The sequence below is a fragment of the Paenibacillus sp. FSL H8-0168 genome, from assembly GCF_038592955.1.
Taxonomy (GTDB): Bacteria; Bacillota; Bacilli; order Paenibacillales; family Paenibacillaceae; genus Paenibacillus; species Paenibacillus polymyxa_B.
Genome location: NZ_CP151948.1, coordinates 230,344 through 288,014 on the forward strand (window position 1 = coordinate 230,344; position 57,671 = coordinate 288,014).

57 protein-coding genes and 3 pseudogenes (2 of these 60 only partly in view) are annotated in these 57,671 nt (G+C 45.6%); 51 read left to right on the top strand and 9 right to left on the bottom strand.

Annotation, left to right across the window (positions count from 1 at the left end; all coding sequences use genetic code 11):
* From MHI21_RS01035 to MHI21_RS01045, 3 genes and pseudogenes are all read right to left on the bottom strand, one after another.
* A protein-coding gene (locus MHI21_RS01035) for a recombinase family protein (protein ID WP_342419219.1) crosses the window boundary here: on the bottom strand, nt 1–902 show its 5' portion. 643 nt of this gene lie to the left of the window's left edge; 902 of the gene's 1,545 nt are visible here — the first part of the coding sequence; its start codon is at nt 900–902; its stop codon lies beyond the left edge, outside the window.
* Nucleotides 903–982: 80 nt separating this feature from the next.
* A complete protein-coding gene (locus MHI21_RS01040; protein ID WP_342419220.1) occupies nt 983–1,456 on the bottom strand; it encodes an ImmA/IrrE family metallo-endopeptidase in 474 nt (157 codons plus the stop codon).
* 1 nt (nt 1,457) lies between these two features.
* A pseudogene (locus tag MHI21_RS01045) lies at nt 1,458–1,559 on the bottom strand (XRE family transcriptional regulator); the annotation flags it as partial.
* A gap of 731 nt (nt 1,560–2,290) precedes the next feature.
* Between MHI21_RS01045 and MHI21_RS01050 the strand changes: the two are divergent.
* The 10 genes from MHI21_RS01050 to MHI21_RS01095 all read left to right on the top strand — a co-directional run bounded on the left by MHI21_RS01050 (nt 2,291) and on the right by MHI21_RS01095 (nt 10,320).
* Nucleotides 2,291–2,488: a helix-turn-helix transcriptional regulator gene (locus MHI21_RS01050; protein ID WP_342419221.1), complete on the top strand. Its 198-nt coding sequence runs from the start codon at nt 2,291–2,293 to the stop codon at nt 2,486–2,488.
* Nucleotides 2,489–2,788: 300 nt separating this feature from the next.
* Nucleotides 2,789–2,980 (top strand): hypothetical protein, encoded by a 192-nt coding sequence (locus MHI21_RS01055; RefSeq protein WP_342419222.1) that lies wholly within the window; start codon nt 2,789–2,791, stop codon nt 2,978–2,980.
* Between the two features lie 280 nt (nt 2,981–3,260).
* A complete protein-coding gene (locus MHI21_RS01060) occupies nt 3,261–3,557 on the top strand; it encodes an AbrB/MazE/SpoVT family DNA-binding domain-containing protein (RefSeq protein ID WP_342419223.1) in 297 nt (98 codons plus the stop codon).
* 14 nt (nt 3,558–3,571) lie between these two features.
* Nucleotides 3,572–4,648, top strand: coding sequence for a sigma-70 family RNA polymerase sigma factor (locus tag MHI21_RS01065; RefSeq protein WP_342419224.1), 1,077 nt, complete (start codon nt 3,572–3,574; stop codon nt 4,646–4,648).
* Between the two features lie 142 nt (nt 4,649–4,790).
* Nucleotides 4,791–5,066: a hypothetical protein gene (locus tag MHI21_RS01070; protein ID WP_342419225.1), complete on the top strand. Its 276-nt coding sequence runs from the start codon at nt 4,791–4,793 to the stop codon at nt 5,064–5,066.
* Nucleotides 5,067–5,072: 6 nt separating this feature from the next.
* Entirely contained in the window at nt 5,073–5,711 is a 639-nt protein-coding gene (locus MHI21_RS01075; protein WP_342419226.1) for a hypothetical protein, read from the top strand.
* Nucleotides 5,708–7,018: an AAA family ATPase gene (locus tag MHI21_RS01080; protein WP_342419227.1), complete on the top strand. Its 1,311-nt coding sequence runs from the start codon at nt 5,708–5,710 to the stop codon at nt 7,016–7,018. Before MHI21_RS01075 ends, MHI21_RS01080 begins: the two co-directional genes overlap by 4 nt.
* Complete coding sequence (locus tag MHI21_RS01085; protein ID WP_342419228.1) at nt 7,018–8,136, top strand: ATP-binding protein; 1,119 nt, start codon at nt 7,018–7,020, stop codon at nt 8,134–8,136. Before MHI21_RS01080 ends, MHI21_RS01085 begins: the two co-directional genes overlap by 1 nt.
* A 27-nt stretch (nt 8,137–8,163) precedes the next feature.
* Entirely contained in the window at nt 8,164–8,730 is a 567-nt protein-coding gene (locus tag MHI21_RS01090; protein WP_342419229.1) for a hypothetical protein, read from the top strand.
* A gap of 9 nt (nt 8,731–8,739) precedes the next feature.
* A complete protein-coding gene (locus MHI21_RS01095) occupies nt 8,740–10,320 on the top strand; it encodes a DEAD/DEAH box helicase (RefSeq protein ID WP_342419230.1) in 1,581 nt (526 codons plus the stop codon).
* A 69-nt stretch (nt 10,321–10,389) separates the two neighbouring features.
* Here the strand turns inward: MHI21_RS01095 and MHI21_RS01100 are convergent, their stop codons facing one another.
* Nucleotides 10,390–10,791, bottom strand: a complete 402-nt coding sequence (locus MHI21_RS01100; RefSeq protein WP_342419231.1) for a hypothetical protein — start codon at nt 10,789–10,791, stop codon at nt 10,390–10,392.
* 109 nt (nt 10,792–10,900) lie between these two features.
* Here MHI21_RS01100 and MHI21_RS01105 point away from each other — a divergent pair, with 109 nt between their 5' ends.
* The 28 genes from MHI21_RS01105 (at nt 10,901) to MHI21_RS01240 (ending at nt 37,693) form a co-directional block, all read left to right on the top strand.
* Nucleotides 10,901–13,165, top strand: a complete 2,265-nt coding sequence (locus tag MHI21_RS01105; protein WP_342419232.1) for an AAA family ATPase — start codon at nt 10,901–10,903, stop codon at nt 13,163–13,165.
* 272 nt (nt 13,166–13,437) lie between these two features.
* Nucleotides 13,438–13,674: a hypothetical protein gene (locus MHI21_RS01110; RefSeq protein WP_342419233.1), complete on the top strand. Its 237-nt coding sequence runs from the start codon at nt 13,438–13,440 to the stop codon at nt 13,672–13,674.
* Entirely contained in the window at nt 13,664–14,065 is a 402-nt protein-coding gene (locus MHI21_RS01115) for a RusA family crossover junction endodeoxyribonuclease (protein WP_342419234.1), read from the top strand. The genes MHI21_RS01110 and MHI21_RS01115 overlap by 11 nt, the downstream gene beginning before the upstream one ends.
* A gap of 3 nt (nt 14,066–14,068) precedes the next feature.
* Nucleotides 14,069–14,293 carry a hypothetical protein gene (locus MHI21_RS01120; protein WP_342419235.1) on the top strand — a complete coding sequence of 75 codons (225 nt, stop codon included), beginning with the start codon at nt 14,069–14,071 and terminating at the stop codon, nt 14,291–14,293.
* A 132-nt stretch (nt 14,294–14,425) separates the two neighbouring features.
* Nucleotides 14,426–14,941 carry a hypothetical protein gene (locus MHI21_RS01125; RefSeq protein ID WP_342419236.1) on the top strand — a complete coding sequence of 172 codons (516 nt, stop codon included), beginning with the start codon at nt 14,426–14,428 and terminating at the stop codon, nt 14,939–14,941.
* Nucleotides 14,942–15,230: 289 nt separating this feature from the next.
* The gene (locus MHI21_RS01130; protein WP_342419237.1) at nt 15,231–15,590 is read left to right on the top strand and encodes a hypothetical protein; all 360 of its coding nucleotides are present in this window, start codon (nt 15,231–15,233) and stop codon (nt 15,588–15,590) included.
* 186 nt (nt 15,591–15,776) lie between these two features.
* Nucleotides 15,777–16,124, top strand: coding sequence for a type II toxin-antitoxin system RelE/ParE family toxin (locus MHI21_RS01135; RefSeq protein ID WP_342419238.1), 348 nt, complete (start codon nt 15,777–15,779; stop codon nt 16,122–16,124).
* A gap of 65 nt (nt 16,125–16,189) precedes the next feature.
* Nucleotides 16,190–16,507, top strand: a complete 318-nt coding sequence (locus MHI21_RS01140; protein WP_342416260.1) for a helix-turn-helix transcriptional regulator — start codon at nt 16,190–16,192, stop codon at nt 16,505–16,507.
* A 114-nt stretch (nt 16,508–16,621) separates the two neighbouring features.
* Nucleotides 16,622–17,080, top strand: a complete 459-nt coding sequence (locus MHI21_RS01145) for a transposase (protein WP_342419239.1) — start codon at nt 16,622–16,624, stop codon at nt 17,078–17,080.
* Nucleotides 17,077–18,885: a hypothetical protein gene (locus tag MHI21_RS01150; RefSeq protein WP_342419240.1), complete on the top strand. Its 1,809-nt coding sequence runs from the start codon at nt 17,077–17,079 to the stop codon at nt 18,883–18,885. Before MHI21_RS01145 ends, MHI21_RS01150 begins: the two co-directional genes overlap by 4 nt.
* Nucleotides 18,879–19,130 carry a hypothetical protein gene (locus MHI21_RS01155; protein ID WP_342419241.1) on the top strand — a complete coding sequence of 84 codons (252 nt, stop codon included), beginning with the start codon at nt 18,879–18,881 and terminating at the stop codon, nt 19,128–19,130. The genes MHI21_RS01150 and MHI21_RS01155 overlap by 7 nt, the downstream gene beginning before the upstream one ends.
* Nucleotides 19,111–20,892, top strand: coding sequence for a hypothetical protein (locus tag MHI21_RS01160; protein WP_342419242.1), 1,782 nt, complete (start codon nt 19,111–19,113; stop codon nt 20,890–20,892). The genes MHI21_RS01155 and MHI21_RS01160 overlap by 20 nt, the downstream gene beginning before the upstream one ends.
* 14 nt (nt 20,893–20,906) lie before the next feature.
* Nucleotides 20,907–21,551 carry a head fiber protein gene (locus MHI21_RS01165; protein ID WP_342419243.1) on the top strand — a complete coding sequence of 215 codons (645 nt, stop codon included), beginning with the start codon at nt 20,907–20,909 and terminating at the stop codon, nt 21,549–21,551.
* A gap of 101 nt (nt 21,552–21,652) precedes the next feature.
* On the top strand, nt 21,653–22,432 hold the full coding sequence (locus tag MHI21_RS01170) for a hypothetical protein (protein WP_342419244.1): 780 nt from the start codon (nt 21,653–21,655) through the stop codon (nt 22,430–22,432).
* Nucleotides 22,433–22,448: 16 nt separating this feature from the next.
* On the top strand, nt 22,449–23,411 hold the full coding sequence (locus tag MHI21_RS01175) for a N4-gp56 family major capsid protein (RefSeq protein ID WP_342419245.1): 963 nt from the start codon (nt 22,449–22,451) through the stop codon (nt 23,409–23,411).
* Nucleotides 23,412–23,467: 56 nt separating this feature from the next.
* Nucleotides 23,468–23,833: a hypothetical protein gene (locus MHI21_RS01180; RefSeq protein ID WP_342419246.1), complete on the top strand. Its 366-nt coding sequence runs from the start codon at nt 23,468–23,470 to the stop codon at nt 23,831–23,833.
* Nucleotides 23,834–23,850: 17 nt separating this feature from the next.
* On the top strand, nt 23,851–24,438 hold the full coding sequence (locus MHI21_RS01185) for a hypothetical protein (protein WP_342419247.1): 588 nt from the start codon (nt 23,851–23,853) through the stop codon (nt 24,436–24,438).
* Entirely contained in the window at nt 24,435–26,069 is a 1,635-nt protein-coding gene (locus MHI21_RS01190) for a glycosyl hydrolase family 28-related protein (RefSeq protein WP_342419248.1), read from the top strand. The genes MHI21_RS01185 and MHI21_RS01190 overlap by 4 nt, the downstream gene beginning before the upstream one ends.
* A gap of 11 nt (nt 26,070–26,080) precedes the next feature.
* Nucleotides 26,081–27,466: a hypothetical protein gene (locus tag MHI21_RS01195; RefSeq protein WP_342419249.1), complete on the top strand. Its 1,386-nt coding sequence runs from the start codon at nt 26,081–26,083 to the stop codon at nt 27,464–27,466.
* Nucleotides 27,459–28,196 (top strand): hypothetical protein, encoded by a 738-nt coding sequence (locus MHI21_RS01200; protein WP_342419250.1) that lies wholly within the window; start codon nt 27,459–27,461, stop codon nt 28,194–28,196. Before MHI21_RS01195 ends, MHI21_RS01200 begins: the two co-directional genes overlap by 8 nt.
* Before the next feature lie 63 nt (nt 28,197–28,259).
* Entirely contained in the window at nt 28,260–28,895 is a 636-nt protein-coding gene (locus tag MHI21_RS01205) for a stalk domain-containing protein (protein ID WP_342419251.1), read from the top strand.
* A 58-nt stretch (nt 28,896–28,953) separates the two neighbouring features.
* Nucleotides 28,954–30,459: a hypothetical protein gene (locus MHI21_RS01210; RefSeq protein WP_342419252.1), complete on the top strand. Its 1,506-nt coding sequence runs from the start codon at nt 28,954–28,956 to the stop codon at nt 30,457–30,459.
* Nucleotides 30,456–30,884, top strand: a complete 429-nt coding sequence (locus tag MHI21_RS01215) for a lytic transglycosylase domain-containing protein (protein ID WP_342419253.1) — start codon at nt 30,456–30,458, stop codon at nt 30,882–30,884. Before MHI21_RS01210 ends, MHI21_RS01215 begins: the two co-directional genes overlap by 4 nt.
* A 1-nt stretch (nt 30,885) precedes the next feature.
* On the top strand, nt 30,886–35,436 hold the full coding sequence (locus tag MHI21_RS01220) for an LPD38 domain-containing protein (protein WP_342419254.1): 4,551 nt from the start codon (nt 30,886–30,888) through the stop codon (nt 35,434–35,436).
* Between the two features lie 81 nt (nt 35,437–35,517).
* A complete protein-coding gene (locus tag MHI21_RS01225; RefSeq protein WP_342419255.1) occupies nt 35,518–35,895 on the top strand; it encodes an alanine-zipper protein in 378 nt (125 codons plus the stop codon).
* Nucleotides 35,896–35,910: 15 nt separating this feature from the next.
* Entirely contained in the window at nt 35,911–36,177 is a 267-nt protein-coding gene (locus MHI21_RS01230) for a phage holin family protein (protein WP_342419256.1), read from the top strand.
* Nucleotides 36,177–36,794, top strand: a complete 618-nt coding sequence (locus tag MHI21_RS01235; protein WP_342419257.1) for a glycoside hydrolase family protein — start codon at nt 36,177–36,179, stop codon at nt 36,792–36,794. Before MHI21_RS01230 ends, MHI21_RS01235 begins: the two co-directional genes overlap by 1 nt.
* Nucleotides 36,795–36,907: 113 nt before the next feature.
* Nucleotides 36,908–37,693 (top strand): hypothetical protein, encoded by a 786-nt coding sequence (locus MHI21_RS01240; RefSeq protein ID WP_342419258.1) that lies wholly within the window; start codon nt 36,908–36,910, stop codon nt 37,691–37,693.
* Between the two features lie 163 nt (nt 37,694–37,856).
* Here MHI21_RS01240 and MHI21_RS01245 read toward each other — a convergent pair.
* Nucleotides 37,857–37,985, bottom strand: a pseudogene (locus MHI21_RS01245) (excalibur calcium-binding domain-containing protein); the annotation flags it as partial.
* 586 nt (nt 37,986–38,571) lie between these two features.
* Here MHI21_RS01245 and MHI21_RS01250 point away from each other — a divergent pair.
* From MHI21_RS01250 to MHI21_RS01260, 3 genes are all read left to right on the top strand, one after another.
* Nucleotides 38,572–38,799, top strand: a complete 228-nt coding sequence (locus MHI21_RS01250) for a DUF896 domain-containing protein (RefSeq protein WP_342419259.1) — start codon at nt 38,572–38,574, stop codon at nt 38,797–38,799.
* A gap of 67 nt (nt 38,800–38,866) precedes the next feature.
* A complete protein-coding gene (locus tag MHI21_RS01255) occupies nt 38,867–39,265 on the top strand; it encodes a DoxX family protein (RefSeq protein WP_342419260.1) in 399 nt (132 codons plus the stop codon).
* A 74-nt stretch (nt 39,266–39,339) separates the two neighbouring features.
* A complete protein-coding gene (locus MHI21_RS01260) occupies nt 39,340–40,290 on the top strand; it encodes a ring-cleaving dioxygenase (protein WP_341162563.1) in 951 nt (316 codons plus the stop codon).
* 75 nt (nt 40,291–40,365) lie between these two features.
* Here the strand turns inward: MHI21_RS01260 and MHI21_RS01265 are convergent, their stop codons facing one another.
* Nucleotides 40,366–40,698 carry a helix-turn-helix domain-containing protein gene (locus MHI21_RS01265; RefSeq protein ID WP_307353712.1) on the bottom strand — a complete coding sequence of 111 codons (333 nt, stop codon included), beginning with the start codon at nt 40,696–40,698 and terminating at the stop codon, nt 40,366–40,368.
* A 175-nt stretch (nt 40,699–40,873) separates the two neighbouring features.
* On the opposite strand from MHI21_RS01265, the gene MHI21_RS01270 reads away from it, so the two are divergent.
* Nucleotides 40,874–41,521, top strand: a complete 648-nt coding sequence (locus tag MHI21_RS01270) for an NAD(P)H-dependent oxidoreductase (protein ID WP_307353713.1) — start codon at nt 40,874–40,876, stop codon at nt 41,519–41,521.
* Nucleotides 41,522–41,568: 47 nt separating this feature from the next.
* Here MHI21_RS01270 and MHI21_RS01275 read toward each other — a convergent pair whose 3' ends face one another.
* Entirely contained in the window at nt 41,569–42,075 is a 507-nt protein-coding gene (locus tag MHI21_RS01275; protein WP_165179549.1) for a tautomerase enzyme, read from the bottom strand.
* A gap of 284 nt (nt 42,076–42,359) precedes the next feature.
* Here MHI21_RS01275 and MHI21_RS01280 point away from each other — a divergent pair, with 284 nt between their 5' ends.
* Nucleotides 42,360–42,917 (top strand): PadR family transcriptional regulator, encoded by a 558-nt coding sequence (locus MHI21_RS01280; protein WP_023986500.1) that lies wholly within the window; start codon nt 42,360–42,362, stop codon nt 42,915–42,917.
* Between the two features lie 222 nt (nt 42,918–43,139).
* Here MHI21_RS01280 and MHI21_RS01285 read toward each other — a convergent pair whose 3' ends face one another.
* Nucleotides 43,140–44,291, bottom strand: coding sequence for a glycosyltransferase (locus MHI21_RS01285; RefSeq protein WP_341162561.1), 1,152 nt, complete (start codon nt 44,289–44,291; stop codon nt 43,140–43,142).
* A 356-nt stretch (nt 44,292–44,647) separates the two neighbouring features.
* Here MHI21_RS01285 and MHI21_RS01290 point away from each other — a divergent pair, with 356 nt between their 5' ends.
* The 8 genes and pseudogenes from MHI21_RS01290 (at nt 44,648) to MHI21_RS01325 (ending at nt 56,843) form a co-directional block, all read left to right on the top strand.
* The gene (locus tag MHI21_RS01290; protein ID WP_023986502.1) at nt 44,648–45,370 is read left to right on the top strand and encodes a GntR family transcriptional regulator; all 723 of its coding nucleotides are present in this window, start codon (nt 44,648–44,650) and stop codon (nt 45,368–45,370) included.
* A 294-nt stretch (nt 45,371–45,664) separates the two neighbouring features.
* Nucleotides 45,665–48,049 (top strand): phosphoketolase family protein, encoded by a 2,385-nt coding sequence (locus MHI21_RS01295; RefSeq protein WP_342419261.1) that lies wholly within the window; start codon nt 45,665–45,667, stop codon nt 48,047–48,049.
* 280 nt (nt 48,050–48,329) lie between these two features.
* Nucleotides 48,330–49,172, top strand: a pseudogene (locus tag MHI21_RS01300) (aldo/keto reductase).
* Between the two features lie 183 nt (nt 49,173–49,355).
* The gene (locus tag MHI21_RS01305; RefSeq protein WP_342419262.1) at nt 49,356–49,937 is read left to right on the top strand and encodes a PspA/IM30 family protein; all 582 of its coding nucleotides are present in this window, start codon (nt 49,356–49,358) and stop codon (nt 49,935–49,937) included.
* A gap of 36 nt (nt 49,938–49,973) precedes the next feature.
* Entirely contained in the window at nt 49,974–51,008 is a 1,035-nt protein-coding gene (locus MHI21_RS01310; RefSeq protein ID WP_342419263.1) for a TFIIB-type zinc ribbon-containing protein, read from the top strand.
* Entirely contained in the window at nt 51,005–51,799 is a 795-nt protein-coding gene (locus MHI21_RS01315) for a TPM domain-containing protein (protein ID WP_069290814.1), read from the top strand. Before MHI21_RS01310 ends, MHI21_RS01315 begins: the two co-directional genes overlap by 4 nt.
* 43 nt (nt 51,800–51,842) lie before the next feature.
* On the top strand, nt 51,843–52,835 hold the full coding sequence (locus MHI21_RS01320; protein ID WP_341162556.1) for an SPFH domain-containing protein: 993 nt from the start codon (nt 51,843–51,845) through the stop codon (nt 52,833–52,835).
* A gap of 258 nt (nt 52,836–53,093) precedes the next feature.
* Complete coding sequence (locus MHI21_RS01325; protein WP_342419264.1) at nt 53,094–56,843, top strand: alpha-L-arabinofuranosidase C-terminal domain-containing protein; 3,750 nt, start codon at nt 53,094–53,096, stop codon at nt 56,841–56,843.
* Nucleotides 56,844–56,945: 102 nt separating this feature from the next.
* On the opposite strand, the gene MHI21_RS01330 is transcribed toward MHI21_RS01325, so the two are convergent.
* Nucleotides 56,946–57,671 carry the 3' portion of a phytase gene (locus MHI21_RS01330; protein WP_342419265.1) on the bottom strand. The gene runs 672 nt beyond the window's last position, so the window shows 726 of its 1,398 coding nt (coding positions 673–1,398); its start codon lies off the right edge, out of view; it ends in the stop codon at nt 56,946–56,948.

The window sequence follows — 57,671 nt, forward strand, 5'->3', positions numbered from 1 at the left end:
GTCAGTAAGTAGTTCACCTTAGCTTTCATCCTTCCTGGTTTACGTTTCCGCGCATTCTTCTTCTGGTTTACACGGTCCCACTGATCTGGTTGAATAATTGCCTGCACTGTTCCTGGGTTAATAACTTGTTGATCCAGCGGTTTCTTATTATTCGTGTTACGTTTTCCTTCGTCATCCTTTGGTGCTGATGCGTCAAACACATAGTCACCTTTATATTTCCGGTTTGAGGCCCAAGTGGCAAAGCTACTCTTTGTAAACTTACGTCCAGCTAGTGTCCTGAACCCCTGACCGTTAAGTATCTCAGCTATTTGTTCATTGGGTACATCCTTTTCGATGCAGTCAAAATAAATCTGTACGGCTCGATAACGAGCAGGATCAATAACAAGTTTACGGGTTTCTGGATCAACCTTTAACCCGTAAGGCGGCAGCCCACCGTTATGAATTCCTTGCTCAGCATTTTCTCGCATACCTTTACGTACTTCACGTGCTAGATTCAAAGAGTAATATTCGGCCATACCCTCCAACACGGATTCAAGTACAACAGACTCAGGTGAGTTGTCCAGATGCTCAAGGACAGATTCCACTCTTACACCATTCCGCTTTAATATCCTCTTGTAATGGGCACTATCATAACGATTACGTGCAAAACGATCCAACTTATGTACAATAACCACATCAAAAAGATGTTTGGACGAATCCTGAATCATTCGTTGAAAATTTGGGCGTTTATCCGTAGTGGCTGACTTTTCTTCGTCGGGGTACGAGTTTACTAATACATATCCTTTCTGTCGGCAGTATTCTTCAATTGCTCGCATTTGGGCAATTATAGATTCTTCACGTTGGTTGTCCGAGCTGTATCGTGGGTAGGCAACGGCTCGGATTAGCTTGCTAGATGTGGACATTATTTAGCTTCACTCCAAACATATGTTCTGTATAAAGGTATATGTAAACAACCCTGCTGACGAAAATGGCAAAGTTGATTTTAAGATTCTGGGAACAACTCAATAACACCGAGCGGATCAAACACAACAATATGCCGATCATCAGCCTTTACAGACAGGCCGTACTTTTCTGTATAGCGGTCAATGGCTGCCTGTAAGAACGCTTCTGTGACTCCTAGATATTCGGCAAGATCGTAACGGCCGGAGATGCGTGCATAATGTGCTTGTACAATTCTGTTCAGAGGTATCATGCACTGGTAAGCCCACTGTCGGGCACGCAGTTCCTGCTTGCGGTTACGTATGTCTTTCTGGTCAAGAATGTTGCCTGTACTGGTGTAGTGATGGCCGATCTCTTCGGCAAGAGTGCAGGCTTTCCCAACAGTAGTCGGGGTATACTTATTTACCCATACAATCCCATCTGAGTATAAACCTTTATTTCTAGGAAGCATTGGCATTTCGTAAACTTCTATGCTGTGTTTGTGGGCTTCTTCAAGAAGATTCTCGTATGTTGCCATGTCATCGGCCCTTTCGTTTTGACCTCACGAATTCTTTGAATCGTTCTATCTCATCCAGTTCTTCTTCTGTCCAGTCCTCTCCGTCGTGGTGAGCGGCTACGGTTTTAAATTCTGAGGAAAGTATAACTTTTCCGGTATTTGGTTTAAGTATTGACTTTTCATATCCCGCAGCTTCTAGTAAATCCTCACGACGAACTAAAACTTCGTAGGGGTTATATGCGGCCAGTTTCTCTATAAACTCGACGCCTGGTTGAGCCGTGCGAATGCCCATTAGATATTCGTCAAGTACATCAGAATCTACCCCGCTTGCTTTTGCAACTTCTTCAACTGGTTTCGACCCTACTACTATTCGTATGAAGCTCTCAAATTTAGAAAGCTCGAATCCATAGAGGACTCGCTCTACTGATACATTGAAGTGGTCAGCTACTTTTTGCATCTTATCTATAGAAGGTGAATTTTTGTCCCAGTTATATATGGCTCCATTTCCAAACCCTAATTCTTTTTCAAGCTTTGGTATGGACGTATTGGCTTCCTTACATAAAACCCTAATATTTTCGACGATGCTCATATCAATTCTCCCTTATACAAAAATATAAAACTAAAATATTCGGGAAAACTGTTGACTACCCTAAAATATTCGGGTATATTAATCTCAACAGCTTAATTAACAGCAAAAAAGGCAATAAAAAACCAGAGGTCAAGTGACCCCAATTTAAAAAATCGTTCCCCAACGACTTTATTTGGTTATGCCTTCTTTCTGATATTAGAATATTTTCTGTCTAGTGTCAATAATTAAGCTGAATTTTTACAGACTATTACAAAGGAGGGGATAGAATGCCGCATTATACAGAGTTCGGTGCCGAAGCACGGAAAATTATGTTTCAACGTAACATCAAATTGAAAGACGTAGCCGAGGAGATCGGCGTGTCTGTTACGTATGTGTCTGAAATCTTAAAAGGGACGCGCGAAGGTAAAAAGCAGAAGCCGCTTATTGCTAAACTGCTTGGCATGGAAAGCGGGGTACGTAAATGAAAACAGAAATTAGGGCGACGGTCAAAACTATTCCGCATCCTGACCCGCAAAGGCTTGTTGACCTTTGGGCTCGGATTGTTTTGAAAGAGCTGCTTCGACGTGAGCAAGAAGGAAATCAACCATGAGTATGGGCGCAGGCTCAAAGGCTGTAGACGTTATTGACTTTTGCGCCGATCCAGACTGCCAGGCAGCCATATACTTCGGTCAGAAGGTAGTGAAGCGGGGCAAAGATTGGTTCTGTTGTTACTCCTGTCTGTGCAATTCTATTGGCGTGGCTGTTATTAAAGCGGGGGAGGACACATGGAACCTGAATACGCAATCTATAAAGGCGAGGAACTGATTGCCATGGGGACTGCTGAGGAATGTGCGGCAAAGCTGGGCGTTACTAAAGAATATATCTACTGGCTTACAATGCCTACGGCTAAGAGAAGGTTAGCCAAGAGGAAAAATCCTGAAAGATGCACTGTTGGATTCAGGCTGGATGATGAATGAGTACAATGCATTCCTGTGAAAGGAGGTGAATAACTTGCCATTACAAACATCTCGGCACTACGCCAGCGTGTGCGCCTTCTATTTAGACTGTGAATCACGAGCTCGCCGTAGTAGACGTTTCGGATCTATCAAGCATTACCGTAAGCAATACAAAAAGTACCGTGGCCTTCTGTACAAAGCGGTATACGAAAAGAACCCAACAGGGGTAGGAGCCTGTTAGGTTCAGCAACAAAAAAATATGATTGGCCCCATTATAACATGGGGCCGGAAGGATGGACAAATGAAAAATACAGGAATAGTTCGTAACCTTGATTCACTCGGTCGTATTGTAATCCCTATGGAGCTGCGTAAGACGCTTAAAATGGACGAGCATCAGCCTATCGAAATCTTTGTGAATGATTCTCAAATCATTCTTCAAAAGTATGCCCCTGGTTGTTCTCTCTGTGGCTTTACAGATAGAAAGCTTTTCAAACTCTATCCGGACAAACTGGTTTGCGCTGGATGTATGGATATTATTGTGAGGAATCGGGACAAGTTCCATGACTCTGCCTTACCTGCAGAAGACTTCGGACTTTAATTTCAGGAAAGTAGATGACGTCCAACTATAACCCCCACCTGGGGGAACGGGATGCGGTCATTCAGAAGAATATGGGGCTAGTTTATTCTATCGCTAATAAATTCAGATCGAGTGTAAATCAGAGTATTGGCTTTGATGATTTGGTTTCTGAGGGCACAATTGGGCTGCTTAAAGCTTTCAAATCTTTTGATCCTACTAAGGTAGAAGGTGGAGTTAAATTCTCCACATATGCTTATCCCGTGATCAAAGGAAACATTATGCGATTCATCCAAGATAAAAAGAGCTGCGTAAAGGTGCCTCGGGGGATCTTGGATACAATTAGCGCGTTAAACAAATTGAATCTTGTTGATACTCCCTCCCCGGAGTTAGTAGCTGAGCAAACTGGCTGCACGATAAGACACGCCATTAGAGTTGTCCAGCATCTAAACAGCTTCGGAATGGTCTCCTTGGATCAGCCCATTGGAGATAGTGAAGACTCAGCTTTACGAATTGATCTGTTGCCAACTAAAGCGGATTTCACGGCCATCAATGTGGAAGAGTTTATTAATTCTTTTGATGGTCGTGAACAGCTTTTAATTCGGCGGCGCATGGACGGTGCAACACTTCAATCTATTGGTATTGAAATTGGTATGTCTCAACCCCAGGCTTCTCGTCTCATGGCTCGGATCAGTGAGCGTTTAAAAAAATACATGGAAAAGGGTGAGGGTGTGGCTGTATCAAGAAATGATATTCGTCTATCGATTTTGGATGGAGTTGAGTGGTTTAGCAATATAGCTACCAGCAGTCCTTCTATTGGAATTAATAGCGCTGGTTTTTCAATAAACGGCCCCGCAGCAAAGGTAATGGGGCTTTCTGCTGGAGATTATGTGCAGGTCGGTTTCAATGATAAAAGGGCCTTTCTCATTTTTAAGAAAGCAAAGTCGGGTATTCTGCTCTCCAAGACCGTTGGGAAAAGCGGCAGCATTAGTGTAAATCGTAAGCGCTTGGGTTTTTGGCTAGAAAGTAAAGACATTGTTCACAAGCGATACGAACCGCAAGTAGTTGAAGGTGAAGGAATCTATTACATTCAACTTGAACGGGCTAAGAAATGAGGGACCCCTATTTTGATGATATTCCGTGGGACATTATTACGGATGATTCTGGGGACGTGGTCGGTATAGTGTATACCTTGCTGCCTGAGCCTGACCCTAAAAGGGTTAAGCCAATTTATTTTCAGGGAGAGTGAACGGATAAATGAAGCTAGACAAAGAGTTAAACATTACCGGATATGCGCGTAACCAAGCAAGATCATCAAGCAACAATATAGCTGATCTCTTGAGCAAAATTGACCTGTCATCTGGCATGGTCCGAGATGGTCTGCTTGATGATCAATTATATATGGATTTTGTCATGAGGGCCAAAAAGGAAATTAAAGATAGCGTGTCTATGATCTATAGCTATCTACATTTGCAGGATGTTGAAGGTCATTATGACCAGGTTTTCACTCAGCCCAAATCAAAAGGAGATTGATTATATATGGCATGGTTCAGAGTTAATGTCGAAATCGGACGTTCAAAAGGCGAGTTAGAAATGGATCAGGTAGGCAACGAAAGTATAAAGTCCATCATTGAGGGTTTCTTTAGTGTTTTCGGTGCTAAGAAGTCCCCTGCTCCTATGAAAATCGAGGACAAGCCTGTAAAGGTGACAGTTAATCCTGCTCCTGAATTGAGTGATCTAGTGCTGCGGACAAAGGCCAAAGAGCCCGAAGGAATAAGCCGCAAAGTAAACTTGCTTAATTCTGAGCGGACACTATCGACTAGCTTAGGGGACAAGCTAGCTGAAGCATACAAATCTTTTGATCCAGATACTCTGCAAGCTATTTCTAATGCAACTGAATCCAATGAGGTAGAGCAGGCAAGTGTTACGCCAGATTGGTACAAAACAGGAATTAAGTATAAGGACGGTGTGCCACTTTATCGTTGCCGCTACTATTGCCAGAATCCTGAATGCCGGAATAAAGGCAAGCATTATATCAAAGAAGATGAAACCGAAGTGAGCTGCCACAACTGCGGCGAACAACTGGAGGTCCGTCCAGCGGGTACTAACTATCCTTTGGAGCGGGATGAATGGGGAAACTTCTTTATTGCAGATGGACGGAAGGGTGAGCGCGTATGATCAAAATAAATAAGCTGGAAATCGAAAATGTCAAACGGGTCAAGGCTGTAAAAATTGAGCCAACCACATCGGGTCTGACCATTTTGGGGGGCAAGAACAAGCAGGGCAAAACGAGTGTGTTAGACTCCATTGCCTGGGCTTTGGGTGGGAATAAATATCGCCCATCTCAAGCAACCCGCGACGGCTCAGTGGTGCCGCCTTATCTCCACCTTACTCTTTCAAACGGCTTAGTCGTTGAGCGAAAGGGAAAGAACAGCGACCTGAAGGTTATTGATCCGAACGGCCAGAAAGGTGGTCAGCAGCTCCTGGACAGTTTCGTAGAAGAACTGGCCATCGATCTGCCCAAGTTCATGAATTCATCCAACAAGGAAAAGGCGAACATATTGCTTCGGATCATCGGCGTTGGGCAACAGCTTCATGAATTTGAAGTGAAGGAACAGGAGATTTACAACCGCCGCCATACTATTGGTCAGATTGCTGACCAAAAAGCAAAGTTTGCTAAGGAACAAGCATACTTTCCTGATGCTCCTAAAGAGCCCGTTTCCGCGTCCGAGCTAATCCGCCAACAGCAGGAGATTCTGACGCGGAATGGTGAGAACCAGCGGAAACGGCAGCGATTGGCATATTTTGAAGCGGAACGGGAGGCCAAAGGTAAGGAAATAGCGCGTTTAGAAGCTGAATTGCTCACGATTAAAGAAGCATACATGAAGCTTGGCGAAGATTTAGCGACTGCGCGTAAAGATGCTCTTGACCTGCGTGACGAATCAACAGCGGAGCTGGAGACGAATATCCGGCAGATTGACGAAATTAACCGCAAAGTCCGCGCAAATCTGGACAAAGACAAGGCTGAAACGGATGCCAGCGATTACCGTGTGCAATATGACCAGTTGACTACCGAGATTAACGGGATTCGTCAGCAAAAAACGGAGCTGCTGACCAATGCTAGTCTACCGCTGCCTGGCTTGTCTGTTGCAGATGGCGAGCTGATTTACGAGGGCCAAAAATGGGACAACATGAGCGGAGCTGAACAACTCAAGGTATCTACGGCCATTGTTCGCAAGCTGAAGCCGGATTGCGGTTTCATCCTGCTGGACAAGCTTGAGCAAATGGATCTTGAAAGTCTTACCGAGTTCGGCCAATGGCTTGAACAGGAAGGACTACAGGCCATTGCAACCCGTGTCAGCACTGGCGAAGAATGTTCCATCATTATTGAGGACGGATACGTTGCAGGGCAGGAAGGTATTCAATTACAGCAGCCCCCGAGCGAAATCGATCCGGGGCCAACATGGAAAGCAGGTGAATTTTAATGCAATTGATTAGCGGTAAAGTTCAAAAGGCAAAGAAGGCTGTAATTTACGGACCGGAGGGGATTGGCAAATCCTCTTTGGCTGCACAGTTACCCCGCTCCGTATTTATTGATACGGAAGGCTCAACCACTGAAATGGAGGTAGACCGTCTGCCTAAGCCTTCAAGCTGGGAAATGCTCAAACAGCAAGTCCAATGGGTTATGCAACAAGGCAGCCGGTTCGGCTCCTTAATCATCGACACCATTGATTGGGCAGAAATGCTTTGCGTAAACAGCGTATGTGCAACCCACGGCAAAAACGGGGTTGAGGATTTTGCGTATGGCAAAGGGTATATATATGCCGCAGAAGAGATGGGACGGTTCCTTAATTTCCTTCAAGATGTGGTTGATTCCGGTATCCATGTTGTGCTAATCGCTCACGCGCAAATCGTCAAATTTGAACAACCTGACGAGATGGGAGCTTATGACCGCTATCAACTCAAGCTTGGACAAAAGACAGGTTCAAGAACAGCGCCACTCGTTAAGGAATGGGCTGACATGGTTCTGTTCATTAATTATAAAACGTTCAGCGTTGCGACTGACAAGGAAGGAAAGAAGAATAAGGCTCAAGGCGGGGCACGTACTGTCTACGCCACGCATCACCCGGCATGGGACGCCAAGAATCGTCAGGGGCTACCAGATGAATTTCCTTTGGACTATTCCCATATTGCTCATATCTTCAATGGGACTGTCCAACCTGTTGCTAATCCAGCACCGGCCCCGGTTCCTGCTGCTACGCCTGCGCCAGCTGCGGTACAGACCGCACCACCGATGGTAGAGACAACAAGCCATCAGCCGCAGCAGCCTCAACCGGAGCAAACGCAGCAACCGAAGAACGAAAGCGCACCAGATTCGCAACAGTTGAATCCTAATATTCCTCGCTCTCTGCGTGATCTTATGGTTCAACATCAGGTAACGGAAAATGAAATTCAGTTGGTAGTTTTCCAAAGAAACTATTACCCCGTAGATACTCCAATCACCAATTATGATCCTGACTTTGTCGAAGGTGTATTGGTAGGGGCGTGGCCACAAGTCTATGGCATGATTCAAGACATTCGCAATAAAATTCCATTTTCATAATTTCATAACATATAGGAGGAATTATACATGAGTCAAAATACGGAAAGAGAACTAGGTTGGGACGATGAGATTCAAAAGGACGGTGGGGAGTTTACCCTCCTTCCTGCCGGTGACTATAATTTCACGGTTACTAAATTTGAACGTGGACGTTTTACAGGTAGTGCTAAAATGCCAGCCTGCAATCAAGCGAAGCTGGAAATCACAGTACATTCACCAGAGCACGGGGATGTGATCATATTCCACAATCTTTTTTTGCACACCAAGACGGAAGGTCTATTGTCCAACTTCTTTGCAGGGATCGGGCAGAAAAAGAAGGGCGAGCCATTGCGCATGAACTGGAATGCAGTGGTCGGGTCTAAAGGCAAGTTGAAGCTAGAAATCAATAAGTTCAATGGACGCGATGGTGAAGAGAAGACCAACAATCAAGTGAAGTCCTTCTATTCATATGAGGAACTGTATGCAGGGCAACAATCTCAACAAACGCAGCAGCCACAATACAGCCAAGCACCTCAATATAATCAGCCGGCGCAACATCAGGCACCGTTCCCGACTGGTCAGCAGCAGGGTGGAGGCTTCACGCCGGGCCAGTTTTAGGGGGTAACTATGGAACTTAGACCCTATCAACAGGAGGCCCGTCAGTCTATTCAGGCCGAGTGGGATAAGGACATTCAGCGAACGCTGCTTGTCCTGCCTACAGGCTGCGGGAAGACAATTGTATTTTCAAAGGTTATAGAAGACCGGGTAAGGATGGGCGAGCGTGTGCTCGTCCTGGCCCATCGGGGGGAGCTGCTTGACCAGGCATCCGATAAGCTGGAGAAATCCACCGGACTTAAAACAGCCACCGAAAAGGCGGATCAAACATCTATAGGCAGTTGGTTCCGGGTTGTCGTGGGCAGCGTCCAAACGATGATGCGTGAAAAGCGGCTAAAGCAGTTCAATAAGGATTTTTTTGACACCATTATCATCGACGAGGCGCATCATTGCTTATCGGACAGTTATCAGAGGGTACTTGATTATTTTGATCAGGCTAATGTGTTGGGTGTTACGGCCACGCCAGACCGGGGAGACATGAGGAATCTGGGAAGCTACTTCCAAAGCTTGGCCTATGAATACACGTTGCCCAAAGCGATTAAAGAGGGATATCTAAGCCCGATTAAGGCTATGACGATCCCGTTACAGATCAACCTGTCAGCCGTTGGACAACAAGCCGGTGACTTTAAATCTGGCGACCTGGGCACAGCGCTAGACCCATACTTGGATTCAATCGCCGCCGAAATGTGGCGTGTCGCGCAAGACAGAAAGATTGTCGTGTTCCTTCCGCTGGTCAAGACCAGTCAGAAAATTACTTCTATATTAAATGCAGTCGGCTTCCGAGCTGCGGAAGTCAACGGGGAATCACAGGATAGATCGCAGATATTAGAGGACTTTGATAGCGGTAAATATAATGTGCTGTGCAACTCCATGCTTCTCACGGAGGGATGGGATTGCCCCAGCGTAGATTGTGTTGTTGTTCTGCGGCCGACTAAGGTCCGTAGTTTATATAGTCAAATGGTTGGGCGTGGTACCCGACTATTCCCAGGTAAAACTGAATTATTGCTATTGGACTTCCTCTGGCATACAGAAAGACATGAGCTCTGCCATCCCGCACATTTAATTGCGGAGAATGAAGAGGTTGCTCAGGCTATGACTAAGCAGATTGAAGAAGCTGGTATTGCGCTGGATCTGGAAGACGTCGAGAAGAAGGCTGCTGAAGATGTTATTACACAGCGTGAAGAAGCCTTGGCCAAGCAGCTAGAAGAAATGAAGAAGCGGAAACGAAAGCTAGTTGATCCGCTTCAGTTTGAAATGAGCATTCAGGCAGAGGACCTGTCCAGTTATGTTCCTTCGTTCGGTTGGGAAATGTCTCCACCGAGTGACGCACAGGTGAAGACGTTGGAGAAGCTGGGCATTATGCCGGATGAAATCGATAATGCAGGCAAGGCTACCAAGCTGCTGGAGCGTTTGGACAAACGGCGTGCGGAAGGACTGACGACACCAAAACAGATCCGTTTCCTGGAGCAGCGTGGATTTGAACATGTTGGCACTTGGTCGTTCGATAACGCGAAGAAGCTGATTGATCGGATCGCCGGCAATGGCTGGCGAATACCGGACGGTGTTGACCCGAAGGAATACCGTGGGAAATAGCTAATACAGCCATAAAAAAAGGAGACATATTTTAATCTGCCCCCTAAAATAGTCAATCTTAACTAAGTGCTACTCCCAATTCCCGTGCGAACCAGAGTATTTGTAATAAACCATCAGTTTCACGGGATCTATAGGGCCGCAATCAGGTGATTGATTATCTTGCCAATCAACAGTTCCTTTTGCTGTTCCAGCATCTGGGTCCTGAACTGTAAAATACTCTTTCATCACTTTGAGCACATGTGGTTTTGGAGCATTGTTCATGACGAAGTTTAAGACTTCATCGAATCGAGGAACAGGCGTCTCACTGGCTTCATTAGAAACCACTCTAATTAGTGGGATCGGTGTAATTTCATTTTCGTTAATTTCAAACATGTTAGCAATGTTGATTCGTTCTTCTTCGCTGAGAGGACGAAGACCACCTATTTCTTTAATTTCTTCATGATCAACCATAGTTGGACGGGTTACTAACATTTATTTACCTCCCTTGATATTTGACTCATCACATATTTTCGGCAAAAAAAATAAATTAAAACCTATTTTGTGATAAAAATCACCATCACCATAAAGAGGAGGTTTGTGGATGAATATGGAGCATAAACTGGATCTTATTGCTTTGCTGGGCCATGTTGATCCAGCCTACCTGAGTTATCAGGAATGGGTTAATGTCGGCATGGCATTGAAATATGAAGGTTATACGGCCAGTGATTGGGATGATTGGAGCAAGCGGGACAGCGGCCGTTACCGTCCCGGTGAGTGCTTCAAGAAGTGGACTTCCTTTGAAGGATCTGGCACCCCCATCACCGGCGCAACTATTACCCAAATGGCGAAGGATAACGGCTGGATGCCACGTTCTGCGTTTTCGGATCGAGAAGATCATGAGCTGGGATGGGATGATGAAATTTCTGGCGGCGATTATGTTGTCGTTGATAAGAATTGGATAGAGGGCAAAGAAATCCATCAGCCTTCTGCTTGGAATCCTGTACAGCAATTGACCACTTATCTGGAAACGCTGTTCGAGGCATCGGAGAATGTCGGGTACGTGACGGATACCTGGGTGAATGATGATGGTAAATACCTTCCCACAAAGGGCGCATGGGACCGTACAGCCGGTGAACTTATTCAGCTACTCAACCAAAGCGGGGGAGATATAGGCTCTGTGCTGGGTGACTATAATCCGGCAGCAGGGGCATGGATACGATTCAACCCGCTAGACGGCAAGGGTGTCAAAAACGATAATGTGACCGAGTTCCGATATGCGTTGGTCGAGTCTGACACAATGGATATTGAGAAGCAAAACGCCATCATGCGGGAACTGGAGCTGCCGATTGCTGTTATGGTCTACAGCGGCGGCAAGAGTATCCACGCCATTGTGCGGGTCGAAGCGGCCAATTACGACGAGTACCGTAAACGGGTGGACTACCTCTATACTGTCTGTAAAAAGAACGGATTGAACATCGACAATCAGAACCGTAACCCTTCCAGGCTATCGCGCATGCCGGGAGTAGAGCGAAAAGATAAGAAGCAATTCATTGTTGATACGAATATTGGGAAAGCGAGCTGGGCCGAATGGCATGAGTGGATAGAAGGAGTCAATGACGATCTTCCAGACCCTGAAAGCCTGACGGACTTTTGGGACAACATGCCGGTGCTGTCTCCACCTTTAATACATGGCGTATTGCGGCAAGGTCATAAGATGCTGCTGGCGGGACCATCAAAGGCAGGTAAGTCGTACAGTCTTATTGAGCTTTCCGTTGCAATCGCCGAGGGCAAAAAGTGGCTAGCATGGCAATGTACGCAGGGAAAGGTGCTGTATGTCAACCTGGAGCTTGATCGGCCGAGCTGCCTGCATCGCTTCCGTGATGTTTATACGGCGCAAGGAATGCCGCCCCGGAACATCAACAATATCGACATATGGAACCTGCGGGGCAAGTCGGTACCGATGGACAAGCTGGCCCCCAAGTTGATCCGGCGCGCAGCCAAGAAGAATTATATTGCTGTTATTATCGATCCGATTTATAAGGTCCTGACAGGTGACGAGAACAGTGCCGACCAAATGGCCCACTTTACGAACCAGTTTGACAAGATTGCAACGGAGCTGGGGGCGGGCGTAATCTACTGCCACCATCATTCAAAAGGCTCACAAGGCGGCAAAAAATCTATGGACCGCGCTTCTGGTTCCGGGGTATTTGCCCGAGATCCTGACGCGTTGATTGACTTGGTGGAGCTGGAGGTTACGGAAGCGCTGCTGAAGCAAGAAGAGAATAAGGCGATTTGTACCATGTATCAGCAGCTCTTTGAACAGCACAACCCGGCATACCTGCAGGAGCATGTGTCACAGGATGATCTGCTCAGTGCCAAAGCTATAGAAGACCACGCCAAGCGCGCGATGCCGCACGTCATGACGAATATCATGCCAACCATAGAGCAGGTCCTCAAGGCTGTAAAAGTCCGATCAGCATGGCGCGTGGAAGGCACACTGCGGGAGTATGCCAAGTTCGAGCCAGTTAATATGTGGTTCCAGTATCCGGTTCACCGCATTGACGAAGTCGGCAGCCTGAAGGACATTGATCCAGATGGGGAATCCTCAAAGCCACCTTGGCAAAAGGCATCTGGCAAGCGCAAGGACAAGGCCAAAGAGCAACGCCGGAGCAAAGCCGAAGAATTTGAGGAAGTCGTAAATAACTGCAACTTTGGCGAACCGCCGACTGTTATGGATATTCTGTCATGGTACAGCTCAACTGGGAAAGAGGTTGCCGAACGTACTGTGAGGGACTGGATTAAGAAATATGGGTATGAGATTGATCGTTCCATTGGATTCCGTATCGTCAAAAAGGAAGAAGAGTAATTGCGGCGGCGACCATGTTTTTATGGTGGTTGCAAAAACTTGCGGCAATCATCGTTTTATGGTCGCCGCAAGTTGCGAAACATGATTGCCGCAATTCCGCAAAAAGTTGCGGGGATTTTGATACGTGGTGATTGCCGCAAGTTACAGCGGCGACCACTATATTAAAATATAAAGGAATAGGGAGGGGCGTGACGCAAGCGCCCCTCCCCCTTCTCCTACATTTTAAAAAACCCCCGTTGAAAAAATTGGAAATTAGTCAGGAGGTTTTGAGAATGGCAAATGGGTTGGGCAAGAGAAGTGGAAAATTGAATATCGGTAGATTTATGCCCCCTGGTTATCATAAGCGTCCAGGTGAAGAATATGATGTTTCGAAAAGCGAGGTTGTTCAATGGCTGATTCGACAACCGTCCATACAAGAATACGTATGGGACCAGTTCAAAATGTCTCAGGATGTTTTCTACAATCGAGCTACAGGCAAATGGCAAGGGGTTGATTACAGTGACAACTGAATTCTTCATGCCGATGAAACCGCCGACTGCTACACATCAGGAAAAGCAGGTTGCTATCATAAACGGAAAACCAGTGTTCTACGAGCCGGATGAGCTGAAGGCAGCACGTGCGAAGCTAACAGCTCACTTAGGAAAGCATGTCCCGGAGAAAAAATATACTGGGGCGTTACGGGTGGTCGTGAAATGGTTGTTTCCGATCTCTGAAGGCAGCAAGCATTATGACGGGGAATGGAAAAAGACAAGACCTGATACGCACAATTTGAACAAGCTGCCGTTCGACATTATGACTGAATTGGGTTTCTGGACTGACGACGCGATTGTAGCCAGTGAAATCATAGAAAAGTTTTGGGCGAAGGTGCCAGGTATATATATCCGTATCGAGGAGTTATAGCCTATGGATTACGGGGCGTTTTACCGGGATGTTGTTGCATGGATCGGTCAAGTCAATGAGGCTGCCATGAAGTTCGGTATGAGTAATGCTGAGTTTTGGAGGTGGGTTGCCGACTCTTCTAGTGAGATTTGCAAGAAGTACCAGGATAACCGGCTGGCGATCAAGCAAATGATTATGCTGGTAGAATGGCTTGAGGAAGTTTATGAGAGGCAGAAAAAAACAGGGTGATTTGTCCAGAGTGTTGCAATGAGATGGACGAGATTCAATCCGATGTGTATCAGTGTCAGTGTTGTGGCTTTCTGGCCGAACAGCTGAGCTGGGATATAGATCAGGACGGAGAATAGAGAGGGTGAAAACGCCATGAATAAACAAGAGATTGCGCGTATTGCTGCTGAGACTGCACTAGAATTTTATAAAAAGGAGCAGGAACGGCAAAATAAACTTAAAAGAGATCGACGGCTGAGAAACACAAAGATGCTACTTCGCAATTATCGCAAATTTAAAATTCATTGTGGTTCTAATGTGCAAGAACTTGAAGAGTTGAAGGACCCTGACTCTTTCGAGTATCTGGACACTGATGATCTGGCTATTGAAGCAATTATAAAAAATAAAGAACGTACAGCAGCTATGGTGAGTTATATTGATCGCATGCTTGATGTTTATCAGATTCTGTCCGAGAAATCGAAGAAGCCAGAAGATATACGACGGTTCAAAATACTGTTTGATTTATATGTTTCAGAGCAGGAAAAAACAGTGGAAGACCTTAGTGACTGTCACAAAATCAATAAAAGATCGATTTACCGGGATATCAATAAAGCCTGTGAAGCCTTTTCCAGCTTGCTTTTTGGGGTGGATGGCATTCGATTGATCAGTTAAACATCGTGTCACTAATTGACCATTTACGGTGTCATTTTGAAAATGTTAATATGATAGTGTGCTAAAGTTGTAAGAGGGTGTTGGGATGTGGTGGCGGAATATAGACGCAGTGTAACGGCGTAGCTAATGGCTCTTGGTAAAAGGGCGCTGAAGCTCCAGCAATATCGTGCGTAAACGAGATACCGTGAAATTTACCGTGCAGGGGTGAAAGTCCCTTGTCCACATCAAAATATACAAGAGAAAGCGACGGGAAACCGCCGCTTTTTTGCGTTCAGGAGGATGGACAAACTTGGGAGAATATACGAGATACCGAAAAACGTCAGTGATTGAGGTAGTAGGCAAAAATGATTCCGGCATGATCGTTCGGAATGTGGGAAATCCGCGAGATCGTTGGACTGTGCCTTTTGAAGTTTTCGATTCAACATATGATCCTGAAACACGAGTCTCTAACCCGCAAATCGAGAACAATTTCAAATATCACAAAGCCGACGAAGCCAAGGGAGCACAACATGACAAGGTGCGTAGCGCATGCAAGGAGCTTGCTTATACACTTGATGACCTGCTGCCTAATAGTCGTGAGAAATCATTGGCTATGACTAAGCTTGAAGAAGTCATGATGTGGGCCAATGCAGGAATAGCACGTAATTAACACCTTTTTCCCGGCTTAATCCGGGGATATGACACATACAGGATTATAGCGGTTCGATTCCGCTGTGTGTCTTACTAGTGGGTTAGATGAATTTATGGGTTGCTGTTTGATATCGAGTATGATATATTTATATCGAGGACGATATCAGATGTCCGATATCAAACAGAGAGAAGGAATAATTGATTTATGGCAGAAATCATCAATTACGCAACACCCAAAGGAAAGTCTGAGGTCGATGAGGCTATTTTACAACTGCACGAGAAAGCCGAAAAGGGTAATAAACAGGCTACTCGTGAGTTGGACGATATCCTTTACACCTTGGAACGATACGAAGACGGAATGCCACATTCACGGCAAATAAGGGGGCGGCTTTATGAACTCCGTCCCGGAAGGTACAGAATCCTTTACTTTCGTTGGCAGGGTAAACTGGTACTACTGACGATGTTCAGGAAGAAGACCCAGCAAACCCCGGTTCACGAGATTGAACGTGCCGAATCAAGAATGAAGGATTGGCTTAATCGTTACAAGGAGTAACGAGAATAGTAGGGAGGCTGGAATACAGCCTCCAAAATTCCGGCTTAGTGGAGGTGAAAACATAAATGGAAGATAATAAATTTAAAACTTGGTCCGACCTTAAAAGTAAATTGACCTACAAAACAGATCATGAAAAGAAAGTAATTTCTGAGATGGCACGTATGGTGAATGCGATCGTTAAAAGACGTAAAGAGCTTGGTCTCACTCAGCGCGAAGTAGCTGAAAGAGCGGGCGTTACGCAGGCGCAAATTGCGCGATTGGAAACATCGACTTCTGTACCATCCATTGAAACAGTGATCAAAGTTGGCATGGCACTTGGTCTCACGGTTGGTTTTAAAGAATCCGCTGATGAACAAGCAGCCTCCAAACTGGTTTATGCGTGATCTTTAAGGTGTAATAAGTAATATGATATTTCTGCCATAAAATATCAGGAGGGAGCCGAAAGGCTCCTTTTTCTTTTGTGATTTTAACTATCTTTTGAGAGGAGCTGAATTGTGATGGCAGGAGGACGGAAAAGTAAATATCAAACCCACGTTGAACCCAAGCTCCTGCTTATTGAAGCATGGGCGCGTGATGGGATGATTCAGGAGGATATTGCCAAGAAACTTGGGGTGGCGATGTCCTCTTTTTCTGAGTATAAGAACAAATACCCGGAATTAACGGAAGCCCTAAAAAGAGGGCAGGAAGTCGTTGACGTGCAAGTGGAGAATTCGCTGCTTAAGCGGGCTATGGGTTACCGATACGATGAGGTAACCAAAGAGGCGTCCAGGGAGCTGGACGAAGAGACCGGAGAATATAAGACGATTATGGTGGAAACCAAGCGTGTCACGAAAGAGGTTCAACCGGATGTGACTGCACAAATATTCTGGCTCAAGAATCGTAGGCCTGATGTGTGGCGGGATAAAAAAGAGTTGGATGCGAATGTAAAGGCTTCTAAGCTGGAGGATTTGCTATGATTACCTGCCAACGAATCATTGACCGTCGTCGAGAGCTGTGGGAACAAAGCCATGATGTTGAACAAGATAAGGCTTATCGCGAGTCCGTTGCGCTTTACCTGATCGAACATCCAGAGGTACGGGCCGAGGTCCGTGACCATCCCGAGCATCTTATAGAAATGCTGTTCGTTATTGTCGATAAGGATAAGCGCACAAGCCCGTTTTTCATGAATGACGCGCAGCGCATGTTTTGTGAAAAGCTCAACACGGCCATAGAAGAGTTCAAAGCTGGCAGGCGGTTACACCTTCGTTTTCTTGTTCTCAAGGGCAGGCAACAGGGCTTTACTTCCTTCATCACGGCTTATCAGCTCGCTTGCACCATAACCCGTAAGAACTTCGAGGGCTTCACGGCTGCCGATGAAGATGGCAACAGTTCCGCGATCTTCGAGAATAAGGCCAAGTATCCGTACAATGCCCTGCCGGATGCGATCAAGCCCACTGAGAAGTTCAACAACCGTAAGCAGCTCCTATTCGATAAGCTGCACAGCTCGTGGGAGATCAAGACGGCCAGCCGGAACATGGGCCGTTCCCGTACGATTAACTTCTTCCACGGGTCAGAGGTTGCCTTCTGGCGTGACGGGATCAGCGGCGTACAGGCTGGGCTGGGCGAGGCTTTGACCAAGGATGCCATACAGATATACGAGTCTACCGCCAACGGATACAACGAGTATAAGGACCTGTGGGACAGTGAGACCTGGGAGAATTGCTTCTTTGCTTGGTGGTTGACTCGCGAATACCGTATGTCATTCGAAAGCCCTGAACGTGAGAAGTGGTTCCGCGATCAAGTTGCTGGAGCTGCGGGGTGGATATGGGAACGATGCCGTTGGCTACTGGATACGATTGAGCTGGAATGGTCACAAATCTATTGGTATTACGTCAAGTATGACGGCTACATCAATAAAGACATGATTAAGCAGGAGTATCCTTGTTCGCCACATGAAGCATTCCTTGCTTCCGGGCTTTGCGTGTTCAATCAAGAGATCATTGTAATGCGAATTGAATATCTCAAGCGTGTATACGCTCAGCAGCCCCCGAGACGGGGCTATTTTCGTTTCAAGTGGAATGACCCTGATACCCAGGACAAGATACTCGACGAATCAATCGAGTGGGTCGATGCAAAGGATGGGTACATCACGCTGTATCAGGATGTGCAGCCCCGATATCCATATGTGATCGGTGGCGACACCAAGGGCGAGGGCAAGGACAAGTACGCCGGGACGGTCATTAACAATGTGACCGGAAAGCGCTGCGCTACGCTTCATATGGAGCTGAGCAACAGTAAGCCGTTCACCTGGCAGATGTACTGTATGGGCCGTTACTTCAACAATGCGCTTATTGGTATTGAGATTAACTTCAACACGGCTCCAATCGAAGAGCTGGTAAGGCTCAAGTATCCCAAGCAGTACATGCGGCAGCGGTATGACAGCATGACCAAACAAGTCCAGGCTAAGCAGGGATGGAAGACGGATGGCAATACACGGCCGCTTATTATCGATAAAGAGATCAGTCTGATCGAGGACAACATAGATCTGTTCGTCGATATTACTTTCCTGCAAGAGTGCCTGACATTTGTTTATGACGAGAACGGGCGGCCGGATGCTGAGAACGGCAAACATGATGATGTTCTTATATCGGACATGATCGCCAATGAGATCCGCAGCCAACAAAGCTTTATTGTTCGGGATGATCCGGTTGAAGCTAAGCCTTTGCCATTCCCATTCCAGTCCAGCGATGATGACGATGAAGGAGGTTTTCTTACGTGGTAAATGAAATGATTGTGATCGGTAACTTGCTTATGCTTCCCAACCTTGAGGAAGAGACAGTAAAGCTGATTAACAAGACGCTGCGTGACATGGTAGGCCAGTACACATACAGCCGCCCACCCGATACAGAGCTTCAGGCGACCAATCCTATTGCGGCAGCTCAAAAGGCTGTGGCTGATATATTTGGTCAAAGCGTACTAGATGAATGGATGAATGGGGTGACGCCGCGTGGCAATGCAGATAGCTGAGGAAACTACGATACAGAAGCAGTACAAGGCCGGATTGAACTACCTGAAACAGATGGGATTCACCGATGCCTGGCCGGAGTATGAACGCTTTAAGGCGGGGGATCAGTGGCCTGCTCCAACAGCTAAAACTAAAACGCTCCCGCGTCCAGTGTTCAACATCGTACGGTACATCCAGAATCATAAGGTCAGTAGCGTAATGAATGAGAACGTCAATATGCTGTTCAGCGCCCAGGAGAATGTTAACGGCATGCCGGAGAATGAAGAAGCCGCTGCGCAACGGGCTCAGGAAGCTGGCGACCTATTTACTCGCTTTTCTGCCACAACGTGGGAGAACTTAAAGCAGGACGAGTTGAACGAGGAATCACTAGAAAGCTGCTCCAATACGGGTACTGGTATCTGGCACTATTACTGGGATAATGAAGTAAAGGGCGGGCTGATTCGACCATACCAGGGCGAAATGGTAGGCGAAGTACTGGACCCAATCAATGTGTTTTTCGGTAATCCGCAACATCGTAAGGTGCAGAAGCAGCCTTACATTATTATCAGTAGCCGGGAGTCGTTGGATGCGGTGAGGAAAGAAGCTAAGGCGAATAATTTGTCTGCTGAAAAGGTGCTGATGATTAACGCTGATAAGGAGACGCAAGCCGAGGCATACGATTCAGCTAAGCGGGAATTGGACGGATCTGAAAAGGTTACGTTGCTGACAAAGTATTGGAAAGAGGACGGCAAAATCTTCTTCTCCAAAGAGGCAGCGGGGCAAACGGTTAAGCCCAAGACGGATACAGGTTTTGTACTGTACCCTATTGTTGTCATGCAGTGGGAACGCAGGAAGAAGGCCATTCATGGGGTGGGAGATGCAGAAGGCATTATTCCGAATCAGAAGGCTATTAACTTCCTCATGGCTATGCAGCTCCTGTCTGTGCAGCTCACGGGCTGGCCTAAGGTGGTCTATAACCCTAACTTCATTGATGCTAAGAGCTTGAACAATGACCCGAGCCAAGCTATACCGGATCAGTCGCCCCCGGGACAGCGGTCTATTGATTACCTTACACCGGGACCTGTATCTCCTTTGGCAAAAGGACTGGTTGAAGCATTCATTGACTACACCAAGATGCTTTCAAGTGCCCAGGATGCAAGTACTGGGGATATATCCAGTGGCAACCTTAACGCTTCGGCCATTATGCTGTTGCAAAAGGCTGCTGGCGTACCAATTGAGTCCATCAAAAAGCGGTTCTACCGTGCGATAGAGGATATCGGCAGAGTATGGGAACAGTTTTGGAAGGTCCGTTACAATACCACCCGACGTGTCAATTTGAAGGACGATGACGGGGAAGAGTACTCGCAGGATTTTAAGGGTTCTGATTACGCTGGCATTGAGCTCAACCTAAAAATAGACGTTGGTCCAGCATCCACATATTCTGAGGAGCTTATGATGTCTTCCCTTGATAAGCTGTTCGATGGTGAAAAGATCACGCTAGAAGATTACCTGGAGTTCGCGCCTAAGAATGTTATTCCATTCAAAGACCGCTTACTTAAACGGATCGAAGAGCGACAACAGCAACAGGCCGCACAAGAAGCCGCTATGCAACAGATGCAGGCACAGCAGCCGCAGGAAGATCCGGCAGCCGCCCAACAAGCACAGTTGCAACAACAGTTGGCGCTTAAGCAGCAAGACCATGCAAACCGCATGGAGCTGGAGCAAGTCAAAGCACAAACCCAATTACAACAGGCAGCTATGAGGCAGCCGCCTGTAACTAAATAAAGGAGATGATTAATATGCCAACCGTAACAGCACCAGCTATTGGACAATCTTCCGGTGAACGTCTCACCACATTCTTAGACACGGTAAGCAAGGACCCGATTACTTGGACATACCCCGAGGCTCAGGACAAAATTCAGATTCGCAACAGTGGAGCAGAGCCTATCAAAATTACAATTGGTTCTGACAGTATTACACTGGATCGAGACAAGACGGTCATTAAAGAGATGAGCTTCACGGAGTTCACAGCCCAAACGGTTAACCCGGATTCTGCGTATACCAATCAGATCGATGTGGTGGCCACCATTATTCCGAAGACAGGAGCTGCTGATTCTGTTCCTTGGAGCGGCATCACGGGCAAGCCTTCAACGTTTGCGCCTAGAGTTGGGACAGGGGCAACGGATGCTAAAGCGGGTAACTGGCTGCCTAAGATTGCAGAGGTGAGTGACGCAACAACGGTAGGTAAAGCCCTTATGGGTGCAACCGATGCCGCCGCAGGTCGTACAGCAATCGGTGTTACTACCGCTACCACAGCAACCGCTGGTATCGTCAAGCAAGCTGCTGCACAGGCCAATAGTGCTGCAACAGACGTTGCTGGGTTGGTGGCCAACTTCAATACCCTGCTTACCAACCTTCGGGCAGCGGGACATATCGCACCTTAATAGGATTTCAATATCGGGCTTCCGCTGAGACTGCGGGAGCCTATTCTATTTTCAAAATTCGGACGTAATGGCTGTGGTCGTCGCACAGCAGGAGGATCGCTATGGATGAAGAACAATTGCAAGGCCAATCGGGCGTAGAGGTTCCTGTCGCCGGGGAACAACAAGAAGGACAACAGCAAACGGAAACTACAGCCACCGATCCGGGCGCAGCATCATCTGAGGTCGCCGCTCAGGGTGGAGAGGATAATAAAGATTATGGCCCGATCATCACGGCAGAGATTGCTCGTAGAGAGGCCAAGCTTCAGGAACGATATGAGAGTCAATATGGCTCTACCCAGAAGAATCTGGAGCGTGTAGCTAAGCTGTACGGCTTTCAGGATGTAGACCAATACATGGCTGCCCTTGATCGGTATGAACATGAGCAAGAGATTGCTGCCGAAGCACAGCGCCTTGGTGTGGACGAACAGGTAGTGCTGGAACACCTAGCCCCGTTACGGGAAAAGCTGACCCAGTACGAACAGGAAATGCAGTCCGTCCGAGAAGAAAAAGAGCTGCTTCGTGTGGAGCGGGAGATTGCGGATCTGACCAAGCAATACCCTGACTTTGGACAGTATCAAGAGGCCATCATTCAGAAGGCCATCGAAACAGGATACCGCTTAGAGGATGCCTACAAGCTTGTTACCTTTGAAGACAAGCTAGCCAACATCAGCAAGCAGACGGAAGCGGACACTATCCGCAAGCTACAAGAGAATGCCAACAGTACGCCAGGTGCGCTTGGAGCTGAAGGCGCTGAGCATAAGACAGGTTTTGCTGCTCTGTCTAAAGAGGATCAACGAAAAATGATAGCAGAGGTCAAAGCCGGAAGGCGAACTTCACTTTAAGAGAGGATGATTTTAAATGGCAACACAAGTACAATCCTATAACAATACTACAGGCACTAACCAACTATCTGCGGAGAACGCAACGTTCTATCAAACTGCGATGCTGGATCGTTTGCTGCCGGAACTCGTGTACATGAAATACGGCGAAAAGAAGAACATTCCTAAACGTTCGGGGGCTACAGCTCAATGGCGTAGACTGAATAGTTTGGCCGTTTCCACCACGGCCGTTACAGAGGGCGTCACACCGGATGCCGTAAACTTGGATATCACAGCCGTTACCGCCACGGTGCAAACGTATGGAGCGTGGACGAAAATCTCTGACTTCTTGGATTTGGTCGGCCTTGACCCCGTGCTTACAGAAACGTCCGAATTGATGGGTGAGCATGCTGGGGAATCGTCTGATACTGTTGTTCGCGATGTCATTTACGCTGGCACGAACGTGCAGTATGCGAATGGCAAGGCTACACGTGCCACTCTTACCGCATCAGATACGGTCAAAGCAATTGATATCTTGCGTGCGCGTCGGACGCTGAAGCGGAACAAAGTGAAGCCTATTAACATCCCTGGTCGTGGTCGTGGATACATTGCCTTTGTTCATACGGATGTGGCAATGGATCTCATGCAGATGCCGCAGTGGGAGAAGGCAAACGTGGAGAATGCAAAGAGCGATTTCGTAGACGGCATTATCGGTAAGATGTACGGCGTGTACTTTATTGAGGTGGATAATGGTATGAAGTATCCGGCTGCTGGTGCATCTGGTGCCGATGTATTTGCTACCTTATTTATTGGTCGCGGCGCTTATGGCGTGCCAGACATTGAAGGCAGCTCTAAACCGGAGATCATCGTTCACGGTGCTGGTTCCGCTGGTTCTGCTGACCCAATGAACCAGTTCAATACAGTGGCTTGGAAATCCGTATTTGCCACGCTACGTATTAATGAACTCTGCTTAGTCCGTATGGAATCAGGTGCGACAGTCTAATAAAAACATTCTGGAGGGGCTACGGCTCCTCTTTTAATTTATAGGAGGGCAATTATATGTCGGATGAAACAAATGTAAGTGTTGGAGCTGAGGAAGAGGACAAAAAGGCAGCAGCCGAAAATCAGAAGAAAGCAGCGGATCTGGAAAAGAAGTTGGAAAGTCAGATTGCCCGCGAGGAAAAGGATTATAAAAAACAGTTGGCAAAAATGAAGAAAGTCACCATGACTATTCCCGAGGACCCAAACAACCCAGACGATGTTGTGCCAGTAGTGTGGAACGGTATTGTCTATACCATCCCTCGTGGGGTTGAGGTTGAGGTACCGGAAGTGATCCGCGACATCTGGCGTGAAAGCTATACCAAGACACAAGAGGTCAACAAACGGATTCGTGAATCTGTGAAAAAAGAATTAAAGATTAACTAATTAGGCGGGGTGGTACCTTGTTACTACAGGAGATTTTGGACGAAATTGCGGAGAAGTACCCGCACGGTCTGCCTAATGCCAGTGTCATTCGGAAGCTTAATACGCTTCAAGGGGAGCTGTTCCGCAGGTATGTAAGGGTCAATACGATGGTTGCCTATGATATCCTGGGTGGCGTGTTCGCTTACCCTATGCCTGCGAAGCTCAGCAACATCATTGACGTCGTGGTGGGTGATAAGGAATATGTCTACTACGGTGTGAAGGGACAGGCAGATTGTCCTTTTTATTATGTCACTGAAAGCGACGAGCTGGGCATCTATCCTACGCCGGAGGAAGACGCACCTGGGGCAATGATCATCAGCTATTACAAGGAGCCTAAGCCATTGCTGGAATCGGCTTTGAAAGTAGCACCAGACTTGGACGATGATTACCATATGCTGCTTGTGTATGGTGCTCTGGCGCAGATATGCGAGGGCTTCAACGATGCTGATATGGTCAACAACTATACCGCCAAATTCAATGACCTGCTGACCGATTTTAAGCGAGTCATTCACGAGACCCCGGACTATCCATTCATTGAAAATGTGATGGGGGGTTATTTGGTATGAATCAAGCGAGCTTAATGATTGCAGCCCAGTATCGTAATGCAGACCTGGTTAAACGCCAGTTCGGCGATGCCTTCTATATTGCTACGGCGTATGGTGTTTTTCCTGATGGATCGGATGTAACGAACCAGCTGCAGGCTTTGGTAGATATGGCGAACACCGAGGGTAGGCGTGCTATCTACTTCCCGCATGGGGATTACCATGTCCGGCTGATTAACAACGACGACAATGTCTATTACTTTGGTGACAATGCCAAATTTGTAGGCGGGTACGGGAAGAAGATTGCACAGATTGGCTTTTCTACGTCAGACGGAGCATTTGTGAATGTAAAGGATTTTGGTGCTGTTGGGGATAAAGTTACGGACGATACGGCAGCGATCCAAGCAGCCATTGAAGCGCTTAGGCTTGTGGGCGGATATGTGTTATTTCCTGCAGGTAAATATTATAGTGGGGAGCTAAAGTTGTACGACAACATTTCATTTGTCGGCGTGAATCGCACCTTTGACTATGAGTACACCTTGGGTCCTTCTCAAATCATATCAAGGATAGGCGATGCGCTATTGTTTCGTGCCAATGGTGCCAGCCACATCGGTATCCATAATCTTACTCTCGTAGGGCAGAACCGCGTAACACACGGAATAGATGCGTCGGTTCGGTTGCTTCAGATATCTAATTGCCAATGGGCTGGATTTGATACGGCTATTGGCTACGACACTGGAATTACACAAGGGCAACAATGGCAGATTAGCAATAATGGTATTTTCAACAACAATACGGGTATCAACTTGATGTATGACAGCAAAGTGTTTGATAACTTCATTTACACTTGCAAAACCGGATTGGTCTTCAACGGGTCTGCTTGTAACATTGTAAACAACAAGATTGAATACAACGATCGGCATATTTCTCTTACGAATACACAACGTTCCACCTTTGTTGGAAATACGTTTGATAGAGCAGAAAACGAAGGCATCTATATGATTGGGGCGAAGGATTTAACGTTTACAGGTAACGTTTTGATGGCGTCCGGATATTCAAACCCGAATGATTGGCAACAAACGCATTTGCGCATGACCAACTGTACAAATATAGCCTTTGATGGCAATGTATTTACGCTGAATTACTGGGAGGACAATACCAAGCCTACACACCTGTTAACGGGTTCGGGCAATACGGGCGTGGTGTTCTCAGGCAATGACATGGACAAAGGCGCTAAAGGGGCTATGATAACGGCCACGGGTGATATCTCGGTATATAACAATATCGGTACGTATAGGACTGTTAAAGATTCTCTTGCGTACGGAGTCGAGAAGTCATATGAGTTCTGGACAGATCCAGTCGCGGACAACTCCAAAAAGACATTGACCTTTACCCTCTCATTTAAGGACACGACCACAAGTAGCATATATGCCAGCCGTGTTTTCTTGCTGGTGCAGCGTGGTACAGGGGATGCGTCATATGTTCAGGGATCCGTCACGGATGTTATCGGCACCGGGAATATCGGTGTGGCTGCTCGGATCAGCATTAACCGTTGGGGTATCAGCGCGGAGGGTTCCAAAATTGTGCTGACAATTGCCAACGTAAATACAGCTCGAAATCCATACGAGGTAACAATAGAGGCTATCAAGTCATAGGGGGTGACGGTATGCAACCGTGGATAGCAAAGCCTTCCAAGCTTAAGCAGGCCGTTGCCACTCTGGCTGACGGTCTCAATCAGGCGATAGAGCCAACGGAAATTAAAGACGGCCAGTGTGTGGCTGCGTCGAATGTGGATTCTCTACTGTACCCAACGCTTCAGGTGGTAGAGGGACATACATTACATAGCCAACACACAGGCCATATAAGCCATATATTCAAGTTTAAGGACGCTTGGTATTGTACCAATGGTAAGGGCATGTACAAGCTGTCAGGGACGACATGGAGCCCAGTCTATGAATACGCGGACGTGGATAATAACCGCCAATGGGAGTCAGCCACCTTCTTCGATGGATCAAAATTGTACTTCTTTGCCGGTGGACTGTTGCGGCAGTGGGATGGGTCGTCGTCATCCGTTGTCACAGATGCACCTGCAGGTGAATATCTGGCGACGCATTCCAACCGTTTTTTCCTGGCTAATAAATCAGATAACTTGCTGTCCTTCTCGGGCCTGCGGGATGTGAACGATTGGAAGAGTACGGATAAGTATGTCGGTACCGGAAAGATCACAGTAGAAACGCCGGACGGAGAGAAACCAAGTGGACTGACTGCTTTCGCCAATCACGTCATTCTGTTTAAGCGAAACACCATGCATAAGCTGTTCGGTGAGGATTCAACCAACTTCAACATGACGCAGCCGTATGGGGTTGGCTGTATAAGCAAACAGAGCATAGTACCGACACGAGACTCACTGTATTGGCTCGGGCCAGACGGATTCTATGATTACATGGGTGGAGCTGCTCCGACCAAGATCAGCGAGCCCATTAGAAATTACATCAGGCAGATTAACATGGAATACGCCCATAACTGTTGCGCCGGCACAGATGGGCGTTTTGTGTATCTAAGCTTGGTAACGGGTACGTCTGTTACGCCAAACGTGACGCTTAAGTACGACATGCAGGGCGGGCGCTGGTGGCCTGTAAGCTTCATAGCAACATCATTCTTCCTTGATGGGCAGACATTGTACTTCGGTACAACAGACGGGCAGATTATGAAGATGGGTGGCAATGTTTTCGTGTGGCAACAGATCCCGTGGTCAATTGAGACAAAGCCATTTTCCGAAGACGACGAATCTGTCCGGAAGACGATCAACCGCCTGACCATCGTAGCGGACGTTGATCCGGGTGCTACGCTAAACGTTGCTTATGCTGCTGGCACAGAGGGCGGTACCTGGAATCAGGTGTATACGAGTAGTAACGGCAGCGGGGATATACAGAGTATCCGTATACCGGTTATCGTTCGTACGCCAGAGACTTGGTACCGCCTTAAGCTGTCCGGTATTGGCCGGGCTAAAGTACATCGTATTATACGTGAGGTGACGAAACGAAATGGCTAACGTGCAACTTTCTACAGTTAACCCAAGTCTGGGGGATATAAGTCAGAGCAATGTGGATCAGCTCCGGTCATTGGTTAAGCAGCTCCACAATGCTGCGGTCGTCCAAACGGAAGAGCTATTATACTTGCTCAATAACTTGGACACTCGGAACATAAATGAGATTGATGGAGATATTCTTGTGCAGGGGACCGTGACAGCCATTAAGATGAACGTCCAGAAGCTGTCCGCCATTACGGCTGACTTGGGTAAGATGACAGCCGGGGAAATCTATGGCGCGTATATTGCCACATCTGAGAATCAGTATCCTATGGTGACGATTACCCCTGAAGGTCTCAAAGGTTATGGTCCAAAAGGTGGGGAGTCCCTTTCCTTGGGGCAGGCAGATGACGGCGGTGCGCTGTTGTTTATGGAAGATGGTTCTCCTAAGGGGTCTATATATGCTGACGCAGAAGGACTGCATGTAGGGAATATGGCGAGCATTCATATTAAAAGTGTGGATGATGTGACTTATCTTGAAGGGCCTATAAGCTTTGAAAATGCCTTAGAGATAAGTGGCCTGGAAATAAAGAATGTAAAAGATCTCGAAATGACTATAGCTGAGCTTAGGGGAAAAATGGAAAATGACATCATAGTTAATGCCAACTTTGATAACAGTACACGGCATTTAAAGTTGTTTAGTAAAACAAGAACTGTCGCTACAGTGTTTATCCCCGCAAGCGCTCCAGAGTAATCATTGACTTGTTCCCCGGAAATGGTAGAATTAGGGCAAATCTACTATTCGGGGGAACTAAAAATGAAAAAGTGGTCTTATTTACTCATCGGCATGCTATTCGGTGTAGTTGTCGCCACAGCCGGTAGTGCCTTTGCGGATCAAATAAAATCTTTAGTTGGGCAGACAGTAGCTGGGGAATATACGGTTAAAGTCAACGGCAGTGCGTTAGCAGAAAATGCAATTGTTGTTGATGGCAAGGCACATGTGCCATTACGTGCTGTATCCGACTCTTTAGGAGCAGGTGTGAAAGTGGATGGGAAAACAATTCAAATAGATACGCAAACAAGTGTAGAGTCTTCTGTTGAAACGAAAGAACCAAAAAAGAATGCTCAGTTGGAATCTGAAAACAGTCAGATATACACACAAAATTTAAAAGCTATGATAACCTCGACAGAGGGTGATAAAGCCTTCTGGGAGAGATTATTGAGTGACACAGAAAATAGTCAAGTAAAATACAACAAAAGAATAGAAGAGTTAACGAATCTTCCGGCTAGCAAGGACTCTGTTACTCAAGAAACGCGGAAAAAGTCTTTAGCTCATGCACAAGATATGATAGAAGAAAACAACAAAAAAATTGCTGAGTACAAAGATAAAATTTCCAAGTACGATGAAGATATTGCGAAGTTAGAAGCACAGCTTGCGGCTTCAAATAAATAATCACTAAGGACTCTCATTCGAGGGTCCTTTTATTTTGTCCAGAAAGGAGTGTGGGTATATGGTAACTGTCCGAAATCAGATCGGTAACGGCGGTGCCAATTACGGTACCGCAAATGCCGCACTCAAGAAAAAGCTCGTACAGACTCAATCCAATATTGCTAATAATTCCGGCTTCAAGCAGAACGAGACGCAGCGTGCTCTTTCGGTTCTTCAGCAGCGGGAAGCAGCAGGGCAGGACACCACAGCTCAACGTAAGTATCTTACTTCCAATTTGGGGTATCAATTTCCTGTTGTCACCAAGCCATCGATAACAGCGCAGCCATTTAAGCCGGTCAATACGATCAGCGCCAACACGCAGCAAGGGAACGATCTTATGGGGCAGATGCGCCAACTTGCTACCAAGCAGGCCACGCCGTTTTCATATGATGTTCAATCTGATCCAGAGTACAAAGCTGCTTTGCAAAGGGCACAGTCCAACATCAAGGCAGGAACGAATCAGAACATGGCCGAGATGAACCGCCGCGGCATCCTGAACAGTACAATTACCACAGATCGAGCCGACGAGATTGCCGCAAATGAAATGGGGCGTGTGGAAACGGAAGTTGTTCCTTCGCTTGTCAGCCAAGCATATCAGCGCTATCAGAACGAACAGGCACAGCAGCAACAGCAATTCCAGAACCTTGGAACCACTGCACAGATGTACCAGGGCGAGGATCAGCGGGCCTTTGGTAATAAGGTCACGGAAGCTGGTGAAACAGGCAACTGGATGCCAGAGGGAGCCCAGGATATTGTTAATAACATTCTGTCTCTCAAGCAGCAGGCTGAGGCGCCGGGGGTTACGGCTCAACAACGTGCACAGTTAAGCGCACAGGCTGACGGGGCACGAGCTCAGTTATTGTCCTTGGGAGTTAATCCTAGTGCTTACGGTGCGAACGTTAATTCTTCCGCGGCTCGTGCTGCTAATCCTGGTATTCGTACCTTGCAAGGTCAGGCGCAGGATCTGGCGGCTCAAGGTCAACAGTTCAACCAGAACCTTCAAGCGAAGCAATTTAACGAAGGTGTTCGTCAATATGATCAAAACTTTGCTTATCAAACAGCTCGGGATGCAATTACCGATCAGCAGTGGAGACAGGTATTTGATAGGGACGTTAGTCAATTCGGCATGACGTATGCTTTGCAGCGGCTACAAGAGCAGAATAACCAAGCATTCCGTCAAGCTTCTCTAGCTCTTCAGGAAGACGACAACCTTCGTCAGTGGGTTGATATGGACTACAAGCAGGAGAACCCATCAGGCGCGAAAGGCGGCTTAACAGCTAATCAAGTTCTCCAGAGCATGAAAGGCTTGTTTTCAGTACCCACTTATACCACTAACGCAGATGGAAAGAGCATCAAGGAAGGAACACGGATAACTTCAGACCCTGCTAAGCGACAGCAGATGTATCTTAACGTAGTAGCTGCAGAATTGCCAGATGCTCAAACGGATCAAATATTTGCAGCTTTGGGGCTGACAAAGAAAGAAATTGAAGATTTCACTAAAGCGAATTCGGCAAATTCGGGAAAATGAATACCTCGTTAGGTGCGCCGCAAGCCTATCGGGGGATAATTAACAGCTCAGCGAATAAACATGGTGTTCCCGCTGGGCTGGTCGATGCGGTAATAAAAGCGGAGAGCAGCTACAACCCAAGAGCAAGGAGCGGCGTGGGGGCTGCTGGCTTAATGCAACTTATGCCTGGCACTGCTGCTGGGCTTGGGGTAAGCAATCCGTATGATCCTGCTCAGAACATTGATGGTGGTACGAGGTATCTCAAAGGTCAGATTGAACGATACGGTGGGGACTATCAACTGGCGCTTGCAGCTTATAACTGGGGTCCCGGCAATGTAAACAAGGCCATAAAAAAATACGGTAAGAGTTGGACTGCAATACAGGCACATGCACCAAAAGAGACACAAAAATATGTTGCAAAGATAACAAAGAATTGGAGGGGTTAACATGGCATCTAAGTATGACGCGGTTCGTAACCGCAGGCAACGGGGCGAAGAGGCACGTGCCCGAGTTTTGGCGAGAGCTAGCAACCCGAGTTCTGCGGGGGTGGGTAGCGAGAGCAAGTATGCAGCTGTTCGTAATCGCGTTGAAGATGCAGCTCCTCCTACTTTATTAAATAACATAAAAAACACCTTAACAGGTCCGGCTGTACAGGACTTTGTGGCTAAAGGCTTGGACTATGCGGGCAAGGAGATGCAACGGAAGGCTGCTAATCACGAAAAGAACAGTCTCAAGCTGCCTCCAGCACTGATTGTTGGCCCAGGCTTCATTGAAAATTCCACGTTTGCTCAAGCAACCCAGGGTAACCGGGATGCCATAGGTACCTATAGAGCGGCAACGGGCAAGACGATTAAGCCCCTCTCGCAGTATGAACAAAACGCTGAAGAGATTGATAAGACTGCCGAAGAAAATCCTTTATACAAGTACACGTTAGCTCCTATTTCAAGGGGCACTAACTGGCTTACAGAAGGTAATCCGGTAAGTCGCTTCGTCGGTCGTACCATCACAACAGGCGCTGAAATGTCTCTCGGCAAAGCCTCTACCATGCCAACTACAGGCAACGCTACAGCGGATAAGGTAGCAGATAAATTGGGCATGGTGGGCGGCATAGCTGGTATGGCGTTTAATCCTGCCGCACCTGGGGTTAAAGGTCAAAACCTGCTGACTGGTCCAATGGCTGCTGCTGAGGGTGCTCTTGCTACTCGTGGTGGTAATGCTGCTATAAATGCGATTAGTCGACAGGCGTCTAAATTACCAGGCGTTTCGTCTGCCGCTGCTGATCGTGTTACTCGAGGGATTGCTACCGGAGCAGCGACTGGGGCCATTGGCAATACGGCCTATGGCCTTAATATGGATCAGTCTACAGGTGAGGAAGTGCTTCATAACGCCGCCCTTGGCGCAGCGTTCGGAGCTGGTGGGGAAGTAGTGGCCAGAGGTGTCGGAGCTGGCTGGCGTTCGCTGTTCAAAAAGAACGGTATCCCTGACAGTGAGATGTCTGAAATCCTCAGCCTACCCGTTGGTAGAAAGGAAACTCGTATTAATTCGGCGACAGCCCGATCTGTCCAGCAGGCAGGCGATGAGGCAATTGCTAATCCGTTTACGTTTGATTTGCCTGAGGGCTCGCCGCAGACTCGTCGTTCTACCGCGAACGCTGCTGAAGGTCGCGGGGAGATACAGCAGATTAATTCCCGTCTGCAAGAGCTGGAAAGCCAGTATGGTCAGCGTGTCATTGATGAGTATAAATACCTCAAACAGTCTCGTGATAGTCGAGGCGGGGTGTCACAAGGTCAGCTTCAACGCGGATTAGATGGTGAGGTTACTGGCCGCACTGGTCGTTCATCTCAAAATCCGCTGTGGTATCAAGAGTTCTACCGGGCTAACGGGAAAGCTCCCAGCAACAAGGATTTATACAATCTGGCGAAAGAGCGCGTTGATAATGGGTTCCGTGACGAAGCAGGACAAGTACCTTCTTGGCGGCAGACAAGCGGGTTCAACGAACAAGTAGCAGCCTATACAGCAGCTCGGGATAATTTGCGCGCTGGTGTGCAAGATATTGACCCAGCTTTACACGTTACGGATCAGCCGCTTGTATCGAGCCGGTTAAGACAAGAGGGCACGGGTTCAGGCCCGCGTGTTAGCGATAAATCCATTAACAAACAGGAAACCTTCAGCATTAACGACCCAGCGGTTCCTGAGTTCATGCGTGCAAGGCAGGCCCGGCAGGAAGCAGCACAGGCAAGGCAGGAAGCGGTCGCGCCTGAGAATTCGCCTATTCAGCCGGACGAGAATTATGTTCTGCCAAAGCAGTATGAAGACCACAGCGGTGGTTTGGGTATCTTGCCGTTCAACCGTACAAAGCCGTATGACTCCTTATCAACTTCCACCCGTTCGCAATTGGTTACCCGTCAGATGCGTGACCCTTTTAGTTGGAAAGGTTCATCTGATCGCCTATACACTGCTTTGGTTGATGATACACATCCATACAATCTTTTTGACAGGATGGTAGAAAAAGTCCTTGGAAGAAAACTGGATGCGTCGGAATCAACCCATAAACTTGCTTTAGCCTCTCGTGGGTCAGACGTGATTGCCCGTCAGATCGTCACTGACAAAATGGTGAATAGCGCTGGTGAAGTGGTTGGGGATTCGCTGCAAGATGTGCTGTCCACTTTGCCGGGCGGGAAAAACGCAGCTAAGGTAGAAAGTGCTACACGTGGAGAACTAGGCACGCGAACCAGCAAAAATATTTATGTAGATTTTGAAGACTACCTTATCAATAAGCATGCTATCACTCGGTGGGATCGCGGAGAAAAGGTATTCGCTGATAAGCTAGAATGGACGCCGGAGAAGGGGCAGGCGATTGTCGATGAATATGAACTACTGTTTCCAGAATTCGAAGAGACTGCTGAAAATTTGTATAAATTCAATCAAAACTTGGTCAATACTTGGCTGGTAGACACGGGTGTAATCAGTGAGGAAATGGCAGAAGCTTGGTTCCGCGAGAACCCGTACTACGTACCAAACAAACGTTATTTTACCAGCCTTGAGAAGCGTAATGGGCCTGGAGGAAAGGCAAAGCAAGGATATGGAAATCAGTCCAATCCAGTTAAAGGCTACAGCAAGGGCGGTTCACAGAAAAAAATCATTTCGCCGATCGAAGCCACCATTGAAAACGTCGATGCCTACGTAAAGACGGCCAAGCGCAACCAGGTCATGCAGCAGTTTGTTAAGAATCTGAACCAAGATGCTGAAGCATTTAAGGATATAGCCACGGTTGTTGTTTCTCGTGATAAAGCAAAAGAAGAATTAGCCCGTGAGATTTTAGAGGAAAATGGACTAGATAAATTCATGCAGAGTTTGGATGACGATGTTGCAAGACTGCGCCGTGATAGACTGGACACCGACAATACTGTGCGGGTATTGATGAACGGTGACCCGGTACGTATAAAAGTCCATGACGCTCAAATCTTAGATGCAGTTACATCCCTTGGTCCGCAGGGTGCCAATGCTGTTATGGATGCAATAGGTTGGCTAACCAACAAGATGAAGACGTTAACGACTGGAGCCAATCCTGTGTTTTCCTTGACCCGCAACCTGTTTCGAGATATTCCGCAGGCTTATGTAGCTTCCAAAACAACCAACAACCCAGTTCGGTTTATCGTAGACCTGGCTGACGCATCCATTCAGATACTTCGTAATGGTGAGCTATACAAGCAGTACAAACGGTTAGGCGGCGGTCATAGTTCTCCTATCGCTGCTGATCGTAATTTGCTAAAACAGAGCAAAACAGCGGTGTTACCTAAGGCGAAAAAAGATATACTTCCGCGCTTGTACTACGCTTACGAGAACATGATAAACGCGGTTGAGTCTGCGCCGCGTCTAGGTGAGTTTAAGCGAGTACGCAAAGGTGGTACTCCAGATGATCTTCAAAAAGCCCTTTTTGCAGCTCAGGATGTAACGGTTAACTTTAAGCGGCGGGGGAAATTGGTCCGCGATTTAGATAAGGCTTTCCCATACATGAACGCTGCCTTACAAGGCTTGGATCAATTTGCACGTCTGTACGTACAGAAAGAAACTCGTGGCAAAGCGATCATGAAAGCTGTCTTGGCTCTTACGATTCCGAGCGTTCTAACTTATATGTGGAATCATGATGATCCAAATTACAAGAAACTGAGTAACCGGATAAAGGATTCGTTCATTCTGATTCCTAAAGGGGATGGCACATTTTTTAAGATCGCCAAACCGCAGGAGCTTGGTACTCTCTTTTCGGATCTACCGGAACGTCTGCTTCGTAAGTTTCAGGACGATGATCCGGCAGCCTTTAGGGATTTTGCCGACCGTATCCGTACTACATTTACCCCGCCCGGAGTACAAGGGGCGCTGAAAGAGGGCGGCATAATTGATAGGATGCTTGGGGTAGGTGGCGAGACAATTCTTGGTCCTCTCTCAGACTTAGCGGCTAACAAAACCTTTTCTGGATCGCCAATTGTCCCAGGCTATTTGCAATCTTTATCACCAGAGTTACAGACCGATGCCAAAACGACCAAAATCGCAACATGGATTGGAGAACATACAGGTACAAGTCCTAAGCAGTTGGATTATCTGGCCCGGCAATATACAGGCTTCATTGGTCAGTTTGGGCAGCCGCTTTTCTCTCCCGGTGGTGACTTTGGTGATGCCTTAAATCAACAGGTTACCGCTGATCCGGTCTTCAGTAACGATATCAGCACAGAGTTTTACAAATACAAGGGTAAGCTAGACCAGGCAGACACTGATTCTGCTTTGCGGAAGCCTCCCGCTTGGTATGATGATAATCTGCGGAAGAAAATGAAACAGATCAGTAAGGAAATGGGGGCGATCCGCGAAGATGTTCGTGCCGTTCAGAAAGATGAGTCCATAAGCAATAAGGAAAAACGTGCTCGTTTGCGGGCGCTGCAACAACAAATTAACGATCTGGCCGAGGGTGGCAATGAGCTGGCCCGCGGTAAAGTCCCTTACTGAGTGGGGGAGGTGATGCCTGGGCGCGTTATATGACGCGCTCTTTTTGTTGTAGAGAGATATATAGAAAGGGGATGAAACATCATGTCTAATACCGGAGGGGTGAGTGAAGTGTCCGCTGAAAGCACGAAAGCACTTACGGATATTCAGATTCAACTGGCACGCATTGAAGAGACGTTAAAACCACTCGCTGCGCTTTCTAGCACCGTTGCCGATATTAAGGAAACCGCTGTGGAGGCCCTGAGACGGGCAGAAGAAGCCCATACGCGCCTTGCTTTACTGGAGCCTGGGAAAGTTACTGCTGAAGATGCATTGCGTAAAGCTGAAGCCGCAAACAGCCGTTTGGACGCTATGCAAGAGGATCAAAAGTGGGTCAAGCGTCAATTTTACGGGCCGCTTATTACTTCGTTCTCCAGCTTAATCATGGCCGCCATTGTGGCCTATATGGGTCTATCAAAATAAGAGAGGATGTTTTAAATGGATTGGAATACTGTATGGAGTTTGATTGATCCGAAATTATTGATCGTTGTGGCTGTTTGCTGGGTTATCGGTATCGGAATTAAGCAAACACCTAAAGTACCGGACTGGAGCATTGTATATATCGTCACTGGCGTTGCTGTTATCCTGACGGTCTGGATGATCGGTTGGGGACCGCAGGCCGTTATCCAGGGCGTGCTGGCCGGGGCATTTGCTGTCTATGGTAATCAACTAGTGAAACAAGGTAAGAAGGGAGCTGACAAGTAATGCGGAAGATATCGAAAGCGGGTCTTGATTTAATCAAACATTTTGAAGGCTGCCGTCTGTATTCATATAAGCCTGTACCCACTGAGAAGTATTGGACTATTGGATGGGGCCATTACGGTCCAGATGTTGAGCCTAAGTCCGTCATTACTCAAGCTCAGGCTGACGCGATGTTGGTCAAGGATATGGCTGAGTATGAGTCCTATGTCAATAACCCTGCCTATGTGCCGATAACAGGCAGCCTCAATCAAAATCAATTCGATGCCCTGGTAAGTTTCTGCTATAACTGCGGAGCTGGAAACTTGAAGTCCTTGTGCAAAGGTCGTACAGCGGCTCAGATTGGCGCCAGCATCATGAAGTACGATAAGGCTGGAGGTAAGGTGTTGACTGGTCTGACACGGCGTAGAAATGCAGAATGGGGCTTGTTTAACAAGCCAGTTACAGAGACTAAGGAGGATGAGACAATGGACAAGGTTAACGTTATTGTAAACGGCAAAACTATCGCTGACGTTAAGATGATCGATGGTACAACGTATGTGCCTCTGAGGGCTGTAGGTGATGCGTGGGGCGCTCAGGTGGACTGGAACGGCAAGACTAATACAGCAACGTTGAAAAAATAGTATTTACAAAATCACCCAAACAAATTATACTTAATTCTATAATCCGAAAGCATCGGTGATACCCTGCTGGCATACGCTGGTGGGGTATTTTTCAGTTTAGCAGGGAGGTTATTATGGGAAAACGCAGTAAAAGCGGAATATGTCATATATGTGGGCAGGAGGGTCCCTTAACCTTTGAACATATACCCCCAAAAGGAGCTTTTAATGATAGACCAATAATTAAACCTAATTTCGAACAGTTTGCTAATAAAGGGCCTGAAGAAAAAATAAACGGTAAAATACATCAAAAGGGAGCTGGGAGTTTTTCTTTATGCGCAAAATGCAATAATGATACAGGAGCATATTACGGAAACGATTTTATAGATTGGGCATATCAGGCTATGGTTTTAAACCAGATGAGTTTAGGCAGCGGAGAAATATATTACCCTTTTAATATTTTTCCTTTGAGAGTTATAAAACAAATACTAACAATGTTCTTCTCAACAAACGGTGAAGCGTTCCACAAAAATAATAGGGATTTGGCTAGATTTGTACTTAACCCAGAATCGGTTTACATGAAGCCAGATATCAGAATTTTTGTTTATCTAATGACAGGTGAATATATGAGATATACAGGCTTAGCAAGTATGGGCTCATTTGATACTGGTAAAATCACTACATTAAGTGAAATCTCTTTTCCCCCAATGGGATATATAATGACTATTAATTCAGATCCGCCAGATGAAAGATTATTTGAAATTACTCACTTCGCAAGGTATGGATATAATCAATTTGATACTGTTCATTTAAAATTACATAATTTGCCTGTTAATTACTATCTTCCAGCCGATTTCCGTACTGTTGATGAAATAATGGATGATTATAAAAGAAATACTGAGGACAATCCAGATCTAACATAAGGAGGAGATAAATTGGTAGTGCTTTAGGGGAAGTATAAATTTTCTCAACAATAACAACTAAGGAACATTTACAGGCGGACTATATGTCTGACGTTTGAAGTATGCTCTAAATAGAAAAGCTATGCTGACTAATTGAGGTTAGCGTAGCTTTTCTATTTATCGGTCATCTTTCACAGGCTACTCCATCATTATCTCGATCTAAGGCTGGACGATAGCCAGGTTCGTCAGAATATAAAGGGTCTTCTCCTGCACTACGTACCTCGTCACAGTTTTGATAGTAAACGTTGTCTGTAGTATTTGTGCCTGACTCATCACGGACAGCGAATAAATATATAATGCTTAAACTCAATAGCAGCATTATAGTTGGTGTTATGTAGTTAGGAAAACGTTCATACCGTGTATTTCTATACCCAACTATTGATCCTATAAACAATACTACTGAGAATAATATAAGAGGTATCCAAATAAGCCACATATTCATTCACGCCTTATTGTTTGATGTATAAAGCCTATCACAATGATGGATGTTTTCCTATATGTTGGTCTATCTTCTATACTCAGTTCGCAGGGTTTTTAAAAGTGTAAGTTCGCCTCCATTTGAGTAAGACAAGAAAGCCATCAGCCAGTGATTCTGGTTGGTGGCTTTTTATTATGGCTCTAGTAATTGATTTGAAGAGGTTTCACACAACTTATAGCTTAAAGGTATCTCTAAGTGTTCTGGCTGCTTTTTCTTTCACCTTTAAAAGCAACTCAAGCGTTCATCTTCTTTTCTTTTGGAAAAAGTATTGACATGGATAGAAAAATATTATATCTTTATATCAAGATAAATAAATTAAAGATAAAAACAATCAGAAAATTTCGCATAGGGAGGTATATACATGCTTACAATTTTAGAAAGAATTAATCAGCTTGCAAAAAAAGCAAAAGAAGTTGGGTTAACTGAAATTGAAAAAATGGAACAAACGGATCTTCGCAAAGAATACCTTCAAATCTTTCGGGGTTCTGTACAAAGCATTCTCTTGAATGCTACGGTTTATGATCCGAATGGAGATGATGTTACTCCTGAAAAACTTAGAAAAGAACAGGCCCGAGTCACTAAGCAATAGATTTAATTTCGTCTAATATCTCTAATTTAATAATCTTTGAATAAATATAATATGGAGAGTGATTTTTATGTTGGCAAGTGGATTGTTACTGATACGTTTGGTGGTTGGATTGTTATTGGTGGGGCACGGAGCACAGAAGCTTTTTGGCTGGTTTGGTGGCTATGGTCCAAAAGGTACGGGCGGTTGGATGGAATCGATTGGCATTAAGCCCGGAGTGTTCATGGCAGTGTCTGCGGGGTTGATGGAATTGTTGGGAGGAGTTCTATTTGCTTTAGGACTGCTCACTCCACTGGCCGCATTGTTGATTACGGTGACTATGCTTGGAGCAATTTTCAAAGTACATGGCCCAAACGGGATCTGGGCAACAGCTAATGGCTATGAATATCCGCTAGTTCTTATTGCAGTCGTAATTGGTATTGCGTTGACAGGAGCAGGTTCATATTCCATCGATGCATTACTTAGATAAAACATGATGTTTAGGTCATAGAAAATCGTCAACGACAAAAAACAAAGGTTCCTACGATTAAAGGAGGGTTTCATATGTCACTGCAAACTACAGGTATTCATCATATTACAGCTTTTGCCGGTAATCCGCAGGAAAATGTCGACTTCTATGCCGGCGTCCTGGGACTTCGGTTAGTGAAGAAAACAATCAACTTCGATGCTCCTGAGGTTTACCACTTGTACTTTGGCAACGAGGCAGGAAGTCCTGGAACAATCATTACTTTTTTTCCTGCACCAGGAACTCCTAAAGGACGAATCGGAGGTGGCCAGGTGGGCATAACCTCGTATGTGGTACCCCCAGGTTCACTTGATTTTTGGCAGCATCGTTTGCAAAGCTTTGATATTCAAGTTACGAAAACGAGCCGTTTTTCTGAACAATATCTTCAATTTGAGGATAATGAGGGCTTACGCCTTGAGCTTGTCGAACGTGAGGAAGGAGCGAACAGTACTTGGTCTTACGGTGGTATTTCGGCTGATAAAGCAATTAAGGGGTTTGGAGGCGCCGTGCTATTTAGCGTCAACCCACAGAGAACGATGGATGCATTGGAGAGCATACTCGGATTTACGAAAATCGCTGAAGACGCCGAATATGCCCGTTATCAGTCCGTAGGAGAAATCGGCAACATCGTGGATGTTCCGCTCGCCAAAATGGGTTTAGGCTTTGGTGGAGCAGGCACGGTACATCACATTGCATGGCGTGCAAAAGATTTCGAACAACATGAAGAATGGAGAAGCGCAGTCCAGCATTATGGCTATCAGCCGACTCCAATCATAGACCGCCAATATTTTAATGCGATATATTTCAGAGAAGCGGGCGGCATACTATTTGAAATTGCTACAGATCCACCGGGATTTGCTAATAATGAACCTGCTGAATCTTTGGGGCAGAAATTAATGCTGCCAGAGTGGTATGAACCGCAGCGGGCTCAAATTGAGGCGAATCTGCATCCTATTGAAGTGAGAACATTAACTGGAAAACAACAGTAAACGAAACGGCTACTGTTTCGCCCTCAGAGGAAACAGGATTAAACCCACTTTGACAAAATTGGTCATAGTGGGTTTTCATTTTTTCGAGTGCTCCAGATGAACCTCCCCCCAATCATACATACTGCGCAATATGGGGACGAAATTTGCCCCGTGAGTTGTTAGCGAGTATTCAACACGGGGAGGGATTTCTTTGAATACTTCCCGATGCACAAACCCGTCTTCTTCTAATTCTCTTAGCTGCTTGGTTAACATCGCTTGTGTGATATCAGGAAAGGCGCGTTTAATTTCACCGAATCTTCTGGTACCACGGGACAGAAACCATAAAATCACTATTTTCCATTTGCCGCCAATGATTTTCTGAACCTTTGTTAAGGGGCAATCTGTAAAATGATTCAGATTTTCACTCATTTATTCCATCTCCTCATCGTTTGTATCCCAGAAAGTCCTATGAAATCAATTAGTATGATTTTTGATAGTATATACTATAAATATGCCTACTTGTTGTTTCAATACCATTGGCTTAACATTACATTAGCATCAAGGCTTTGACAAGCCATATGAAAATATTCTGGGGGCGAAGAAGATGAACATTAATATTCTATACGGTCACCCTTATGCTAAGAGCTTTAACAAAGCGATTTTGGAGCAGGTGATCGCTCATCTAAACGTACGAGGGGCGAATGTTAAGGTAAAAGATTTAATCCAAATGTCATTTAATCCGACGGTAGGCTTAAAGGATTTAGAGGCTAAGGTCACTAACGTATTGCCAGAGGAGATAGTAAAAGAACAGGAGGATTTATTGTGGGCAGATGCCTTGATTATTATTTCACCGGTATGGTGGGGCGGATTTCCCGCTGTTATTAAAGGATATATAGATAGAGTGTTCACAACAGGACTCATACGCTCTTCTGATGGTGTATATGGGCTTGAGGGCAAGAGAGCCTACTCGATTTTTACAACAGGATCTTCAGAAGACTATATTCGTATATCACGTCAGAAAGATATGCTCTACGCGGCGAACGATAATTTGTTTGGGTTCGCTAAGTTTTCGGATGCTGAGATTAAGCTTCTTTACTCGGTGCCGCGTGTAACCTCGGAGGAACGAAAAGCAATGCTGCTGGATGTCAATCGATTTGTCGATCGTATTTTTGATATGAGACCGGGAGAGGGAGGCAGTACGAGGGATAGCCTTTCTCTTCAAGCTTTGGAGCATGATTTGGCTAGCCATTAAGATTATGTAAACTGAAAGATGTTACTTTGGACAAATGAAGAACACCCTTATGGGTGTTTTTTCGTTAGATTTCCCGGTGTTACCCGTGTAATATTTTGCTTGATAGCCTTAATTTTCTCCTCAGTAAAGACTCCTGAATCCAGCAGGTCTAGAATAGAGAGCACGCCGCCGCGAGAACCCCAGCTGCCTTCTTCAATGACCTGGAAGGATACCCACCAAGTCGGGGATGGTTCCGGTACACCAAGTACTTTAGTCAAACTGCCAAGAATATTCTCAAGCACTTTTTTGCGAACGTCGTTAGGCCAGTCACCATCCATCACTAGTACATTGACAGTAATTACATCACGTTCTGGCTGATCCGACAGCAATTGCCCGCCAATTGCCATGTAATCTATTGGACGTTCGGTGAAATGGACCTGAAACCCTTCTCTTGCTGGCGGACAATATTGACCTACCTCTGGAACGAGAACTGCATCCGTCAAACCTTCTGCCAAAAGACGGCGCTGTTCAAGCGTTATGCGGCCTGCGGGATAATTTACACTGATCATGGTCATGGTCTGATATCTCCTTATTAAGATTTAACCAAGCGATGTCTTGGAATTCTTTATGATATCTGTATCCAAGGCTTCAGCTTGGCAAGCTCATTGGTATTTTGTTGATATCGTTAATATAAAACGATGATAAACCCCTGTCAACATTAATTATTATAATAATATATATTTAAATAATATATAGAGAGATGTGAAGCTAGTTTAAATGGGCTATAATTATGTCTAGTCTAATGAAAGCATGACATACTACGGAGATTTGCTAGAGGTAACAGGAGGCACAATATATAATGGCGAGACAGTCAGGAAAAACCAATACAATGTTTGCGGTATTAGGCATTCTGAGTCTGGGTCCTCATACCGGTTATGATATAAAGCAACATATGGAGCAAAGCACTAGTTACTTTTGGAATGAGAACTATGGTCAGATCTATCCCAGCCTGGCAGAGCTACTGGATCGAAAAGATATTGCAGTCGAGGTTATTCGACAGAAAGGAAAGCCTGACAAGAAACTCTACAGCATTACCGATCAGGGAAGGCAGACGTTGTCAGACTGGCTTTCTCAGCCCATGGAGCATGTGGTGATGCTTAAAAAAAATGAGCTGCTGTTGAGGGTGTTTTTTGGCGGGAATTCTTCGCCTGAAACGATTATAAAGCACATACAGGAGTATAAAGAAAAGCTAGTGGAAAGCTTGCATATTTTTGAAGAACTTGAACGTTGGCTTATCAACGTAGAGCATAAAGACCATAATCACAAATATTGGATGATCACAATGAGCTATGGTAAAAGTCAGTTTAGCAGTTTAATTAGCTGGTGCGATGATAGCATTAAAATATTGAGTTCTTAGCAGTTGGTAAAACTCATATGTAATGAATAATCAGAAAGCATGCTGGACTATCAGAGGAATAGTAAACTAGTAACGACAATTCTTGTCGTTATCTCCGGACATGGCGACTCCTCCTCCATAAAGCTGCTTGCCAAGTTGGGCTCGCACCTTTATGGAGGAGTTTTTTTATCCCGTAAGGAGGATGCAATACACACGATTTTGTACGCTGTAAATGAGTAACTATTATTCCACCAGCTTTTCAGACTTCACCAGCATTTCTCGTAACACGTGAGCGACTCGACTTTTCCGGTTCTCTGCTTTCTTTTTTATCAAGTGTAATGATTTTTTGTATGCATGAGTATGGCTTTGATCGTAGAACTGTTTGGCTGCAATGTGTAGTGTTCTTCTTAATAACAGTGCTGATGAGCGTGTTAACTTAGAGCGGAATCCCCTGCGCAATACCCGCAACGTATTTTTGTAGGCCTCAAAATCCTCCGATGGAGGGATCAGAGCAAATAGATTTAACGAGGAGTCATTGAATCCGTAGGTTTCATACATGATTCTCAAATTTTCCGTATTTAAAACGTTACCTCTAAGATAGGTTGGATGTTCCTGATGATATCCGACCACCTCTTTGATGCAATAAAAAGGAATCTTCAAGCGATGTAGTCTATAGCCAAGGTCCCAGTCTTCGAGTCCATACAGCACAAACCGTTCATTGAAACCTCCAATACGAATCAAGTGGCTGCGTCTGATGGCTACACAACGAGTAACCAGCAGCATCCAGGGGGCTACGTCTGTTGAGGCAAATTGTTTCTGCGTATTGGGAGGAACCCTTGTGGGGCTAACTACTTTAGACAACGCACCCGTTTGGTGAAGGATGTCTTCTGGGGTTATGATCGGAGTAATTTCGTTCGCTGCTTCATAGTCAGCATTCCATAAGTTGGACTGCGTAAGTATGTTGCGACATTGTTCTTTTTCTTCAGGAGAAAAGTCAGGGTAATAATGGGTAAAGGCATCGTCCCACGAGTGAGGAATGCCTGAAAGCACGGACTTGGGATATTTACGGTGATAACGGCTCACGATCCTAATGAATTCCGGTAATACTACAAAGTCAGCGTCGCAGAAGATGATGTACAGCCCTTTTGCACGGCGCAGTCCCAAATTTCGAACCGCAGATCGACCGCGTTGTTCCTGATGTGACACATAGATAAGAGGATAGGATGCTTTGAAGCCTTCGACCATTTCTTTCGTTCCGTCTGTAGAACCGTCATCAGCTACAATGACTTCGAATAGTTGCTTTGGATAGGTTTGTGTCTCAAATGAAGCGAGTGTGAGCAACAATTGCTGGGCTCGATTATAGGTTGGAATGATGACGCTGTAGCGGATAGCCAATATGATCTCCCCCCCACCATTTTTATTAGAAAACGTTTGAACAAGATAAATAATAACAATGTATTCAAGGATTTTAGCCTGGTCTAGTCAAACATCCCTCAAGGTTCGAAACAGGCTTGGTCTTATTACCGATGTTATTAAGGTGGGGGGGCTGTATTTTCTGCTGTTTTGTAGATACGTTCCGTGGTGTTATGTATGTGTAATCATGGTATTATGCATAGAGATGTAAAGTAAAAGCGAGGACGCTTCCTATTCGGTTGAAAGTCTACTCAGCATACAGAAACAAACACGAGATGAAATGGGCAAGTTATGGTAAACTATATGGAGTTATAGAAGACCTGAAAGAGGAGTACTATATGACACAATTTGTCTATAAGCAAATTATTGACGATCTCAAGATGAAAATCTTTGCGGGAAAGTTTGCAGATATGAGATTGCCAGATGAACGTAGTCTTAGTGAGACTTACCAGGTTAGTCGTAGTTCAATTAAACGTGCTCTGACTAAAATGGAGAATGTCGGAATTATTTTCAAAAAACAAGGTTCCGGGACATTTATTAATCCATTATACATAAGAAATGAATCTATCTTTAACTACGAAGGCTCTAATCTAGGGGTCACTGATAATTTTCAAATGCATGGTAAAAAGCCAAAAATCAAAGTACTGAGTTTTGAGGTCATTCCGCCAACAGAAGAGTTACAACGCGATTTGTTCTTGGAGACTCATGATTTTGTTTACAAAATTGTTCGCTTACGTCTGTTTGATGATGATCCTTTTATGATTGAAACGGGCTATATCCCCATTAAAATTGTCCAGAATTTAAATCAGACAATTATCGAGGGGTCCATTTTTAATTATTTGGAAGACTCACGGAACTTGGCCGTCACCAAATCTTTTTTATCCATTTTTGCAGAACCGTCTCAAGAGAATGATCAAAAGCTGCTACATTTAAATGAAAATGAGCCTGTAGGTATTATGGAAGGTGTGTTCTTTTTAGATAACGGTACGCCATTTGAGTTTTCTCATATGCGATTTCATTACAAATATTTAAAATTTAATACCTTTGTATCGGTTCACTAATGATAAGACTGGAGAATTCTCCGGTCTTTTTTTTATGGTTTTGAAAAAAGGATTGAAGCCTGCGATTGCCTCGTTTATTAAAAATTTTATTGGTTTATACTTCTATATATTTTAATGTAAGAGCTTTTTTACTGTCTTTTTAATTTATATTTCATAGTATGTTCAAAATTTCACAAAATTGGACCGTATCACTTGTGAAAAAGGTTGAATTTAATCAGCGTAGCGTTATGATGTACATGTAGATGAAATTTCCGGAAATAAATTACAAACAAAACTACTTAGGGAGTGGACACCATGTCGTTATCACCCGTGTTAGCAGATTATTCATCTAAAACATATTTAGAAAAACTTGATGCATATTGGCGTGCAACGAACTACATTTCGGTAGGTCAGCTGTATTTAAAAGATAATCCTTTGTTGAGAGAGCCTTTAAAAGATTCAGATGTGAAGGTTAAGCCTATTGGACACTGGGGCACAATTCCAGGACAAAACTTTATTTATGCACATCTAAATCGTGTTATTAATAAATATGATTTGAGCATGCTTTACATTGAAGGTCCTGGTCACGGCGGCCAGGTTATGGTTTCAAATTCTTATCTGGATGGAAGCTACACTGAAATCTATCCGCAAATTACACAAGATATCTCAGGTATGAAGAAATTGTTCAAACAATTCTCTTTCCCTGGCGGTATTGCTTCACATGCTGCTCCTGAAACACCTGGATCTATCCATGAAGGTGGAGAATTAGGTTACTCCCTTTCTCATGGTGTAGGTGCCATTCTGGATAATCCTGATCTGATTTCGGCTGTTGTTATTGGTGATGGTGAAGCTGAAACGGGCCCATTAGCCGCTTCGTGGTTTTCTAACCGATTTATCAACCCCATCACAGATGGTGCAGTGCTACCAATCTTGCACTTGAATGGCTTTAAGATTAGTAACCCAACGATTATGTCTCGTCAATCAAAAGAAGAATTGACCTCATACTTTAAAGGTTTGGGTTGGGAGCCGTTCTTTGTTGAAGGTGAAAATCCGGATCACATGCATCCAGAAATGGCGAAAGTGTTGGATACGGCTATCGAGAAGATTGAAGCTATTCAAAAGAATGCGCGTGAAAATAATGACCTTACTCGTCCGGCTTGGCCGATGATTGTATTCCGTTCACCTAAAGGCTGGACAGGTCCGAAGGAATGGGACAACGTGCCGAATGAAAATTCATTCCGTGCCCATCAGGTTCCAATTCCGGTTGATCAAAAAAATATGCAGCACGCACCTGCTTTGTTAGAATGGCTGAATAGCTATAGACCAGAGGAATTGTTCGACGAAAACGGTCGTTTAAACCCTGAGCTTGCTGAAATTCTGCCTACAGGCGATAAACGTATGGGAATGAACCCTGCTGCGAATGCGGGTAACCTCATTAAAGACTTGAAATTACCGGATTTCCGTAACTATGCGCTGGATAATTCCGTACCTGGTAAAGTGATTGCGCAGGATATGTCGGTTTTAGGGAAATACGTTAAAGATGTGGTTCTTTTAAATGAAGAAAATCGTAATTTCAGAATCTTCGGACCAGATGAAACGATGTCTAATCGCTTGGCTCCTGTTTTTGAAGTAACCAAACGCCAATGGATGGACCAAATTATTGAACCTAATGATGAATTTTTATCATCCTATGGCCGTGTAATTGATTCTCAATTATCCGAACACCAAGCTGAAGGATTGCTGGAAGGTTATGTATTAACAGGTCGCCATGGTTTCTTTGCAAGTTACGAAGCCTTCCTGCGTGTGGTTGACTCGATGATCACCCAGCACTTTAAGTGGCTGCGTAAAGCAACGGATCAAGGATGGCGTGCAGATATCCCATCATTGAATGTCGTAGCAACTTCAACGGTGTTCCAACAGGATCATAATGGGTATACACACCAAGATCCAGGTTTGTTAGGTCATTTGGCTGATAAAAAACCAGAATTTATTCGGGAGTATCTGCCAGCTGATGCCAACTCATTGTTGGCTGTTTTCGACACCATTTTAAACGACCGTCAAAAGATCAATTTGATTGTTTCGTCTAAACACCCACGTCCACAATGGTTTACTGCTGATGAAGCGAAAGAATTGGTGGATAAAGGGTTGAAGATCATTGACTGGGCAAGTACAGATCAAGGTGGAGAACCTGACCTTGTCATTGCTTCTGCTGGTACAGAGCCAACGATTGAAAGTTTAGCTGCGATTTCCATTTTGCATGAAAAACTGCCTGACTTGAAAATTCGGTACATCAATGTGGTAGATTTGCTGAAACTGAGAAGTCAAAAACTAGACCCGCGTGGATTATCCGACGCCGAATTTGATCATTTTTTCACAAAAGACAAGCCCGTTGTTTTCGCTTTCCATGGTTACGAAGGTCTGATCAAAGATCTGTTCTTTGATCGTCACAATCATAACTTGCATGTACATGGTTACCGTGAGAATGGCGATATTACGACACCATTTGATATGCGTGTATTGAATCAAATGGATCGTTTTGACTTAGTGAAGGAAGCCGTTCTTAACTTACCTGACGCTGGGAAGTACACCAACATTGTGGATGAAATGGATGCTACGATTAAGAAACATCATCAATTCATCCGCGAAGAAGGCATTGACTTGCCAGAGGTAGAGAACTGGGTATGGAAAGGTTTGAAATAAAAATACAGACACTTCAACTTTGTGTTGGACAACCAAGCAATTCAGCATGAAGTGGATTATATGATTTGGTAGTGGTATACAAGTGCCTGACCCCTTGACTTCAAGTATGATTTCAATGGGGATCAGGCGCTTTTTGATTTAGCACACAGAGAACTTGGTAGGGAAGTTACGAGCTAGTGGGTATATACATATATAGGAACGGAATGTATTGGATTGCTATATTCTACTGGAGCTTTGAAGAGGTGTTATGTTATATGAGAATAGTAAAGGAGGCTGTAATATGAACCAACAAATTCCGGAGAAGGTATTGAATGATGGGACTAAAGTGCCCGTCATTGGATTTGGGACTGCTGGATTGAAGGGTGCAGACGGAGTGAGGGCGATTACCAGCGCGATTGATGCAGGTTACCGTCTGATCGACACAGCGTTCAACTATGAAAATGAGGGTGCTGTTGGGAAAGCGGTCCAGCAGAGCTCTGTGCCCAGAGAAGAATTGTTGGTTTGCTCCAAACTACCGGGTCGTCGACATGCTTATCAAGAAGCCATTGTAACCATCGAAGAGTCATTATTTAGAGGAGGCCTGGACTATTATGATCTTTATCTGATCCATTAGCCGAATCCCCAAATTGACCGATATGTTGAAGCCTGGCAGGCGTTAATTGAGGCGAAGAAAAGGGGCTATATTCGTTCCATCGGGGTCTGCAATTTTCTGCCCGAGCATAATGAACGTTTAATTCGGGAAACAGGTGTCGCGCCGAGCATCAATCAAGTTGAATTGCATCCATTGTTTAATCAGGAGCACCAGCGTGCGAAAGATGCTGAACAGGGCATCGTGACCGAATCGTGGAGCCCCTTGGGTCGCGGTCACAGCATGCTGGAGAATGAAGAGATTGGGAAAATTGCTGCTACTCATGGTAAAACGACTACACAAGCGATTTTACGTTGGCATATCCAACTTGGAGCAATCCCGATCCCTAAGGCCTCTTCTTTAAAACACCAAACGGAGAATCTAGATATTTTTGATTTTGAGTTGTCTCCAGAGGAAATGAACGTGATTTCGGCATTTAGCAGTGAGGATGGGCGGATATGGGGTCAGGACCCCAAGTCCTATGAAGAACTATAATCAGGAACAATAAATAGAAGGGTTCAAAAATCTGTCGCGGGTTTTTGGACCCTTTGCTTTTATAATAAAACGAACACACATCTGAAAGTGATCAGTGGGCCAGTATATAGAGCTACGATGAACATTTTTTACCGGATTTGATGTATGATATGGTGGAATGTAGTTCTTTCGAAGGAGGTCATCATGGGGATTTTGTCGAGGTTTAGGGATATTATGAAAATGAATATTAACGCCTTAGTGGATAAGGTGGGAGACCCGGAGACAACCATGGACGATTATATGCGGAATTTGAACAGTGATCTAGGCAAGGTGAAAGCGGAGACGGCTTCAGTATTGGCTGATGAGAGAAGGACGAAAAGAGCACTGGATGAATGCAAAGCCGAGATCAAAAAGCTCCAGCATTATGCCAGTAAGTCTGTGGAAGCTGGTAATGAAGAGGAAGCTCGAAAGTTTCTGGAGAGAAAAGGTTTGCAGGCAGAAAAATTGGAACAATTACAAACATCCTATGATTTAGCTTCGACAAACGCCGTAAATATGAAACAAATGCAGGAGAAGTTGGTGTCCGATATGGGGCAACTAAAAGCGCGGCACGCTGAACTTAAAGGGAAGCTGGCGGTTGCCAAAGCACAGCAAGCCTTGAACTCTATGGGCAGCAAGAATTCTGCTTTTGAGGTCATGGAAGAGCAGGTGAACAGAGCGTATGATGAAGCGATGGCTATAGCCGAGCTTCGGGCAGGAACGAAGGACGACCTGGATGCTTTATAAGGAATCATAATAGTATCTACATGAAGAGGTGAGCAGATGCCGGTTATCGAATACAAATGCCCCAACTGCGGCAGCGGCATGGTCTTTGACGGTGAGACAGGGATGTTATCCTGTCATAGTTGCGGAAGAGAGGACAATATCGAATCTATTCCTGATCCTCTGATAAATCGTATTTTTTCAGAAGATGAGGCCCATGAGTATCATTGTAATAACTGCGGAGCAGTGATTATGACCGAAGTGGAGACGAGTGCAACGGTGTGCAGCTTTTGTGGTTCTGCCGTGGTTCTTGGAGACCGACTGACCGGGAAGCTGGCTCCGGCGCGGGTTATTCCTTTTTCAATCAGTAAGGAAGAAGCCATAGTTGCTTTCAAAAAATGGTGCAAGAACGGCCGTCTGACGCCGAACCGGTTCATGATAGCAGACCGAATCAAGGGAATAACCGGGATGTATGTGCCCTTCTGGTTATATGAATTACATAATAAAATTGAGGTTCAAGGTGAAGGTACCCAAGTGAGAACCTATACGAGCGGAGACTACGAATATACGGAAACGAAGCATTTTGATGTATATCGCAAAATCCGTTTGAATTATGTAAAGGTTCCGATTGATGCTGCGGAGAAAATGAACGACGAGCTGATGGATAAATTGGAGCCTTTTCCATACGATCAGCTAAAACCCTTTAAAACGCCATATCTAGCGGGTTATATTGCGGAGAAGTACAGTTATAACGAAGAAGAGCTTTTCCCGCGAGTTAAAGAAAAAGTGAAGGAATATATTGATGCTTATATTCATTCTACGGTGTCAGAGTATACGTCCGTGAGTTATACGGAAAAGCAAATTGATACTATATTAAAACAAGCGGATTATGTTCTGCTCCCGGTATGGGTCATACACTATGACTACAATCAATTGGAGCATACGTTTGCTATGAACGGACAGACGGGCAAGGTAGTCGGTAAGCCTCCGATCAGCAAGTTCAAAGTGACGGCTTGGTTTGCAGGCATTTTCGGCATTACTCTCTTCTCATTAAGGTTAATCACTTGGCTGATGATGGGAGGGGAATTCTATTGAAAAAGCATAGAGCCATTATAGCCGTCTTGTTATTCTTTGCTGTTTTTCTGGCAGTTCCTATGGAAATGAAGGGCGAACCAGCAACGACAGAAATGAAGCCATTGATTTATGATGAAGCGGGTCTGCTCAATCAGGAAGAGTATGATGTGTTGAACACTATGGCTAATCAATACGGAGCGGAAAGAGAAACGGACATTATTATTTATACTACCCTCAATCCCGACAATATGGATGTTATGAAAATGACGCAGGACTTTTATGATGACCATGGCCCTGGGTATGACAGATCTCATGGGAACGCGGTCATTTTAACGATGGATATGAGAAATAGAGAGGTGTACTTGGCCGGATTTTATAAGGCAGAACGGTATCTGGATGATGACAGGCTTACTAAAATACGCCATGAGATTAGCCCGGACCTGACCAACGGCAACTATGGGCTGGCATTTCAAAAGTATATTCTGAGTGCACACAAATATTTGGCCATCCGTCCAGGGGTGAATCCAGACAGTATATTTTTTAAAGGATGGCTTCATTTGGCGGTGGCGCTGGGATTGGCGGCGTTGATCGTGGGTAAGATGGTTTCCAATTCTGGCGGTCGGGTTACGGTAAATCGGCAGACCTACGAGGATGCGAACGCTTCAGGAGTTCTGGAGCATCGAGATCAGTATCTTCACACAACGACAACGAAACGGAAGATTGAAAAGAGCAGCAGTAGCAGCAGCTCAGGCGGTGGTGGCGGAACTACCAGCGGCGGTCATTCGCATAGCGGCAGCAGAGGATCATTTTAACTGAGAATTTTGCAAAATCCTGAACGGAAAGGATGGATACAGTATGGGATTCTTCAGAAATCAATTTGCAAATGTTGTAGAGTGGGAAGAATTTAGAGATGATATGATTTTCTGGAAGTGGAGTAATCATGAAATTAAAAAAGGCAGTAAATTAATCATCCGCTCCGGTCAAGATGCGATTTTTGTAAATAACGGCAAAATAGAGGGTATTTTTGAGAATGAAGGGTCGTATAACATGGACTCTGACATTATTCCATTTCTATCCACCTTAAAAGGGTTTAAATTTGGTTTTAACAGTGGCATGAGGGTAGAGGTCTTATTCGTTAATACGAAGGAGTTTACGGTCAAATGGGGGACGCAGAATCCAGTGCTGATCCCGACCCCCCAGCTGCCAGGCGGTATGCCGATCCGTGCCAATGGTACATTTAATTTTAAAGTGAACGATTATGTTACGCTCATCGATAAAATTGCTGGAGTGAAGGACAGTTATCTCGTTGAGGATGTGAAAATACGCATTACTTCAGTATTGGATCAGTTATTGATGAAGTGGATCAGCAGAGAAGGAAAGGACATGTTCAATCTGCAGGCGAATGCCTCTGACATTTCAAAAGGTATTCAAGAAGATCTGGATATGCAAGTGATGGACAATGGTATGACGATTACTGGCTTTCATGTGATGAGCTTCAATTATCCTCAAGAAATCCAAGATATGATCACGAAGACAGCTTCTCATGAAATGATCGGTAATTTGCAAAAGTACCAGCAAGTGACGATGACGGACGGGATTGCATCGGGTAATGTAAAAGGCGGTGGTGCTGCCTCAGATATGGCGAGTATGATGATGGGGATGAATATAGCAAATGAAATGATGAGAAATTTGAACCCGAACCCAAAGCCTTCGGCTGAGACTCAGCCTACACCTGCTGCCCCCTCTCCATCTGGAGACGGTAATAAGCCCAATTTTTGTCCGAATTGCGGTACAAAAAACGAAGGAGCTAACTTCTGTCCGAATTGTGGACAAAAATTGAACGGATAACATAGCTACGGCCAAACTTCTTTATTTCAGAAAAGTCCCGACTAGGCCAAGTAATCTTGTAAGCCAAAAAGCAGTTATCGCAGAGTATCTTCTGTGATGGCTGCTTTTTTATGTAGTTCGTTCAAGTATTTTCTTCATAAATCCGATTTATTGGATTGAAAAAAGTACTCAGGATAAGGTACTATAGCTATATAGTATGTATTTATATTAACTAATTAGTTATTACATTAATAAACTATAGGTATAGGAGCAACGAAGATGACCAAATTCCAAGATCAAATCATTGCACGTTACAAGTTTGATGATGCAGAGAACGTCGGCAAAGATAGCTCAGGGCAAGGTAACGATGGGGTTGCTTCAGGCACAGTAACACCTACGATTTCCCATGCTACCGGTAGAGCAGCTTTGACGCTTGAGGGAGGCCCCAACGGTACATCGTATATCCAGCTTCCTTCCGATCTATTCAAAGATGTAAGCGATAACACCGGTGTGACGGTTACTGCTTGGGTCAACTTCGGCAGATTCACAGATATGTGGGAACGTGTCTTTGACTTTGGTAAAGCCCATACAGGGCCCTATATGTTTATGACACGGAATCTGCGCGGAACCCTTTTCACCGAGGCGGATTTGTCCGTAGACCCGGGAAGAGGTTTTGTCAGGGATGAGTGGATGCATATAGCCTTGTCCGTAATCGGTACAGAAGGCGGCACATTAAGCAGTGCGGGTCCGGTGGTATATGTCAATGGTGAGGTAGTAGCGGATGGTTCCATCAGTCAAACTTCCAGCGGCAACTATGCCAAGCTGCGTAAATGGTTCGAAACGTTTACAGACTCGTCCAACTACAGCAACAATTTTATCGGTCGCTCCCAGCATGCAGCGGATGTAGACTTTGCCGGCTCCGTTTCAGACTTTCGAATTTATAAAGCAGGCCTGACGGCGGGTGAAGTCATTGAGGTCATGTGCGATTCGTTGACAGATGAAGAGATCGTGAAGCTTGCCAGAGATAAATATTTGTCCTTTCCGACGACGATTGTAACCAAGGACATAACTCTGCCAACCGTTCTGATGGGCGGAAGAGTAGAAGTAACCTGGAAATCCAGCCAACCTGGTATACTCTCTGACAATGGCCAGATTCAGGCGATTACCTCCGCACAAGGGGTTACCGTCACAGCCTTATTAACGAAGGGCTTAAGTAAGATTGAAGAGAGTTTTGAGGTATCCGTTCTTCCTGAACAGCTACCTCCGTACACGCTGACCATTCATGGAAATAAGGAAGTAGTAGATGTCAGCGAAGTGATGTACGGCTTGTTCTATGAAGATATCAATAACGCAGCAGATGGCGGGATTTATGCAGAACTCGTTCAGAATCGCTCCTTTGAATCTTTCGAGTTCGATACGTATTCCCATGCTTCCGGTGAATGCGGCTGCTCTACCGGACGGAACCGCAACCCGTTGTTCGCCTGGTCTGGTGATACGGATAAGATGACTCCACAACATAGCGGTGGATTAAATGAGTTTTTAGGCGCAAAAGACAAAGAAGTGAACTCTTATTATGTGACGGTAGCGGATGGTGCAACGATTCGGAACAAGGGCTTTTCCGACTCTAACCAGAATTGTGCCATGTCCATCCAAGAGGGTGCCAAATATGAGTTTACCATCTGGGCGAAGGCCGACTCAGCGGGCACAATCACACTGCAACTGCAAGACTCAAATGAAAAGGCTATTAGTGATTCGGTTACGATACAGGTGGAAGGCGACAACACGTGGAAGAAGTACGGCATCGATTCCAAGCTTGTACTGACAGGCTCAGCTACGGTTCTCGGGCAGCTGGCGCTTACATTTAAAGGGGACATTTCGGTTGATATGGTTTCTTTATTCCCACAAGATGTATGGGGCGCAGGAGAGGAAGAGCAATCCCCATCGGCACATGCTAACTTCCAGGGTAATCCTAACTACCGACTGAGAAAAGATTTGGTGAACGCACTGGTTGGCATGCATCCGAAGTTCTTGCGGTTTCCGGGTGGTTGTATTTCCGAGGGTTCATTTATATGGGAAAACGTATACGATTGGAAGGAATCGATTGGGGATATCGAGCTGCGCAAGGAAAACTTTAATGTATGGGGCTATATGATGACCATGGGTCTTGGTTATATGGAATATTTCCAGTTGGCAGAAGACCTGAATGCAGCTCCGCTTCCGGTTATGGCCTGCGGCGTGCTCTGCCAAGCCCGCTCCGATTACGCTCATCCGGCTGGAGGCGCATTAAGAGAATACTATATCAAGAACTTTACGGATCTGATCGACTTTGCGATCAGTGTGGATTTTGAACATAATGAATGGGCTGCTATGCGTAAAAAAATGGGCCATGAAGCTCCGTTCGATCTGCGTTATTTGGGTGTAGGTAACGAGAACTGGGGTACAGAGTTTTTTGCCAACTTTGAAGTGTTCAAGACATCGATTGATGAGTACATGGAGAAAAACTATCCAGGTTATGAGCTACACATCATCTCCACGGTTGGCGCTCAAGCAGACGACGATGCATATCAGCAGGGCTGGAAGTTCTTAAGCGGTAATATGACCGGTTCGGCTAAGGTTGCTTTTGCAGATGGTAACCAGGTGACGGAAGAAACGGTAACCTGGTATGAGAAGCAAAAAGACTACATGGACACCATTGCAGATGAGCACTATTATCGTTCTAACGAGTACCTGCTGAATAACGTGGACCGCTATAACTACTACTACAGAGCTTATAACGCGGACGGCAGTATAAATTGGAAAGCAACATCAAAGGTTTTTGTCGGAGAGTACGCCTCAACGGATAAAAATACATTGGCAGGCGCTGTAGCAGAGGCAGCGGTGATGACGGGCTTCGAAAATAATGCCGATGTCGTTCGGTTGGCTGCCTATGCACCGCTGTTTAACAAGGTGCTGACAGATGGAACCTACAGATGGACGCCAGACTGCATCTGGTTCGATGACGAAACGGTGTGGTTTACGCCGAACTACTATGTACAGCAAATGTATGCTAAATATTTGGGGAATAAAGTATTGAGCACTTCTTTCTCTACTTACAAAAACGGCAAGCCAACGGACCTCATTCCTCAGGGGGGAATTGAAATCGCGACAGGCAATGCCGAGGTTATGATTAAGCGTGTGACTGTTACTTCCAACCAGGACGGCAGTGTGCTGCTGGATCAAGACTTTACCCAGGAATTGAATTCGGCCTGGCAGGTCATTCCCGGTTCCGTGGGCTCTACGGTGGAGGAAGGCAAGGGGCTTGTCCTCAAAGCTCAGGATAGCGGTCTGAATGGTTTGTACATCTTGAACGACAGCTGGAGCAATTACAAGGTAGAGGTGGTCGCTTCCCGCATTTCCGGCACGGACGGCTTTTATGTGGGTGCGGGTCTCACCGATATTTCTGCGGAGAAAAAGGACGTCGTTGAATACGCGATCGGCTATGGCGGCAAGGCTAGCGGCGTGAAGGTTTACAAGCAGGGCATAGAAGGCTACACATTGGGTGACTACTCTTCCAGTACAGCGGCAGGTAACTTGAGAGCAGCTAGCTATGAAGAGTTGGCTGACAACACGGACTACACCATAACAGTGAACTACGGCGGTGAAACGGGCAGTAATCTGATTTGCTCATACACCGACGGCGAGACAACCAGCAAGGTGCTGGACTACAAACTGGAGGCTTACAACAGAGACGTGTTCAACTCGGTAACCCAAGATGCTGAGCATGTATACGTGAAGCTGGTGAATGCCGACAACGTGGATAAGGTAATACAGCTGAATCTACAAGATTTGAGTGTTGAGTCCATCGCTAAGCTGGTTACACTAACCGGCGATTCCTCGCTTGTTCATGTACCTAACGTGAACAAGAAGAATGATGAGAAGGTAGTGCCTACCGAACAGCAGATCACCCTTCAGACGGATTCTGTCTTCTTAGACTTACCGGCCAACTCGGTAAATGTGCTGGTGCTGGATATTAAACCTTTTCTCGCTTAAAAACAAAAAGGGGTGTCCCAAGTAGCCGTTTTATGGCTTTTGGAACACCTCTTTTTTTCTATGAATAGGGTCGGAAAGTTGAGTTGATTTCCCCGAGGGGCATTACTTCGTGCTTCTGTTTACCAATTCACGCGGGTTGGTGCCATCGTCTATCGTTAGCGGGGTAGGGGCTCCCGTAGCGATTCGCTCCCAAGGCACCATTTTAAAGTTCTGATTTAACTTTTTGCCGTTTTGAAGATTTTCGTCATCTTGTGCAACGAAGATACCATGTGGGAAATTCTTTCCTAATCCGTAGCCAAGAACATCAATACCGTCTGTGACAGATGTGCCATCAACGGTAGGGCTCGCGCTAATCGTAAAGTTGCTTATATATGCATTGTCGCCTTGTCGTTCATAGATCGCATAGCTGCTGTTTCCTTGACTGGAGGCCATGAGATACCCCTTGCCATCTTTACCGTAATACAATGTAAGTCCTTCTATGTCATCGTGAAGTCTGCGCCCATCTGCAATATCCACACGTCGCAGCGGCTCGGTTGAACCGTCTGGCTCCGCACTATACTTCCAAATAGCGTAATCCTCTTCAGCGATGTAGATCGTACCATATTCATCATCAGCAACCATGCCTTCGGATTGCGTATTCAGCTTGAACTGGCGGACAAGCTTACCTGCAATTTTGCCGCTTCCGTCGTCAGTCAGCTCATATTGCTCAAATTCACCCTCTTTGCCCAACACGAGCGCGTAAAATTTATCTGTCTTGAGGCTATGGTATAAGCTGAATCCGTACACTTCTTTCATAGATGCTTTAATGGGTTTGCCAACCACGTTGGT

Excerpts from the sequence above, each read along its gene's own strand:
- MHI21_RS01040 (WP_342419220.1), bottom strand. The coding sequence starts at position 1,456 with ATGGCAACATACGAGAATCTTCTTGAAGAAGCCCACAAACACAGCATA.
- MHI21_RS01050 (WP_342419221.1), top strand. The coding sequence starts at position 2,291 with ATGCCGCATTATACAGAGTTCGGTGCCGAAGCACGGAAAATTATGTTT.
- MHI21_RS01055 (WP_342419222.1), top strand. The coding sequence starts at position 2,789 with ATGGAACCTGAATACGCAATCTATAAAGGCGAGGAACTGATTGCCATG.
- MHI21_RS01060 (WP_342419223.1), top strand. The coding sequence starts at position 3,261 with ATGAAAAATACAGGAATAGTTCGTAACCTTGATTCACTCGGTCGTATT.
- MHI21_RS01065 (WP_342419224.1), top strand. The coding sequence starts at position 3,572 with ATGACGTCCAACTATAACCCCCACCTGGGGGAACGGGATGCGGTCATT.
- MHI21_RS01070 (WP_342419225.1), top strand. The coding sequence starts at position 4,791 with ATGAAGCTAGACAAAGAGTTAAACATTACCGGATATGCGCGTAACCAA.
- MHI21_RS01075 (WP_342419226.1), top strand. The coding sequence starts at position 5,073 with ATGGCATGGTTCAGAGTTAATGTCGAAATCGGACGTTCAAAAGGCGAG.
- MHI21_RS01080 (WP_342419227.1), top strand. The coding sequence starts at position 5,708 with ATGATCAAAATAAATAAGCTGGAAATCGAAAATGTCAAACGGGTCAAG.
- MHI21_RS01085 (WP_342419228.1), top strand. The coding sequence starts at position 7,018 with ATGCAATTGATTAGCGGTAAAGTTCAAAAGGCAAAGAAGGCTGTAATT.
- MHI21_RS01090 (WP_342419229.1), top strand. The coding sequence starts at position 8,164 with ATGAGTCAAAATACGGAAAGAGAACTAGGTTGGGACGATGAGATTCAA.
- MHI21_RS01095 (WP_342419230.1), top strand. The coding sequence starts at position 8,740 with ATGGAACTTAGACCCTATCAACAGGAGGCCCGTCAGTCTATTCAGGCC.
- MHI21_RS01100 (WP_342419231.1), bottom strand. The coding sequence starts at position 10,791 with ATGTTAGTAACCCGTCCAACTATGGTTGATCATGAAGAAATTAAAGAA.
- MHI21_RS01105 (WP_342419232.1), top strand. The coding sequence starts at position 10,901 with ATGAATATGGAGCATAAACTGGATCTTATTGCTTTGCTGGGCCATGTT.
- MHI21_RS01110 (WP_342419233.1), top strand. The coding sequence starts at position 13,438 with ATGGCAAATGGGTTGGGCAAGAGAAGTGGAAAATTGAATATCGGTAGA.
- MHI21_RS01120 (WP_342419235.1), top strand. The coding sequence starts at position 14,069 with ATGGATTACGGGGCGTTTTACCGGGATGTTGTTGCATGGATCGGTCAA.
- MHI21_RS01125 (WP_342419236.1), top strand. The coding sequence starts at position 14,426 with ATGAATAAACAAGAGATTGCGCGTATTGCTGCTGAGACTGCACTAGAA.
- MHI21_RS01135 (WP_342419238.1), top strand. The coding sequence starts at position 15,777 with ATGGCAGAAATCATCAATTACGCAACACCCAAAGGAAAGTCTGAGGTC.
- MHI21_RS01140 (WP_342416260.1), top strand. The coding sequence starts at position 16,190 with ATGGAAGATAATAAATTTAAAACTTGGTCCGACCTTAAAAGTAAATTG.
- MHI21_RS01145 (WP_342419239.1), top strand. The coding sequence starts at position 16,622 with ATGGCAGGAGGACGGAAAAGTAAATATCAAACCCACGTTGAACCCAAG.
- MHI21_RS01150 (WP_342419240.1), top strand. The coding sequence starts at position 17,077 with ATGATTACCTGCCAACGAATCATTGACCGTCGTCGAGAGCTGTGGGAA.
- MHI21_RS01165 (WP_342419243.1), top strand. The coding sequence starts at position 20,907 with ATGCCAACCGTAACAGCACCAGCTATTGGACAATCTTCCGGTGAACGT.
- MHI21_RS01170 (WP_342419244.1), top strand. The coding sequence starts at position 21,653 with ATGGATGAAGAACAATTGCAAGGCCAATCGGGCGTAGAGGTTCCTGTC.
- MHI21_RS01175 (WP_342419245.1), top strand. The coding sequence starts at position 22,449 with ATGGCAACACAAGTACAATCCTATAACAATACTACAGGCACTAACCAA.
- MHI21_RS01180 (WP_342419246.1), top strand. The coding sequence starts at position 23,468 with ATGTCGGATGAAACAAATGTAAGTGTTGGAGCTGAGGAAGAGGACAAA.
- MHI21_RS01190 (WP_342419248.1), top strand. The coding sequence starts at position 24,435 with ATGAATCAAGCGAGCTTAATGATTGCAGCCCAGTATCGTAATGCAGAC.
- MHI21_RS01195 (WP_342419249.1), top strand. The coding sequence starts at position 26,081 with ATGCAACCGTGGATAGCAAAGCCTTCCAAGCTTAAGCAGGCCGTTGCC.
- MHI21_RS01200 (WP_342419250.1), top strand. The coding sequence starts at position 27,459 with ATGGCTAACGTGCAACTTTCTACAGTTAACCCAAGTCTGGGGGATATA.
- MHI21_RS01205 (WP_342419251.1), top strand. The coding sequence starts at position 28,260 with ATGAAAAAGTGGTCTTATTTACTCATCGGCATGCTATTCGGTGTAGTT.
- MHI21_RS01210 (WP_342419252.1), top strand. The coding sequence starts at position 28,954 with ATGGTAACTGTCCGAAATCAGATCGGTAACGGCGGTGCCAATTACGGT.
- MHI21_RS01215 (WP_342419253.1), top strand. The coding sequence starts at position 30,456 with ATGAATACCTCGTTAGGTGCGCCGCAAGCCTATCGGGGGATAATTAAC.
- MHI21_RS01220 (WP_342419254.1), top strand. The coding sequence starts at position 30,886 with ATGGCATCTAAGTATGACGCGGTTCGTAACCGCAGGCAACGGGGCGAA.
- MHI21_RS01225 (WP_342419255.1), top strand. The coding sequence starts at position 35,518 with ATGTCTAATACCGGAGGGGTGAGTGAAGTGTCCGCTGAAAGCACGAAA.
- MHI21_RS01230 (WP_342419256.1), top strand. The coding sequence starts at position 35,911 with ATGGATTGGAATACTGTATGGAGTTTGATTGATCCGAAATTATTGATC.
- MHI21_RS01235 (WP_342419257.1), top strand. The coding sequence starts at position 36,177 with ATGCGGAAGATATCGAAAGCGGGTCTTGATTTAATCAAACATTTTGAA.
- MHI21_RS01240 (WP_342419258.1), top strand. The coding sequence starts at position 36,908 with ATGGGAAAACGCAGTAAAAGCGGAATATGTCATATATGTGGGCAGGAG.
- MHI21_RS01250 (WP_342419259.1), top strand. The coding sequence starts at position 38,572 with ATGCTTACAATTTTAGAAAGAATTAATCAGCTTGCAAAAAAAGCAAAA.
- MHI21_RS01255 (WP_342419260.1), top strand. The coding sequence starts at position 38,867 with ATGTTGGCAAGTGGATTGTTACTGATACGTTTGGTGGTTGGATTGTTA.
- MHI21_RS01260 (WP_341162563.1), top strand. The coding sequence starts at position 39,340 with ATGTCACTGCAAACTACAGGTATTCATCATATTACAGCTTTTGCCGGT.
- MHI21_RS01265 (WP_307353712.1), bottom strand. The coding sequence starts at position 40,698 with ATGAGTGAAAATCTGAATCATTTTACAGATTGCCCCTTAACAAAGGTT.
- MHI21_RS01270 (WP_307353713.1), top strand. The coding sequence starts at position 40,874 with ATGAACATTAATATTCTATACGGTCACCCTTATGCTAAGAGCTTTAAC.
- MHI21_RS01275 (WP_165179549.1), bottom strand. The coding sequence starts at position 42,075 with ATGACCATGATCAGTGTAAATTATCCCGCAGGCCGCATAACGCTTGAA.
- MHI21_RS01280 (WP_023986500.1), top strand. The coding sequence starts at position 42,360 with ATGGCGAGACAGTCAGGAAAAACCAATACAATGTTTGCGGTATTAGGC.
- MHI21_RS01290 (WP_023986502.1), top strand. The coding sequence starts at position 44,648 with ATGACACAATTTGTCTATAAGCAAATTATTGACGATCTCAAGATGAAA.
- MHI21_RS01295 (WP_342419261.1), top strand. The coding sequence starts at position 45,665 with ATGTCGTTATCACCCGTGTTAGCAGATTATTCATCTAAAACATATTTA.
- MHI21_RS01305 (WP_342419262.1), top strand. The coding sequence starts at position 49,356 with ATGGGGATTTTGTCGAGGTTTAGGGATATTATGAAAATGAATATTAAC.
- MHI21_RS01310 (WP_342419263.1), top strand. The coding sequence starts at position 49,974 with ATGCCGGTTATCGAATACAAATGCCCCAACTGCGGCAGCGGCATGGTC.
- MHI21_RS01320 (WP_341162556.1), top strand. The coding sequence starts at position 51,843 with ATGGGATTCTTCAGAAATCAATTTGCAAATGTTGTAGAGTGGGAAGAA.
- MHI21_RS01325 (WP_342419264.1), top strand. The coding sequence starts at position 53,094 with ATGACCAAATTCCAAGATCAAATCATTGCACGTTACAAGTTTGATGAT.